The 44,399-nt window shown below is 54.1% G+C and carries 44 protein-coding genes and 1 other RNA gene (1 of these 45 only partly in view); 12 read left to right on the top strand and 33 right to left on the bottom strand.

The window, feature by feature from the left end:
• Positions 1-53 precede the first annotated feature (53 nt).
• Both ACTQ34_RS03690 and ACTQ34_RS03685 read right to left on the bottom strand, forming a co-directional pair.
• Positions 54-2,510: a DNA methyltransferase gene (locus ACTQ34_RS03690; RefSeq protein WP_441362557.1), complete on the bottom strand. Its 2,457-nt coding sequence runs from the start codon at positions 2,508-2,510 to the stop codon at positions 54-56.
• Between the two features lie 1,208 nt (positions 2,511-3,718).
• On the bottom strand, positions 3,719-3,958 hold the full coding sequence (locus tag ACTQ34_RS03685) for a hypothetical protein (RefSeq protein WP_441362556.1): 240 nt from the start codon (positions 3,956-3,958) through the stop codon (positions 3,719-3,721).
• A 222-nt stretch (positions 3,959-4,180) separates the two neighbouring features.
• On the opposite strand from ACTQ34_RS03685, the gene ACTQ34_RS03680 reads away from it, so the two are divergent.
• Entirely contained in the window at positions 4,181-5,086 is a 906-nt protein-coding gene (locus tag ACTQ34_RS03680; protein ID WP_441362555.1) for a tyrosine-type recombinase/integrase, read from the top strand.
• On the top strand, positions 5,079-5,282 hold the full coding sequence (locus tag ACTQ34_RS03675; RefSeq protein WP_441362554.1) for a helix-turn-helix domain-containing protein: 204 nt from the start codon (positions 5,079-5,081) through the stop codon (positions 5,280-5,282). The genes ACTQ34_RS03680 and ACTQ34_RS03675 overlap by 8 nt, the downstream gene beginning before the upstream one ends.
• A 48-nt stretch (positions 5,283-5,330) precedes the next feature.
• On the opposite strand, the gene ACTQ34_RS03670 is transcribed toward ACTQ34_RS03675, so the two are convergent.
• The gene (locus ACTQ34_RS03670) at positions 5,331-5,537 is read right to left on the bottom strand and encodes a helix-turn-helix domain-containing protein (protein WP_300186478.1); all 207 of its coding nucleotides are present in this window, start codon (positions 5,535-5,537) and stop codon (positions 5,331-5,333) included.
• A 90-nt stretch (positions 5,538-5,627) separates the two neighbouring features.
• On the opposite strand from ACTQ34_RS03670, the gene ACTQ34_RS03665 reads away from it, so the two are divergent.
• A complete protein-coding gene (locus tag ACTQ34_RS03665; RefSeq protein ID WP_441362553.1) occupies positions 5,628-5,795 on the top strand; it encodes a hypothetical protein in 168 nt (55 codons plus the stop codon).
• Positions 5,796-5,876: 81 nt separating this feature from the next.
• Here the strand turns inward: ACTQ34_RS03665 and ACTQ34_RS03660 are convergent, their stop codons facing one another.
• Positions 5,877-6,320, bottom strand: coding sequence for a GNAT family N-acetyltransferase (locus ACTQ34_RS03660; protein WP_441362552.1), 444 nt, complete (start codon positions 6,318-6,320; stop codon positions 5,877-5,879).
• Positions 6,321-6,462: 142 nt separating this feature from the next.
• Between ACTQ34_RS03660 and ACTQ34_RS03655 the strand changes: the two genes are divergently transcribed.
• Genes ACTQ34_RS03655 through ACTQ34_RS03630 form a run of 6 tightly spaced genes read left to right on the top strand, consistent with a single transcriptional unit; the run spans position 6,463 to position 10,064 of the window.
• Entirely contained in the window at positions 6,463-7,377 is a 915-nt protein-coding gene (locus tag ACTQ34_RS03655; protein ID WP_441362551.1) for a helix-turn-helix transcriptional regulator, read from the top strand.
• Between the two features lie 3 nt (positions 7,378-7,380).
• Positions 7,381-8,025: an MmcQ/YjbR family DNA-binding protein gene (locus tag ACTQ34_RS03650; RefSeq protein WP_441362550.1), complete on the top strand. Its 645-nt coding sequence runs from the start codon at positions 7,381-7,383 to the stop codon at positions 8,023-8,025.
• On the top strand, positions 8,015-8,650 hold the full coding sequence (locus tag ACTQ34_RS03645) for a GyrI-like domain-containing protein (protein ID WP_441362549.1): 636 nt from the start codon (positions 8,015-8,017) through the stop codon (positions 8,648-8,650). The genes ACTQ34_RS03650 and ACTQ34_RS03645 overlap by 11 nt, the downstream gene beginning before the upstream one ends.
• Entirely contained in the window at positions 8,647-9,204 is a 558-nt protein-coding gene (locus ACTQ34_RS03640) for a DUF3795 domain-containing protein (RefSeq protein WP_441362548.1), read from the top strand. Before ACTQ34_RS03645 ends, ACTQ34_RS03640 begins: the two co-directional genes overlap by 4 nt.
• A gap of 4 nt (positions 9,205-9,208) precedes the next feature.
• A complete protein-coding gene (locus ACTQ34_RS03635; protein ID WP_441362547.1) occupies positions 9,209-9,634 on the top strand; it encodes an SRPBCC family protein in 426 nt (141 codons plus the stop codon).
• Positions 9,600-10,064: a GNAT family N-acetyltransferase gene (locus ACTQ34_RS03630; protein ID WP_441362546.1), complete on the top strand. Its 465-nt coding sequence runs from the start codon at positions 9,600-9,602 to the stop codon at positions 10,062-10,064. Before ACTQ34_RS03635 ends, ACTQ34_RS03630 begins: the two co-directional genes overlap by 35 nt.
• A gap of 176 nt (positions 10,065-10,240) precedes the next feature.
• Here the strand turns inward: ACTQ34_RS03630 and ACTQ34_RS03625 are convergent, their stop codons facing one another.
• Positions 10,241-10,462: a helix-turn-helix domain-containing protein gene (locus ACTQ34_RS03625; protein ID WP_441362545.1), complete on the bottom strand. Its 222-nt coding sequence runs from the start codon at positions 10,460-10,462 to the stop codon at positions 10,241-10,243.
• A gap of 116 nt (positions 10,463-10,578) precedes the next feature.
• Here ACTQ34_RS03625 and ACTQ34_RS03620 point away from each other — a divergent pair, with 116 nt between their 5' ends.
• Positions 10,579-11,049, top strand: coding sequence for an SLOG family protein (locus tag ACTQ34_RS03620; protein ID WP_441362544.1), 471 nt, complete (start codon positions 10,579-10,581; stop codon positions 11,047-11,049).
• Positions 11,050-11,092: 43 nt separating this feature from the next.
• On the opposite strand, the gene ACTQ34_RS03615 is transcribed toward ACTQ34_RS03620, so the two are convergent.
• The 5 genes from ACTQ34_RS03615 to ACTQ34_RS03595 form a co-directional block, all read right to left on the bottom strand.
• Positions 11,093-12,262, bottom strand: coding sequence for a tyrosine-type recombinase/integrase (locus ACTQ34_RS03615; RefSeq protein WP_441362543.1), 1,170 nt, complete (start codon positions 12,260-12,262; stop codon positions 11,093-11,095).
• A gap of 264 nt (positions 12,263-12,526) precedes the next feature.
• Positions 12,527-12,881: a transfer-messenger RNA gene (ssrA, locus tag ACTQ34_RS03610) on the bottom strand.
• Positions 12,882-12,911: 30 nt separating this feature from the next.
• Positions 12,912-13,385, bottom strand: a complete 474-nt coding sequence (gene smpB / locus ACTQ34_RS03605; RefSeq protein WP_297274817.1) for an SsrA-binding protein SmpB — start codon at positions 13,383-13,385, stop codon at positions 12,912-12,914.
• Positions 13,386-13,486: 101 nt separating this feature from the next.
• Positions 13,487-13,909, bottom strand: coding sequence for an aminoacyl-tRNA hydrolase (pth2, locus tag ACTQ34_RS03600; RefSeq protein ID WP_441362542.1), 423 nt, complete (start codon positions 13,907-13,909; stop codon positions 13,487-13,489).
• 17 nt (positions 13,910-13,926) lie between these two features.
• A complete protein-coding gene (locus ACTQ34_RS03595) occupies positions 13,927-14,817 on the bottom strand; it encodes a fumarylacetoacetate hydrolase family protein (RefSeq protein ID WP_441362541.1) in 891 nt (296 codons plus the stop codon).
• A gap of 173 nt (positions 14,818-14,990) precedes the next feature.
• On the opposite strand from ACTQ34_RS03595, the gene ACTQ34_RS03590 reads away from it, so the two are divergent.
• Positions 14,991-15,164 (top strand): DUF6472 family protein, encoded by a 174-nt coding sequence (locus ACTQ34_RS03590; RefSeq protein WP_441362540.1) that lies wholly within the window; start codon positions 14,991-14,993, stop codon positions 15,162-15,164.
• Positions 15,165-15,176: 12 nt separating this feature from the next.
• On the top strand, positions 15,177-15,758 hold the full coding sequence (locus tag ACTQ34_RS03585; RefSeq protein ID WP_441362539.1) for a sugar O-acetyltransferase: 582 nt from the start codon (positions 15,177-15,179) through the stop codon (positions 15,756-15,758).
• Between the two features lie 46 nt (positions 15,759-15,804).
• Here ACTQ34_RS03585 and ACTQ34_RS03580 read toward each other — a convergent pair whose 3' ends face one another.
• The 23 genes from ACTQ34_RS03580 to topA form a co-directional block, all read right to left on the bottom strand.
• On the bottom strand, positions 15,805-16,455 hold the full coding sequence (locus ACTQ34_RS03580; RefSeq protein ID WP_441362538.1) for a hypothetical protein: 651 nt from the start codon (positions 16,453-16,455) through the stop codon (positions 15,805-15,807).
• 26 nt (positions 16,456-16,481) lie between these two features.
• Positions 16,482-17,561: an alginate O-acetyltransferase AlgX-related protein gene (locus tag ACTQ34_RS03575; RefSeq protein ID WP_441362537.1), complete on the bottom strand. Its 1,080-nt coding sequence runs from the start codon at positions 17,559-17,561 to the stop codon at positions 16,482-16,484.
• An 11-nt stretch (positions 17,562-17,572) separates the two neighbouring features.
• The gene (locus tag ACTQ34_RS03570) at positions 17,573-18,949 is read right to left on the bottom strand and encodes an MBOAT family O-acyltransferase (RefSeq protein WP_441362536.1); all 1,377 of its coding nucleotides are present in this window, start codon (positions 18,947-18,949) and stop codon (positions 17,573-17,575) included.
• Between the two features lie 24 nt (positions 18,950-18,973).
• Positions 18,974-19,903 carry a DMT family transporter gene (locus tag ACTQ34_RS03565; protein ID WP_441362535.1) on the bottom strand — a complete coding sequence of 310 codons (930 nt, stop codon included), beginning with the start codon at positions 19,901-19,903 and terminating at the stop codon, positions 18,974-18,976.
• Positions 19,904-20,003: 100 nt separating this feature from the next.
• Entirely contained in the window at positions 20,004-20,159 is a 156-nt protein-coding gene (locus tag ACTQ34_RS03560; RefSeq protein WP_441362534.1) for a hypothetical protein, read from the bottom strand.
• 461 nt (positions 20,160-20,620) lie between these two features.
• A complete protein-coding gene (locus ACTQ34_RS03555; protein WP_441362533.1) occupies positions 20,621-21,811 on the bottom strand; it encodes a pyridoxal phosphate-dependent aminotransferase in 1,191 nt (396 codons plus the stop codon).
• Positions 21,812-21,914: 103 nt separating this feature from the next.
• Complete coding sequence (locus tag ACTQ34_RS03550) at positions 21,915-24,131, bottom strand: DNA gyrase subunit A (protein ID WP_441362532.1); 2,217 nt, start codon at positions 24,129-24,131, stop codon at positions 21,915-21,917.
• A gap of 17 nt (positions 24,132-24,148) precedes the next feature.
• Positions 24,149-26,143, bottom strand: coding sequence for a DNA gyrase/topoisomerase IV subunit B (locus ACTQ34_RS03545; protein WP_441362531.1), 1,995 nt, complete (start codon positions 26,141-26,143; stop codon positions 24,149-24,151).
• A gap of 429 nt (positions 26,144-26,572) precedes the next feature.
• A complete protein-coding gene (gene rpsU / locus ACTQ34_RS03540; RefSeq protein ID WP_031472056.1) occupies positions 26,573-26,755 on the bottom strand; it encodes a 30S ribosomal protein S21 in 183 nt (60 codons plus the stop codon).
• 121 nt (positions 26,756-26,876) lie between these two features.
• Positions 26,877-29,285, bottom strand: coding sequence for a leucine--tRNA ligase (gene leuS / locus ACTQ34_RS03535; protein ID WP_441362530.1), 2,409 nt, complete (start codon positions 29,283-29,285; stop codon positions 26,877-26,879).
• 82 nt (positions 29,286-29,367) lie between these two features.
• Positions 29,368-29,733 carry a ribosome silencing factor gene (rsfS, locus tag ACTQ34_RS03530; protein ID WP_297274831.1) on the bottom strand — a complete coding sequence of 122 codons (366 nt, stop codon included), beginning with the start codon at positions 29,731-29,733 and terminating at the stop codon, positions 29,368-29,370.
• Positions 29,734-29,755: 22 nt separating this feature from the next.
• Positions 29,756-31,477, bottom strand: a complete 1,722-nt coding sequence (locus ACTQ34_RS03525; protein ID WP_441362529.1) for an LCP family glycopolymer transferase — start codon at positions 31,475-31,477, stop codon at positions 29,756-29,758.
• Between the two features lie 24 nt (positions 31,478-31,501).
• Entirely contained in the window at positions 31,502-32,083 is a 582-nt protein-coding gene (gene yqeK, locus ACTQ34_RS03520; RefSeq protein ID WP_441362528.1) for a bis(5'-nucleosyl)-tetraphosphatase (symmetrical) YqeK, read from the bottom strand.
• Between the two features lie 38 nt (positions 32,084-32,121).
• Positions 32,122-32,715 carry a nicotinate (nicotinamide) nucleotide adenylyltransferase gene (gene nadD, locus ACTQ34_RS03515; RefSeq protein ID WP_441362527.1) on the bottom strand — a complete coding sequence of 198 codons (594 nt, stop codon included), beginning with the start codon at positions 32,713-32,715 and terminating at the stop codon, positions 32,122-32,124.
• Positions 32,712-33,011, bottom strand: coding sequence for a YhbY family RNA-binding protein (locus tag ACTQ34_RS03510; RefSeq protein ID WP_373164866.1), 300 nt, complete (start codon positions 33,009-33,011; stop codon positions 32,712-32,714). Before ACTQ34_RS03510 ends, nadD begins: the two co-directional genes overlap by 4 nt.
• Before the next feature lie 27 nt (positions 33,012-33,038).
• Positions 33,039-33,611 (bottom strand): RdgB/HAM1 family non-canonical purine NTP pyrophosphatase, encoded by a 573-nt coding sequence (gene rdgB / locus ACTQ34_RS03505; protein WP_441362526.1) that lies wholly within the window; start codon positions 33,609-33,611, stop codon positions 33,039-33,041.
• Positions 33,611-34,336, bottom strand: coding sequence for a ribonuclease PH (gene rph, locus ACTQ34_RS03500; protein ID WP_441362558.1), 726 nt, complete (start codon positions 34,334-34,336; stop codon positions 33,611-33,613). Before rph ends, rdgB begins: the two co-directional genes overlap by 1 nt.
• Positions 34,336-35,262: a signal recognition particle-docking protein FtsY gene (gene ftsY / locus ACTQ34_RS03495; protein WP_441362525.1), complete on the bottom strand. Its 927-nt coding sequence runs from the start codon at positions 35,260-35,262 to the stop codon at positions 34,336-34,338. The genes rph and ftsY overlap by 1 nt, the downstream gene beginning before the upstream one ends.
• A 26-nt stretch (positions 35,263-35,288) precedes the next feature.
• The gene (smc, locus tag ACTQ34_RS03490) at positions 35,289-38,864 is read right to left on the bottom strand and encodes a chromosome segregation protein SMC (protein WP_441362524.1); all 3,576 of its coding nucleotides are present in this window, start codon (positions 38,862-38,864) and stop codon (positions 35,289-35,291) included.
• A 170-nt stretch (positions 38,865-39,034) separates the two neighbouring features.
• Positions 39,035-39,706, bottom strand: coding sequence for a ribonuclease III (gene rnc / locus ACTQ34_RS03485; RefSeq protein ID WP_441362523.1), 672 nt, complete (start codon positions 39,704-39,706; stop codon positions 39,035-39,037).
• Between the two features lie 63 nt (positions 39,707-39,769).
• Entirely contained in the window at positions 39,770-40,783 is a 1,014-nt protein-coding gene (gene plsX / locus ACTQ34_RS03480) for a phosphate acyltransferase PlsX (RefSeq protein ID WP_373164861.1), read from the bottom strand.
• A gap of 1 nt (position 40,784) precedes the next feature.
• The gene (gene trmFO, locus ACTQ34_RS03475; protein ID WP_441362522.1) at positions 40,785-42,089 is read right to left on the bottom strand and encodes a methylenetetrahydrofolate--tRNA-(uracil(54)-C(5))-methyltransferase (FADH(2)-oxidizing) TrmFO; all 1,305 of its coding nucleotides are present in this window, start codon (positions 42,087-42,089) and stop codon (positions 40,785-40,787) included.
• A protein-coding gene (topA, locus tag ACTQ34_RS03470) for a type I DNA topoisomerase (protein WP_441362521.1) crosses the window boundary here: on the bottom strand, positions 42,082-44,399 show its 3' portion. Its footprint extends 136 nt past the window's final position; only the last 2,318 of its 2,454 coding nucleotides appear in the window; its start codon lies beyond the right edge, outside the window — the gene reads right to left on this strand; its stop codon occupies positions 42,082-42,084. The genes trmFO and topA overlap by 8 nt, the downstream gene beginning before the upstream one ends.

The following is a 44,399-nucleotide window of genomic DNA, read 5'->3' as shown; positions in this document are numbered from 1 at the left end:
CCTTAAATTCTTTGCTGTAACGTTTCATTGCGATCCCCTCCGTCTCTGTTCGTTCAGTTTAACAGATTTTTGGGGAATTTGCGACTGCACTTACAGGGTACTACTCCATAGATAGTTATATCAGAAATAGTAAAAACTAAATCCGTCGGAATGGTGGTTTCATCTAAAAAACCAATGGGGATATAACGACGCTGTTCAGATGATACTTTAGGAACAACAATATATTTATCTGGATTGTTTGTTTCTCTAAATAGGGATGGAGTTTCAGCTAATTTTTGTCGGCCAGCATCTGGGGAATTTTCCCTATCCGTCTTACATGCTTGCACCCGCTTCATTACTTCTGGCATTTTGCGAAGCTCTGCAGGGCTGACCCCAACCAACCATAAACACCATCTTTTCTTGTTGTTGATAAATTCAGCAGATCCAATGAGCTTTTTTATATATGGAATTGCGTTTGGCTCTTTGGATATAAAATCTTCATAGTCATCATTTTCAATTATCAAATGTCCGCCATCAGCAGGACGATTTCCGGTAGTCATTAGAGGAACTTCACAGAGTGGCTTATTTCTGTTGCTAATAAAAACATTCGGAGCATCTAACAAATAAGCATTTATATTTTCGGCAATTGCTACATGGTCCGATGTATATAGGCGATGTTTTTCGTTGTTTTGCGCAATACTAAACCCTACAATCACACAATGCACATGGGCTTTGACACTTGCCTCACTATCCCAGCGGAAGGTGCGATGAGCAAAGTCGATATGAATTTTAAACCGGTCATATAGCGGTTTCCAAACACCTGCAACTTGCTCGCCCTGAGTGATGGAATTTGTGGACACAAAAGCAGTACGAATATCTGTGCCTTGCATAAATGCGGATGCTTTAAAGTACCACCCGGAAACATAGTCTATTTTTCCTGCTGTTTTGTATGGCTTTCCCTTTTCATCTATGTAGATAGATAAAATATCCGTTTTCTGCTCCTTGCTTTGGAGCGAGTAGCCCACAAACGGCGGGTTACCCATAATGTAATTTAGCCTATTCTTTGGAACAACGCTCTCCCAATCCAGCCGCAAGGCGTTGCCCTCCACAATATTCGCGTAGGATTTCAGCGGAAGGAAGTCCAGAGACATGTGCATAATATCTTCGGTCTCTTTCATCATCTGGCTTTCGGCAATCCACAATGCCGTCTTGGCTACGGTCACGGCGAAGTCGTTGATTTCAATGCCATAGAACTGACTAATGGAGACCTGAATCGGATTGTTCATATCCAATATCAACTGATTATAGTTGAGCGCTGCCAGAACTTTATTTTCTAATCGACGCAAAGATAAGTAAGTCTCTGTCAGGAAATTGCCTGAACCGCAAGCCGGGTCGAGAAAGGTTAAACCAGCCAGTTTGGACTGAAATGCTTTGAGCTTGAGCTTTCGTGTTCGTTCGATAGCGATTTCTTGAATTCCCTTCAATTCCGCCTTTAAGTCATCCAGAAACAGCGGGTCAATGACCTTGTGGATGTTCTCAATGCTGGTATAGTGCATTCCTCCGGAGCGCCGGGTCTCTGGGTTCAAAGTGCTTTCAAACACAGCGCCGAAGATGGTGGGACTGATGGAAGACCAGTCGAAATCCTCGCTTGCCCGGTGGAGAATCAGATCTACGATGTTTTCATCCAGCCGAGGGATAATGATATTCTCATCGGCAAACAGACCACCGTTGACATAGGGAAATGCGGCCAAATCGTCATCCATATAGGGGTCTCTGGCTTCCGGCTTTGTATCCAGTACCCGAAACAAGTCAATCAGGGCGCGTCTGGCATCGCTCTGGTGCCGTTGCATATAGTCGTGAAATTTACCATGACCGCCGAAAATCTCCGCATCCTCGGCATACAGACAAAATACGAGCCGGACGCACAGGGCGTTCAGACTTTTCAGTGTCTCCGGGGACTCCGGATCTTTATATTGCTTCAAAAGAGCATCATATAGGACGCCAACGATTTCGCCGGCCTGTAAGGAGACCTCCATCTCCTTTTTGATATTCTCGTCCCCGGTGTTTACCAGAAAATTCAAGCGATGATATTCTTTCTCCAGCTCGTCCAGCGCTACTACTTCCGGCTCGTCATTCGGACGGTTCATATCGTGGATATGAAACTCACGGAAATTGCAGACCACAATCCAACGTGGATTCATATCATGTGGCAGATAGCCTGCATAGCGGCGGGCCTGCTGATAGGGTGTCAGCATGGAACCATCAGACTGTTTGTAGCCCCGCCGCAGGTCAATATCTGCGCCCTTTTGCTCAATAAGAACGCGGGTCTCCCGAATATATCCATCAATAAAACTGACATGATCCAGCTTCACAGGATACTCGAATTCAATGGCTTTTTCCGGTTCTTCCACGCCATAGACGTTCCGCAGCAAGTCAATCCAAAAACGCTGTGTTTCCTGTTTCTCATCTCCTCGGCCTGTCCAATATTTTGTAAAATCTTTTGCCGCCGCCCGCTGCTGCACATCTGTCATGGTAGCATATCCTCCCAGAAATAATTCTGTTTTAATTAAGCATAGCATAGACTAGTTGATTTTTCCAGACAACAACACACATTCGCGCAATTTTGCAAAGCATTAGGTTATGAGGAAACTAATCAGTATTCTTGCGTCGACAAAGCAACTTCAAAATGCAAGCTGAATTATCTCCTATCAGCAAATAAATTTATATACCTGACAAAATGTCAACTATACAAGCGGCATCAGCCGCGCTATAATAAAAATGAACTTAGGTTTTCGTATTTTTTGTTGTCATCGTATCACCGCCCAGGGGGCAGTCTGCCTTCTGAGCCGTTATAAATGAACTGGCAACCAAGAATTGACGCGATACCGCAGGTACACGCACGAAATTAGCATGAAATGAAGAACCCCAAGGACATAGAACTGCTGTGCAGTGCTATGTCTTTTTTGTACCAAGGTAAGGAGCATTTGTGTGCGAAATCAGTAAAACAGGAACAATGGAATTGCTTCTGTGCTGAGGGCGGATATGACCAGCTTACAGGCAGACGTTTTAATCCAGCCGTGTGCCGGATAGCCGTAAACACGAGAAAGCAAGGCGAAAACTTTTCATCTTTACAACACTTCTGGAGCCAACTACAATATACTTGAACCATGTCAGAGTAATTTTGTCAGAGTAAACCGCCCAGGGGATAGTATGCCCTTGAGTTGTCAAAATGCTAAGAATTCAGAGAAATCGGAAAGCTTGCAGCATTTGAACGATGGATACGAAGCTATTCTATGCAATGACTGAGAGGGGAAGCCTGTCCTGAGAAGCCTGCTTCCTCCCTTGCGAACACCGCAAGTGCACAAACTCCCAGCTTATTGTCATACGATGCTTGCATCAGGTCAGAGTATTTTTGAGTTCGTGTAGCCCGCCCGGGGAGCAGTCTGCCCGCCGGACTGTATGACTTTCAAAAATACCGAATAACCTACAACGGAGCTTATATTGAACGACGGACGTAAAACTGTTTTATGCAGTATTATGTCCGTTTTTGCGTTCAGAAAGGGATTTTATCATGATGAAAGAGAAGATTCCGAGCAGTAAGGAACCGCTTCCGCACCACAGACGGGTATCGCGTACGCCAGCACGGTACACATCAGGAAGCCAAATGCGCGTCGCCTTTGCCCATTCGCAAAAGGCGAAAACGTGTGACCCCTCACCGGCGCTGCCCATTCGCAGCGTTTTAGTTGAGGACAGACAGAGGAAAAGCATAACCCAATTTCTTCGGGCGATCCGCACAGCCGGTGCGGCCGTCAAGATGAGCTGGCGTACCCTCGCCCGTATCCGGTAGCACGGATTCTCCCCCGCACACATCGGCTGCGCTGTCGGCAGCCGACCAAGAGCGCACACGCTTCGCGTGACCGGCATTTGCCCGGCACTGCGCTCGCCGCGCACCCAAGGTGCAGCCGTTTTTGCGGCTCATGCGGCAACCAATGCTAACCAAAATTCCAACAGAGACAGAGCGGGCAGCTCACCGCTCCCCTTCCCCAGCCCGGCAGGAAACCACGCATTTTAACCGGAAACAGCGTGATAACACGCATCTAAAATGCGCAACCTTCTGTGCGGCACGGGGAAACCGGGCGGAAATCCGTCCCTTTGCAGACGGGTGAGCTGCGCCTGTCTCCCGACGCACAGGAGGTGCACTATGAAAACCTATGCCATCTATCAAAACCTGCTCGCCCAAGTCGAGCGCGTGTTCCGTCACTGCCGACAAGGCAGTATCCAGACCCGCCGCCGCTACAAAGAGGCCGTCTGCCGCTTCTGCTATTTCCTCGCAGAGGTCTACCACGTCGAGCGCGTGGCCAACATCGCGCCCAAGCACATTTACGCGTATACGGAGTTCCTCAAGGAAAACGGCCGTGCGGCGTCCACCATCAAAACCGACCTCGCCGCTATCCGTTTTTTCCACGACCAGCTGCCGAGCCGCAAACATCCCAAGCTGCCGACCAATGCGATGCTCGATCTGGAACGGCGCTCATTCGGCAAAGTCGACCGCACATGGCGCGATGAGGAGGTCAACCGCATGATCGGCAAGGCGTGGGGCGAAGGCCGCGAGGACTACGCTGCCGCAATTTGTCTGGCGCGGCATTGCGGCCTGCGCGTTCATGAGATTTTCCGGCTGGACACTGCGACCGCCCAGCGCGCCATCAAAACCGGCCAGCTGACGATCAAGGGCAAGGGCGGCAAAATCCGCACCGTTCCCCTGCTCCGCACCGCACAGCTTGAACTGGAAGCCATGCTGCGCCAGACGCCGCGTGGGCACAAGCTGTTCGTGTCGGACGCTACCCCGACCGACCTTGCGATCAACCGCTTCCAGTGCTTCCTCTACCGGCACCGTGACGCCGTGCAGATCGCTGACAGGCATCGTCCGCTGACCTGCCACGGCCTGCGCCATACATACGCGGTCGAGCAATATCTGACCTGCCGCAAGCAAGGGCTGGACGAGCACGCCGCCTGCCGGCATGTATCCCGTCTGCTGGGGCACGAGCGCGAGGACGTGACGCGCATCTATCTTGCATCCCCGCGGGAAGGGGGCGAGAAAAATGGCTGACAACCGCTGCACCTGTTATGATGACCTGCCGCTCATGCTGACCGTGCCCGAGGTGATCGATGTGCTCGGCATCGGCCGGAACACAGTGTATGAGATCATCCGCACCGGTGAGCTACCCAGCCGCCGCATCGGCAAACGCGGACAGATTCGTGTGCTGAAGTATGATCTCATTCGGTATATGGAAGGCGAACTGTAATCCCATAAAACAGCAAAGCGGTACGGAGTGTTCCGTACCGCTTTGCAATTATATTGGGTCCCTTCGATCGCTGATGCCCAGAATGTAATCCGTCGTAGTTTTATAAAACCCTGCCAGTTTGATCAAAACCTGTGTCGGAATATCGTTTTCTCCGGTCTCATATTTGGAATATCCGGTTTGTGACATTCCTAAAAATTTAGCAACCTGTGTCTGATTCAGGTCGGCATCCTCCCGCAAGTCTCGCAATCTGTTCATGGTGTTCACCTCAAGGTGAGTATGCCATAACCTAAAACAGGTTATTTACTTTTAACCTATTTCAGGTTAATATAAGTTTGAGGTGATTTTATGCCGGATTACAAAAAGATGTACCTGACTCTGTTCCGCGCGACCGAGCAGGCGATTAACACCCTGATCGAAGCGCAGCGCGCCTGTGAGGAATTGTATGTCAGCGAGCCGGAGCCGGAGCTGCGAGTTGTTCCGCTGCTCGGTCGCACAGAGGACGAAAACGAATAAACAACTTGCTGAAAAGGTAAGACTGCACAAGATGGTTTAGGCATTTATCCTCCGCAGTGGCTGCGGAGGAAGGTCTGTTTTTTATAACTCTCTTTGCAGATATACCATGTCCACCAGCCTGACCCCATTGTCATAGATCGGATGATCGTAGTAATCCGTAAAGAAGTTCTTGACCCGATGGTGCCGACAAAAGCCACAGGCCTCATAAAACAGGATGGTGGAAGGGCTGTCCCCCGTGCCGACCTGCAATATCGTATAGCGTCCCGCATAGGTTTGCACCAGGAAGTCCAGCAGAGCTTTCCCATATCCCTTCCCCTGAAACGCCGGTTCCACAGCGATATTCTTTAGCTCCAGCACACCGCTGCCTTCATCCGTCACGACACACTCCGCCTTGACGCCGTCCTCCTCCAGAACATACATCGTTCCACGCTCCAGATAACGGTCAATCATATCCTCCTGCTCATCCGCCAATAGCAGTAGGTCGAGATACTGTTTTTTATTGTTGATAATTTCCCTAATCTGCATTTTTCTGTACTCCATTCCCTTGCTATGATAAATTTCATGATATCACACAAAGTACGGCGTCGCAATTCTCCGACAAACATGACATACAGCTGTCGCATTCCTATGGTATAATACAGACAAACGCAGCGAAGGCGGTGACGCAATGAAAATGGATCGGCTAATCGGCATTTTGTCCCTGCTGCTTCAGCGGGACAAGGTCACCGCCCCGGAGCTCGCGGCGCACTTCGAAGTGTCCCGCCGGACGATCCAGCGGGACATCGAATCCCTGTGCCGGGCGGGCATCCCGATCGCCACCACACAGGGCGCGGGCGGCGGCATCTCCATTCTGGAAGGCTACCGCGTGGACCGCACGGTGCTGACCGCGCCGGAGATGCAGGCCATCCTCGCAGGTTTACGCAGTCTGGACAGCGTCAGCGGCACCCGCCGCTATGCGCAGCTGATGGAAAAGTTGTCCGCTGGAACAAGTGAGATAATACCCGGCGGGTCACACCTGCTGATCGACCTGTCCTCATGGTACAAGACCAGCTTGCCGCCCAAGATCGAGTGCATCCAGCAAGCGATCGAGCAGCACCGCACCATCCGCTTCACCTATTTCTCCCCCAAGGGCGAATCCGAACGGACAGTCGAGCCCTACTATCTGGTGTTTCATTGGTCGGCGTGGTATGTGTGGGGCTGGTGCGGGCTGCGGCAGGATTTCCGTCTGTTTAAGCTGAACCGCATGACCGGACTTTCAACAGGCGACGCTTTTTCGTCCCGCCCCGCTCCCCTACCCGATCTGGAACCCGCGCGCGTGTTTCCGGAAAAATACCGGGTCACCGTGCTGTTTGACCCATCCTGCCGTTGGCGGCTGGTAGAAGAGTACGGTGCCGACCGCCTAACTGTAGAACCGGACGGCCGGCTGCGGTTTACCGGCGGCTTTCCGGACGCGGAGAGTGTGCTGGGCTGGGTGCTGACCTACGGGGACAAGGCCGAACTGCTCGAACCTCAAGAGTTGCGGGAACTGCTGCAAGACACACTGCGCCGCACTCTGTCGCAGTACGGACAAGAGGAGGCATAACCAATGCGCTATGAATGGCTGGACGAGTACCTGCTGCAAAAACGCGGCGTGACCAAGGACTATCAGCCGGTCTGGAACTGGATCCGATACCATATCGGCAGCAAAATGTTCGCGGCGCTGTGTCTGGACAAGGCGCACGAGATCTACTACATCAACCTCAAGCTGGAGGAATGCGAGAGCGCATTTCTGCGCAGCCAATATGCGGATATCCTACCGGGCTATTATTCCGACAAGCGATGCTGGGTGTCGGTGAAACCGGACGGCGCGGTGCCGGACGACCTGCTGCGCAGCATGCTGGACAAGTCTTACGGCCTGACGCTTGCGGGCATAAGCAAAAAGGCGCGTCGGTTAGCGCTCGGCCTAACCGCCTGCGGGCTGGAGTGCGCAGGCTGCCCACTCTACCAGGGCGACTGCCCCGGCTGCAACGAGTGCGGCGGTCGGGTGTTCCACGCGCCGCTAGGCAAGCCCTGTCCGATTTTCGGTTGCGCAGTGAACCGCAAACACCGCACCGGCTGCGGTGGCTGCTCCGACGCGCCCTGCACATTATGGGAACAGATACGCGATCCGACACTGAACGAGGAGGAATTTCGCGCGTCTGTCGCCGCGCGGCTGGAAAACTGGAAGGAGGTGCCGGAAGATGCCCTTTGATTATAAAAAAGAGTACAAAGAATTCTATCTGCCACCCAAAACGCCGGGCATTGTCACTGTACCCGCCATGAACTTTCTGGCGGTGCGGGGGAAGGGCGATCCCAACGAGGATGGCGGCGCATACAAGCAGGCCATCGGCATGCTCTATGCCGTAGCGTTCACCATCAAGATGAGCAAGATGGGCAAACACAAGCTGGAAGGGTACTTTGATTATGTCGTGCCACCGCTGGAAGGACTGTGGTGGCAGGAGGGCATCCAAGGCATGGACTACGCGCGCAAAAAGGATTTTCAGTGGATCTCGCTCATCCGTCTGCCGGAGTTTGTGACAAAAGAGGCCTTTGAGTGGGCCGTCCGGGAGGCAACGGAGAAAAAGCAGCAGAATTTCTCTTCGGTAGAGTTTTTCTCGTGGGAGGAAGGGCTGTGCGTCCAGTGCATGCACATCGGCCCCTATGATGATGAACCCGCCACCGTGGCCGCCATGGAGCAATACGCCAAGGTGCAGGGCTACGCGGCAGCCTTCGGCGAAAACCGCTTCCACCACGAGATTTATTTGAGCGATGCGCGGCGGTGCAAGCCGGAGCGGCTGAAAACCGTCATCCGGCAGCCGATCAGGAGGATAACATGAAAGGCTTTACTCGAACAGAACCCCGCTTTTCGCTGTGTGGGCTGCACTGCGGCCTGTGTACTATGCATCTGAGCGGCTACTGCCCCGGCTGCGGCGGCGGAGTAGGCAATCAAAGCTGTGCGATCGCCCGATGCTCCCTCGAGCACGAGGGCGTCCAATTCTGCTGGGAATGCCCGGAATACCCCTGCCCCCGTTACGACGGCTTTGACGACGGGGATTCCTTTGTCTCACACCGAAACCGACAGCGGGACATCGCACAGGTTCGCGAACTGGGACTCGCGGCCTGCCTTGCGCAGCAGGCACAAAAACGCGCCATTTTGGATACCTTGCTGGCAGGATATAACGACGGCCGCCGCAAAACACTTTTCACCACAGCGGTCTATCTGCTACCGCTCGAAGAACTGCTCACCGTGATGAATGCGTTGGAAAGCCGGCCAGAGCTGACCGGAAAATCCATCAAAGAACGCGCGCTTGCCGCTGTGGACTTGCTGCAGCAGGCGGCAGACCGCCACGATATCAGCTTAAAACTGCGAAAAAAACCGAAAAAGGGGTGATCGCATGCCAACTTCCAAAGTGACAGTCCACTTTCCCTGCCCTGTCGAACAGGTATGGCAAACGGTGACCGACCTCACCCGCACCGCATGGCGCAGCGACCTTGCGCGGGTGGAGGTTATGGACGAAACCCATTTCATCGAACATACAAAAAGTGGCTACGCCACCAACTTTACGGTCACCGCCTGCGAGCCGTCCTACCGCTGGGCCTTTGCCATGGAAAACGGCAACATGTCCGGTTCTTGGGAGGGCATCTTCGAGGAAACAGCGGACGGCACCCGGCTGACCTGTACCGAAACCGTGAACGCCAAGCACTGGTGGATGCACCCCTTTGTGCCCGGCTATCTGAAGCGGCAGCAGAAGCGATATCTGGACGATTTGCGAAAGGAACTTGACCATGGAAATCAGACTGGCACAAGCACAGGACATTGACGCTTGGATGGCACTGGTAGAGCGGGTGCGAGATGCCTTTCCCGGTTTGGAAACGGCCGCTGCGATGGAAGAGCACCGAAAAAACGTGCTATGCTTTATTGCACAATCCGCGGCAATCTGCGCGATTGATGCAGATCGCGTTGTCGGCATCTTACTGTTTTCCAAGGAAACGGGCGAGCTATGCTTTCTGGCAGTCGACCCAGCCTGCCAGAGACAGCACATTGCGCAGCGACTGGTGTCCTTCATGCTGACCCAGATGGATGCAGACCAAGACATCACTGTAACCACCTATCGAGAGGACGACCCGGATGGGCGAGCAGCGCGCGCTTTCTACAAGCATTTAGGCTTTACGGAAGGGCGGCTGACCGAAGCGTTCAGCCATCTCGTCCAAGAACTAATCTTGAAGCGTAAACCAGCTGAACAAGCGTAAACATAAGTAAATCAAGGTAAAAATCATCCTCTTTACTTTATCCCTATCCCCTGCAATCACAAAGAGTCCACTGCACAGATGGAAATATGTGCTTTAGGCAATACCAATATTGAAAACCGATCAATCGCGACGAGCTGGCAAAACAGCGAGGCCAAAACGGCCTCGCTGTTTATTATTTATTTGCTTGTATCATGCTCTTCCCAGTCAATAATAAACAAATCATTTGGCGTACAATCCAACAGTTGACACAGTGTTTCAATGCGTTCGAGTTTAATCGAAGATGTTTGGTTGTTCACCATTCGGTTAAAGTTCTGATAACTCATTCCCAGTTGCTTGTAAAGCCAATATTTCGTTTTTCCCTTTTTCTCGAGCAGGAGCAGGACATTCAAACGCACCATAGCGAATGCCTCCATTATCTAATGTGTTAGTTAGATAATAGAGTTCCCAAATCTCAAATATATAGACTTTTACATTAGATAATGCTAAAGTCTATATATGAAGGGAGAAATGCCAAATGAAAGAAGACGCCTGCTGCTTCACCGGTCATCGCGACATCCCACCGAAAACCCTGCCAACACTCGCCGCAAAATTGGAAGCTATAGTTCTTGAACTGATTGCAGACGGCATTCGATACTTTTACGCTGGCGGGGCACTAGGTTTCGACACGCTGGCCGCTGAAACCGTACTGCGACTGCGCGACCAATTTCCGCAAATCCAGCTCATTCTTGCACTGCCCTGCCGAGAACAGACCCGCGGATGGCCTGCCGCGTCAATCAGCCGATATGAATACATGCTGCGCCGTGCGAACAAAGTGATTTACACCTCCGAACATTACACCCGCGGCTGTATGCACCGCCGCAACCGATTTATGGTCGACCACAGCGCCGTTTGCGTTGCATACTGCACCCGTGCGACCGGCGGCAGCGCGTATACGCTGCAATACGCCCGCAAATCCGGTCTGCGCATCCTGCTGCTAAACATGTAAAAAAGCAGTCTCCCGGCACCTGTTGGAGAGACTGCTTTCCACTCTATTTGACTTGTTTTCTGGCCTTTCGTCCACCGCCCTGCCGCAAGCTCTGCGCAACCGCCTCGATCGTCTGCTCGTGCGTCGTATCCAGCAGATGCGTGTAGATCATGGACGTTGTCGCGACCGTACTGTGCCCCAGCGAGCGGCTGATGTTGTAGATCGTCGCGCCGGAATAGTTCGCGAGCGTCGCAAAGGTGTGCCGCAGTCCGTGCAGCGTCAGCTTGGGCAGATGGTTCCGGCGGATGAATGTGCTGAACGTCTCGGTCAGATAATTGGGCAGATACGGCACGCCGTTCGGCCATGTCAGCACATAACCCGTGTCCTGATACTCCTTGCCGAACAGCAACCGGTTCTCGCGCTGCCGCCGCCGTTCGGCCTGCAGTACGCGCACGACTTCCTCCGGCATGTGCAGCAGCCTGGTCGAGGAACGGTTCTTGGTGTCCTTTTCGATCACCTGCGAACCGGCCATCGTGCGGGCGCGATGTACACACAAGGTTTTGCCCTGAAAATCGATATCCTTCCAGCGCAGGCCACACATTTCCTCGCGGCGCAGGCCGAGATATCCGGCCAGATACACGACCGGCTCAAGCTTATCGCCCTCGACCGCGTCCAACAGCCGTTGCAGCGAGGCGACGTCATAAAACTGCGGTTCGGGCCGCTTGAACTTGGGCGGCTCGACGCGGTCAGTCGGGTTGCGGGCAAGAACGTCCTGCATGACTGCGATGCGAAGCGCGTTGCGCAGCAGGTCGTGGTGCTTGCGCGCGGTGTTAGTCGACAGTCCGCAGTCATGGCACAGGTAGGCGTAATACTGCTGGATGCGCTGCGGTGACAGCGATTGCAGCGGGATCGCGCCCAACTGCGGAATGATGTGATTGACGATCATCTGGTTGTACCCATGAACCGTGGTCGCGGCACGGTTAGGCCGCACGACCGCGTCCATCCAGTAATTCAGCCACTCGGCAACAGTCGTGTCGTTCGGTTTGGTCAGCGTATCGAAGTCGCGCTGCACCTCGTGCAGCCGCAGCGCCTTGCGAGCGTCGGTCAGCCGCGCGAACGTGCGGGTCTTTTTGATCTGGTGTCCGTGCGCGTCGCGCCCAAAATCCAGATTGACATAGTATTTCTTCTTCTCCTCGTCGTACGAAATATTGCGCTCGACGCGCGTACGGGACATATTGCTTCACCGTCCTTCCCTTGTCAAATGGGGAGCCCGGTGCGGCGGTGCACAGCCGCGCCGGAAAGACGGATACCGGTATCGTCAGGCGCCGGGTTTGGGGCTTTATCGCCCCGCTTCCCTTGCCTGTTTATAGTGTAGCATAAGTTGAAAAAATAAATCTACCGGAATATCTACCGAAATTTTGAAACACCGTTTTCTGTTGCAAAAACAGGTTAAAAGCAAAAGATACCGCCTGTTATCAGGCGGTATCAGTTGGTATTTTGGTGGAGCCGAGGGGAGTTGAACCCCTGTCCGAAAGCACATCCACCGTGACTTCTCCGGGCGCAGTTTGTCTTTTTACATTCCCTCCATGACACGCCGGCAAACAGGCTAATCACTTCAGTAGAGTCATATTACATGACGGGGGCAACTCTTACCCCGTACACGTTCACCACTAATCGACGCCGGGTCTCAAAGCCGTGGTCCTCTCTGAGCCGACGGGCTAAGCCTTAATTAGGCAGCCTGAAGAGTATAATCGTTGTTGTTTAATTTATAAACAGTTGGAGCTTTTTACGCAGTTCCCCACTGCGGCCCGCTATCCCGGCTTCAACACCCCCGTCGAACCCGTTACGGCCCCATGTCGGGTGCATCCATCGGATGCAAAAAATCAACGATTTCTTTCCTTCATCGCGCGGTCCATCTCCCGCTTGGCATCTCGTGCAGCGATGCTGTCGCGTTTGTCATGCAGTTTTTTACCCTTACAAAGACCAAGCTCGATTTTGACACGCGAGTTTTTAAAATAGACCGAAAGCGGAATGAGCGAATACCCGTCCTGCTTGGTTTTGCCAAACAGGTTTGCAATTTCCTTCTTGTGCATCAGCAGACGACGCACGCGCAACGGGTCCTTATTGAAGATGTTTCCCTTTTCATACGGAGAAATATGCATGCCGCGCACAAAAAGCTCTCCATCCTTAAAGGTACAGTAGGAATCCTTGAGATTAATCTGTCCTTGCCGAATGGACTTCACCTCGGTGCCTGCCAATTCGATGCCCGCTTCGTATTTTTCCTCGACAAAGTAGTCATGCCATGCTTTTTTGTTGGCCGTGACCTGTTTAGTGCCTTGCTTGGACACTGCGCCCATGGCAATCCCTCCTTTTCGTGGCTTTGTTTATCATATCATGACAAACCGTGTTTGTAAAGGCATAAGAATGTTACAAATTGCGACCGAAACAGCGCTGCCGCTCAAAAGAGCGGCAATTCGCCGGTAATCGGGTCAACCTTTTCGGGCAGCGCAGGCTCAAACGCAAGACAGGTATAGGTCGGCTGACCGTGGAACTCGGTAATACCGTTGTCACAGATAAGCGCAGACAGTATCCCCGCCTCCTTGGCTTTTCGGTCGATTGCGAGCAGCGCTTCCTCCGAATCAACATAAACGCACACCTTGGCCACGCCACGCGAAAACCATTCGCTGAGAGGCGTTGCGGGCTGTGCACTTTCTGTCAGTGTTACGCCGTTTTCGTCTGCCCGAACCTGCCCGAGCCGCTGCTCCCGCTCCAGCGCAGCCAGTACCGCCGTGACGCAGGCATGCCCCGCCTGCGCTGCAATCTTGCCTTTGCGCATTTTCAAATCCCGTCGCATCACAATCATCTGCTTGGGTTTGTCCATACCTGCGCCTCCCCTGCTTATTCCACTGTATTGGTCAGCTTACCGATACCCTCAATTTCACAGGTGATTACATCACCCTTTTTCAGGAACTTCGGCGGCGTAAAGCCCATGCCGACGCCCGCAGGCGTGCCGGTTGCAATGATGGTGCCTGCTTTGAGTGTGATGCCCTTCGACAGCTCCGCAATGATTTCTGCAACCGAGTGCAATAGGTGGTCCGTGTTGCTATTCTGACGCTGCTCGTCATTTACCGTGGACGAAATGGCAAGCGCGGGCGGATAGGCAATTTCATCCGCCGTCACAATGCACGGCCCCATCGGCGTGAATCCGTCGAGCGACTTGCCGAAATACCACTGATTATGCGCCGTCTGCAAATTGCGAGCAGACACATCATTAACAATTGTATAGCCGAAGATATGGCCGGGCGCTTCGGATGCGCTGACATTCTTGCAGTCCTTGCCGATAACCGCACCCAACTCTACTTCGTAGTCAAGACTGTCCACCAGACCTTCATATGCCGGAATCGGATCGCCGCAACCGGACGCTTCGCACACGCGCTTGCTGAAGTAGACCGCCTTCTTACGGTTGACAAGGAATGCATCCTCATGAAAACGCGCGGACTCCACCGCATGGTCAGCATAATTGATGCCAAGACAAATCACATCCTGCGCCGGATACGGAATGGGCGCACGCAAACGCACGCTGTCCAATCTCAGTGCCGCACCCTCGGTCGCCTGTTCTGCATCCGACAGCCGCACCAGCTGTGCGGGCGAAATGCGGCGAATCAGCTCGGTCATATCGGGGAATGACAGGCCGAAAGCCTCGAGCGGCCAAATCAGTCCCGGCCATCCCTTATAGCCGATACCGATGCGATCGACGCCATCATTGTTCTGATATGTATATAGCTTCATACATTAGTCACGCTCCTATTGATGTTTACCAATTTTATGATAGCACAAATTGCACAAAAACCAAAGCACCTATTTGAACCTTTCAACAAGATGTGTTATGCTCTTATCAGAGCGAGTGAGAATTCTGCTGCATTGTCATTTCGCACCACATCTGTATGATTGGGGGATACGCCATGACCGGCACTTGTGAGAATTGCGCGTATAATGTATACGATGACATTCTGGATGAGTATGTCTGCGAAGCCTATCTGGATGAGGATGAATTCTACCGCCTGTCGCAGAGCAGAGGCCCTTGTCCCTATTACCGTTCCGGCGATGATTACGAGCTGGTGCGCCATCAAAACTGAGGAGAGAGTAACATGACCGAACGAGAAAAAGCAGCCGCCGGGCTGCTGTATGATGCTAATTACGACCCGGAACTGATACAAGCCCGCGCAGTGGCAAAGGACCTTTGCATGGACTACAACCAGCTGCGCAGTGCACAGAAAGCGGAACGTCTCGCGCTGTTACGCACGCTGCTGGCCACCTGCGGCGAGGATACCTACATCGAGCCTCCGTTCTTCGTGGATTATGGCAGCAACATCCGCGTTGGAAAGGCATTTTACGCCAATCACAATCTGGTTATTCTGGACGGCGCGCCGGTCACCTTTGGCGACCATGTGTTCATCGGCCCAAACTGCTGTTTTTCCACAGCCGGACACCCACTTGACACCGCACAGCGCAACGCCGGATTGGAATACGCCAAGCCCATCACCATCGGCAATAACGTCTGGATTGGCATGGGCGTACAGGTGCTGCCCGGCGTGACCATCGGAGATAACGCCGTCATCGGCGCGGGCAGTGTCGTCACAAAGGACATCCCCGCAGGGGTACTGGCTGTCGGTGTACCCTGCCGCCCGGTACGCGAGATTGCACAAAAACCACGCCGCGTCATTCTGTAAGAAATAAAAAAACCTTTGCCGACTGGCAAAGGTTTTTTTGATTTGATTAAGCGACGGCTTCCACGGTCTCTACACCATTTTCTCGATAGGTGTACACCGTAAATCCGCTGTACGTCCATACGCCGTCCTCGCCTTCCCCCATGCAGCTGGGCGAATAGCTCTTAGAACTGGGCGAACCGAGCGCTCCCTCCAGTGCAGAAGCAGACGATCCGATATATCCGGATGCCTGCGAAGCAGTCGGCTTGGCCGGTTCAGGCGCCGGTTCGGGTGTCGGCGCGGGAGCCGGAGTAGATTCCGGCTTGCTGGTCGAAGTGCTGCCGGACGAGCTGCCCGACGAGGGCTTGCTGGTCGTGCTGCCGCTCGAAGAGGTCGAACCAGACGATGTGCTGCCGCTCGACTGCGGCTTGCTGGTCGAAGTGCTGCCCGTGCTCGTACCGGACGAAGTGCTGCCAGACTGCGGCTTGGACTGAGAAGCGCCGTCCGAAGTCTGACTGCTGGAGGCATCCTTGTCCGCTTCGGTCTTGTCCTCCTCTCGGGTTGCATCCTCAGTCTTGTCCTTGTTTTCCTCATCCTTTACCGTGTCAACGGCTTCATTATCCTTTTTGTCTTCTGTAGCGGCATTCTGATTGCCGCCGCACGCTGCCAAGCTGCTGCACAAAATCAGCGCCAGCAGCAGAGCTATCATTTTCTTTTTCATATCTTTTCCTCCCGGTCGTTTCTGATTTATTCGACGGATTCCGCCCTCTGCTTGTTCCCCATATCAGGCGGATATTTGAGTAAATTTTCAAGATTCCGTTCAACAATCTCAACAATCACCGTATCCCCCGCCTGCACCTGTGTCAACGGATAGGGCATCTGCCGCGTGATAACCGCTTCGCGGAAGTCCGCAACTAGAAATGGGTGCAGCGCGTTTCCGAAAGAGTCACGGCACAAAAGCAAGCGACCGTTTTGCGCGTGCTCGCTTGCGGTTTGCATCAAAATATCCTCAGCCGTGCGCGGCGGGTTGACATAGGAAAAATCGACTTTGTACTGCTGCTGTGCCTCCAATTCGGTCCCCTTGGGATATAGCATTTCATACAGGTCTCCGCGGTGGGTATTTTCCGTTGTATAAGACGCTTGCCCAAACGGCGTATACGGCAAACCAAGTGTCTGCATCAGAAAATCATGCGCAAGCGCGGCGCCGCGGTTGGTCCAGTGCGAGTCTGTGTGCAGATACAACACCTCATCCTGCTCGGACAAAAAAGTGAACAAGTCGGCATAGTTGACCCCATATTCCTGCAAATATTTTGCAACAAGCTCGTAATTGCCCGGGGAATCGCTTTGCAGATAGCGTGCGGGCATATGCTCGGGATAAAGCGAATTCTTGTTGGGCGCGATAGTAAACACAAACCGCGCGCCGCGCGCCTCACAATACGCCTGCATATCTGCCACTGTCTGCGCAACCTGCCGCGCCTGCTCCTCGGTCAGCGTAGCATGATTCTGATAATCGTCCAGTGTCTGGGTGTAGTACAGCCAGCCATCCGATCCGTAAATCACATCCTCTGCGGGTGAGGTGGCAAGCAGCGTAGTCTGCAAAGCAGCGTTCGCCGTGACCATTTCCTGCCGCAATGCAAAGTGGTCGGCAATGTAGTCGGTCACCTGATCGAGCACTGCCGTATTCCAGCTGCCATCCTCGTTTCGCAGGACCGGCTTGGGCGACAGGCGCTCATTGGCAGCCGCCTGTGTCGGCGGCAGAAACAACATGCCCACCGAGGGAATCAAGCAAAGCAGCACAAAGGCTGCGGTAAAAATCCGGTATTTCATGGCAGCCTCCCTTAGAACTGAAAATAGATAAACGGATTGAATGTGCCTGCCGATAAGTTCAACATACAAAGCACAAGCAGCACCATCGCGCCTGCAAATGTTATGGACTCATTTTTCGGCTGCAAACGTTTTGCAACCGGAAAACTGAGAAAAAGCGCCAAAATCAGCGCTAACAAGAACGCAGGCGTAAATAATGAACATATGGTCATTGTTCCTGTCCAGTCCAGACCCACACCGGTAAACATCGCTGCAAACATCGCACCCGCTTGTCCCAGCGACTCGGCGCGGAACAGCGTAAAGCCCAGCACGACCACCAGCATGGTATACACATGACCAATCGCCTTTCCCTTCAGCCGCTGTACAGGCACGATGCCGCTGTCCTCGAGCACCGAGAACAAGCCGTGCCACAGGCCCCATAATACGAACGTCCAATTTGCACCATGCCACAGCCCGGTTGTGAAGAACACAATTACGCGATTAATCCAAGTGCGCACCTTTCCCTTGCGGTTGCCGCCCAGCGGGATATACAGATAATCGCGGAACCAGGTCGACAGCGAAATGTGCCAGCGCCGCCAGAACTCCTGAATCGTGGTTACCGTATAAGGGTAATCAAAATTTTCGAGGAAATGAAATCCGAACATCCGTCCCATACCGATTGCCATATCACTGTAACCGGAAAAGTCGAAGTAGATCTGCAACGTATAACAGGTGGCTCCCACCCATGCGGCAAACATACCGATTTCACCCGTTGGCAGTGTAAACACGACATCCGCCATCTGCCCCATCGCATTGGAGATCAGCAGCTTTTTGGAAAGCCCGCAGATAAACCGGCGGATACCCAAAGCGGTTTCGCGCGGCGTAGTCTGCCGCTGGTCTATCTCCTTTTCAATGTCGTGATACTTCACAATCGGTCCCGCAATTAACTGTGGAAAATAAGAAATATAAAGCAAAATTTTCACAAAAGAGCGAGAAACAACCGACCGATCACGATACACGTCAATCACATAGGAGAGTCCCTGAAAGGTGAAGAACGAAATGCCGATTGGCAATGCAATGCCGGTCATCGGCAATGACATACCGAACAGATTATTTATTGTGCCAATCGCAAAATCGGCATACTTGAACACTGCCAGCAAACCGATACCGCCTACGACTGCAATTCCAACGCCTAACTTTGGATGCTTACCCGCCGCCAGCAAACCACACACGTAGTTCAGTACCACACTGAGCAGCAGCAAAGGCAGATACACCGGCTGGCCGAACGAATAAAAAATCAGACTGGCTATGAGCAGCAGCAGGTTTTTTGTCCGTATACCGGGCAGTACACGATCGAGTACAAACACGACCGGCAGAAAGATAAACAAAAAGATCGCTGAACTAAAAACCATGTTGTTTTTTCCTTTTTCTCTTTATTATGCCTGCCCACTCTCTGTTTTACTCTCGTGTACATAATTTGCAATTGCGATACCGCCGCTGACCAGTGCCAATGCGCTTAAATTGCGCAGCGTCAGGATTTGTTCTCCCAACACAATGGCAGAGATTAGCGCGCCAAATACCGGGATCAAAAAACAGAACAAGCTGACCTTGCCCACTGGGAATTTGCCCAGCAGTGCCGTCCAGATGGTGAACGCCGCGGCAGACAGCACTACCATATACGCCAGCAGCAGCACACCGATCGGTGTGACCGCTCCCAATCGGCCTCCACCGAGCAGACCAACCGCCAGCAGGAACACACCGCCCATCAGCAGCTGCCAACCGGTCAGCAGCATAGGATCGCGCCCCGGTGTATAAATGCGGGAAACCAGCGCACCTGCACCGGCAGACACCGCCGACAGCAGCACCAAGCCGTCGCCATGCAGGTTAAAGCCATTCAGGCCACCCAGGCCGAGCACCAGCACCCCCGCAAAGCCGCACAGACAGCCAACCACTTTCTGCCGGTTCATTTTATCGTTCTGTAAGAACAAATGCGCGCAGATGAGTGCAAAAAAGGTCTGCGTGCCGGACAATACCGCGCCCTTGGTGCCGGTTGTGCCGGACAATCCGATATAATAGCACACATACTGAATCATACTCTGAAACAGGCAAATCCAGAAAATTGGTTTCCACTCACTTCGCAGCGGAACAATACGGTGCCCTTTGATACGCGCCACCAGCAGCACCAGCAATCCCGCCAGTGCAAACCGCCAGCCTGCAAAATACAGCTGAGAAAACGGTGCGTCCGACGCAATGGCAAACAGCTCATATCCTTTTTTGATACAGGGGGCCGCACTGCCCCACAGTGCGGTACACAAGACCGCAGGCATATATAACCGACGAATCAACCCTGTTGTTTGTTCCTTCATTTTCCCTTCCCCTTTTTCTGACATGAAGCCAGTATAGCATTTTTCCCTTTCACACGCAAGCAAGGGAGATTTATCGGACATCTATTTTGGTATTCTACCATCAGAGGAGGTGAACGGCATGATTTACAGTTGTCATACTAAATGCTGCCACTATATTTTCCTTGGAAGCGAGCAACAACGTGCTTGTCCGGACTGCGGAAAGCAGCAAATCCATCCAGCAACCGCAGCGGAACGTGCCGAATTCTTCCATCGGCATACCGCCGCCCTCGTCAAACACCGCCGCTCTGTCTGAGCACAGTAAAAGACCTTCCGAACCACTCCGGAAGGTCTTTTACATGCCGTTTTCATTTGTCATTTCATTTCTGACTCCTCAAGGCAGCCACAGCAGCCACCGTAATGATTTCACATTACTTGGCGGTGTGACGCGCCTTGCGAGACATCGACTTGACGCGGTTCTGGTCCAGATCCAGCATACGCGCTGCGACCAGATCATTGAAGAAACCCTTCATCATGATTTCGTCACGCTCCTTTTCGTGTAATGTTTCTGAGACTATTTCCTAATCTCTGCTATTATAATACACGGAGTGCGGCAAAAAAACAAGCGGCATGTTTTATGAATATCACACAACTGATGTTATTTATTTTTATGCAATATTACCTATTACTGTTAACATTTTGTACATATTTTGCAGAAGTTACTTAGAAGTTTTCAACAACTTAACCTTTTCCGTATTCTTTTGTCAGTTCTGCAAACAACGGCAGCGCCCGGCGAATGGTTTCTGTCTGCACGCAATAAGAAATGCGCATATGGCCCGGCGCGCCAAAATCTGCGCCCGGTACAACCAGCAAATCATATTTTTTTGCACGCTCACAGAATGCACGGTCATCCGGTTCGAGCGTCTGCGGGAACAGATAAAACGCACCCGCAGGCTTGACGCAGGTATATCCCATACTGGTGAGTCCTTGGTAAAGCAGATCCCGATTGGTCTGATACACTGAAATATCACTCGTCTGACCCACACAGCGCGCCGCTACGCGCTGGAACATGCTGGGTGCACATACGTAACCAAGTGCACGGCCCGCACCGCACACAGCAGCGTACAGGTCGGCACTGTCGGCTGCCTGCGGCGGAACCAGCACATAGCCGATACGCTCGCCCGGCAACGATAGCGACTTGGAATAGGAATAGCATACAATTGTGTCATCATAATAGGTCGGGACAAACGGCACCTGTACGCCATCATATACGATCTCTCGGTAAGGCTCATCCGATACCAGGTAGATGGGGTGCCCGTACTGCTTTTCTTTTTCGCGCAACAAGGCAGCCAATTGCTGCACAGTCTGCTCTGAATAAACCGCGCCCGACGGATTGTTTGGAGAATTCACCACCACTGCTTTGGTGTGCTCGCTCAATGCCTGTTCCAGCGCGTCGAAGTCAATTTGAAAATCTGTAATGCATGGCGGTACAATCACGCATTTTGCCCCAGCACCGCGCTCAATAAACATGAGATATTCCGGAAAATACGGCGCCAGTACAACAAATTCGTCCCCCGGACAGGCAATCGCCTTAAACGCACAGGATAATGCCGCCGCCGCGCCCGCGGTCAGGTACAGATTGTCGCCCGTATAAGCCGTGCCGAAACGACGGTTGAGGTTGTCTGCCAGTGCCTTGCGCGCATCCGCTGCACCCTGCGCAGAAGTATAGCCGTGCAACGCAACCGGGTCTCCCGCAGCCTCAGCCAAAATCGCTTCACGCACTGCATCCGGCGCCGGTACGTTCGGATTACCAAGAGAAAAGTCAAATACATTTTCCCGCCCGACCACTGCTGCGCGCTGGTTGCCGTATTCAAAAAGCTCACGGATGGTGGAACGGTTGTTCCCCAACGCAGCCATCTGCTGATTGAGCATGTAAAATCGCCCCTTTCTTATGAAATTTATTATAGCATAGCGTAAAAGTGCACGCAAGATAAAGCCCGCCGCACAACGACTGTGCGGCGGGACTGTTTTGCGTTTATTCAAATTTAATCTGTTTTTCCGGCAAGTCCTCATCGGTCAGCAGCGCGCCGATAGAAGGAATGCTGCGGCAGCGGTAACGTCCATTGTCGGACAGTCCTGCATCCTCCATACGGCAAGCGCGCGTAATTGTATGCTTACCGCGCAGCACCATAGCCTGTACACCCTGCGTCGAACGGCTGGCCTTGATGTCCAGCATATTCGCGCGGAAGGTCAACGCGCGGTTGGCCGTCGAGAACATGGTGATCTCGGTTTCCTCATCGACCGGATGGAAGAACGCCACCGCAGGCGACTTAGCTGAATACGCGCCGGTCAGGCGGCGGCGGTTTGTCTTGGTTTCAAAGCTTTCGAGCGAGAAGCGCGCAGCCTTGCCGTTTTGGAACACAATGACCATATTGCCCTTGTAATCGCCCGGCAGCATGGCATATACCGGCATTTCGCCCTCTTCCATACCGAGCTTTCCGGCCAGATAATCGCCCAGTACGGATGCCTTGCAATCGTCAAAGTCATACAGATGCGCCTTGTAGGCCTGCTGCATATTGGTGAAGAACACGATTTCAGCCTTGTTGGTTGTCTCGGTCTGCCAAATCACCTCATCGCCATCCTTCAGCTTGTGCTCCTGCGACATGCGCCACGACTGTGGGGTGATCTTCTTAAAGTAACCTTCGCGCGTCAGGAACAGCAGCACGGCGTAATCCTCGATGTGATCCTCATCGTCGAAGGTCGGCACCGCCTCCGCCGTCACCAGACGGGTACGGCGCGGCGACGGATACTTCTTGATGACCTGTTCCAGTTCTTTGACGATGATATTCCGAATCTTCGTCTTGGATTTGACAATTTCCTCTAGCTTTGCAATCTCTTTTTCCAGCGCTTCGGTCTCCTGCGTGCGCTTGAGGATATATTCCTTGTTGATATTGCGCAGACGAATATCCGCAATAAACTCGGCCTGTATCTGGTCGATACCGAAGCCAATCATCAGATTGGGGATGACCTCGGCATCCTCTTCCGTCTCGCGGATAATGCGAATCGCCTTATCGATATCCAGCAGAATCTTGGCCAGACCGTGCAGTAAATGCAGCTTGTCCTTCTTTTTATTCAGGTCGAAGAATACACGGCGACGCACGCACTCAGTACGCCATGCGGTCCACTCATCGAGCAGCTCACGCACACCCAGCACGCGCGGCATGCCGCCAATCAGCACATTAAAGTTGCAGGAAAAGCTGTCCATCAACGGCGTCAGCTTCATCAGCTTTGCCATCAGCTTTTCCGGGTCGGTGCCGCGCTTGAGGTCAATTGCAATCTTCAGACCGGACAAATCGGTTTCATCGCGCACATCTGCGATTTCACGCAGCTTACCGCTCTTGGCCAGCTCTGCAATCTTATCGATAATCGCCTCAATGGTGGTCGTATACGGAATTTCCGTAACCTCAATCAGGTTGTCCTTTTTGTCAAACGTCCACTTCGCACGCACCTTGAATGAGCCACGACCCGTCTCGTAAATGGCGCGCATCTCGTCCTCATCGTAAATCAGCTCACCGCCGGTTGTGAAGTCCGGCGCTGGCAAGGTCGTGAGCAGATCGTGCTCCGGATTCTTGATGCACTCGATCGTCGTGCGGCACACTTCTTCCAGGTTGAAGCCACAGAAATTGGATGCCATACCGACCGCAATGCCCGTATTGGCTGAAACCAGAATGTTCGGGAAAGTCGTCGGCAGCAGTGTCGGCTCCTTCATTGTGCCGTCATAGTTGTCGACAAAGTCCACCGCATCTGTGTCGATATCACGGAACAATTCCGCGCAGAACGCATCCAGTTTGGCCTCGGTATAACGCGGTGCAGCATAGGCCATGTCACGGGAATACACCTTGCCGAAATTGCCCTTGGAATCGACAAACGGCATGAGCAATGCTTCATTGCCGCGCGTCAGACGCACCATTGTCTCGTAAATAGCCGCGTCTCCGTGCGGATTGAGCTTCATCGTTGCGCCGACAATGTTAGCCGACTTAGTGCGGTTGCCGTTCAGCAAGCCCATTTTGTACATCGTGTACAGCAGCTTGCGGTGCGAGGGTTTGAATCCGTCGATTTCAGGGATTGCACGCGAAACAATAACACTCATTGCATAGGGCATATAATTCTCGCGCAGCGTATCCGTAATACGCTGGTCAACCGAAGGATGCTCCCTATATACTTTTGGCTCGTCGTTTTTCTTCTTTGCCATCCAAATTTAACTCCTTGTCAGGATATATCTGCCAGCTCGAGATACTGTGCGCCGTTTTCCGCAATATACTCTTTGCGGCCAGACAGATTATCGCCCAGCAGCAGGTCAAACATCTCGCTGGTCGCCTTGGCATCCTCGGGCTGAATGCGAATCAGGCGACGGGTTTCCGGATTCATCGTGGTTTCCCACATCATGTCCGCTTCGTTTTCGCCCAGACCCTTGGAGCGCTGTATCAGCACCTTTTTCCCCTCGAGTTTTTGCAGAATCGCAGCTTTTTCACTCTCGTCGAACGCGAAATAGCTTTTATCTCGATAGGTGATCTCATAAAGCGGTGATTCAGCAATATAGACATAGCCTTTTTCAATCAGCGTCGGTACCAGCCGATACAGCATCGTCAAAATCAGCGTGCGAATCTGGAATCCGTCCACGTCAGCATCGGTGCAGATGATGATGCGCCGCCAGCGCAGCGCCTCAAGATCGAACGCAGACAGGTCTTTTGCCGCCTTGCCGCGCACTTCCACCCCGCAGCCGAGCACCTTCAGCAAATCGGTGATGATATCATTTTTGAAAATCTTTCCGTAATCCGCTTTCAAACAGTTGAGAATCTTGCCGCGCACCGGCATAATCGCCTGAAACTCACTGTCGCGTCCCTGCTTGACCGAACCGAGCGCAGAATCACCCTCCACGATATACAGCTCGCGTCGGGTCACATCTTTGGTGCGGCAGTCGACGAATTTCTGTACACGGTTGGCCAAATCCATGCCGCCGGACAGCTTTTTCTTGATGTTCAGACGTGCCTTCTCCGCCTGCTCACGGCTGCGCTTATTGATGAGAACCTGTTCGGCAATCTTATCCGCCTCAGCCTTGTTCTCGATGAAGTAAATCTCCAAGCCCTGCTTGAGGAAATCGGTCATTGCTTCTTGAATGAACTTGTTGGTGATTGCCTTTTTGGTCTGATTCTCATACGAGGTCTGAGTGGAGAAGCAGTTGGTCACGAGAACTAGGCTGTCCAGCACGTCTTGGAACGTGACCTTGCTCTCATTCTTGGTGTATTTGTTATTCTGCTTTAGATACGCGTCAAGTGCGGAAACAAAGGCCGAGCGCACTGCCTTATCCGGTGCGCCGCCGTGTTCCAGCCATGAGGAGTTGTGGTAATACTCAATGCGTGACACCGCAGAGGAAAAGCAGAACGCACAAGACAATTTGACCTTGTATTCCGGCTTGTCCGCACGGTCACGGCCGCGTCGCTCGCCCTCCAGGAACTGCACCGAAGTCAGCGGGTTCTCACCGACCAGCTCGGTGACATAATCCACAATGCCGTTCTGGTAGAGAAATTCGGTTGTCTCAAACTTCCCACCGACCTGATTTCTCAGTACGAACTTGATATGGCTGTTGACCACAGCCTGCCGCTTAAGCGTATCGAGATAGTAATCGACCGGAATATTAATATCAGTGAACACCTCAAGGTCGGGCTTCCAGCGGATGGTTGAGCCAGTCTTTTTGGAGGTCGTCGGCTTTTTGGTGAATCCCTCCTTGGTGGGGGTCTTATTTTCACCCTTCTCAAAGTGCAGGCTATACTCGAACCCATCGCGCACGACGGTTACGTCCATATATTCTGAAGAATACTGAGTCGCACAGGTACCCAAACCGTTCAAGCCAAGCGAGAACTCATAATTTTCACCCGTGTCGTTCTTGTATTTGCCGCCCGCATACAGCTCACAGAACACCAGTTCCCAGTTATAGCGCTGCTCATTCTCGTTCCACTCAATTGGAATGCCGCGACCGCGGTCTGCCACCTCAATCGAGCCATCCTCATAGCGGGTGGTAACAATCTCGGTGCCAAAGCCCTCGCGCGCTTCATCAATCGAGTTGGAGAGAATCTCGAACACCGCATGCTCGCAGCCTTCCAGCCCGTCCGAGCCGAAAATAACGCCCGGGCGCTTGCGCACACGGTCCGCGCCTTTGAGCGAGGAAATGCTCTCATTGCCGTATGACGGTTTTGCTTTGCTCATAAAGTCCTTAACTCCCTATTTCCGCAATTCTCAAATCCATAACTATATTATTATACGCTGTTTTTTTATATTTTTCAATCTTTTTCCGATTTGCATACTCAAACTCTGTTTTCCTGCACAAAAAAGCGCGCGCCGCTTTTCGCAACGCGTGCCTTCTATGATAATGGGCGATTGAGCCTCTTGTCTTTGGACTGTCCGGGAGCCTGCGCGGTATTCCGTCCCACAGGGCCGAACAGATTTTTATCGTCTTCCCATGAAGAAGTTTATATCAAAAGGGGTTATTCCCTTGCTGTGGTTATACTATACCGTACCCATATGTCTAAAGTTTGTAGAAAATTTGAAAGAAGTGTAAACACTTCTGAGCGCACGATTAGTTTTATATCGAACGAAAAAAGAACAGATGCAAAAGCATCTGTTCTTTTCTACTAATTAGCGAAACTTTTTCTTCTTGGCGCGCGCAGCCTCAGATTTCTTGCGGCGCTTGACGCTCGGGCTTTCATAATGCTCACGCTTGCGGAGCTCGGAAAGCGTACCCGCCTTGGCGCACGAACGCTTGAAACGGCGCAGCGCGCTGTCAATAGATTCATTTTCCTTGATGCGGATCTCCGACACAGTTTTCCCTCCCTCCGCGCGTTCCCCTCTGGAGGAACGCTATGCACGGCCCTGCATGCAACGGCACACAAAACCGTAAGAATATTATATCTGTTTTTACCGTCCGTGTCAATAACAAAGTTTAACGAACGACCAGATTGACAATTTTACCAGGTACGACGATCTGCTTGACCATCTCCTTGCCCGCAATCGCGTTCTGCACCTTTTCCTCTGCCAATGCGGTATCGATTGCCACCTGCTTGTCGCAATCCACAGGCAGTTTAATCGTGCACTTGAGCTTGCCGTTGACCTGTACAGCCATTTCAACCGTATCCTCGACCGTCTTGGCCTCTTCATAAACCGGCCATGGTGCAACAGACAGCAAGCCCTCGCCGCCCATCTGCTGCCACAGTTCTTCGGTGATATGCGGAGCAAACGGGTTGAGCAGTGTCAGGAAGGTCATATATTCAGCCTTATTGACACCCTTATCATAGAACTCATTGAGCATGGTCATAAGTGCCGCGATTGCAGTATTGGCCTTGAGGTTGTCCGCATCCTCGCCGACCTTCTTGATCGTACGATGCATGAGCACCTCATGCTGCTTGGAATATTCGTCGCCTTCCTGCACCTTTTCGGCCAACCCCCAGACGCGCTCGAGGAAGCGGCGGCAGCCCTTAATCGACTTCGGGCTCCACGGTGCAGCCTTCTCAAAATCGCCGATGAACATTTCGTACAGACGCATGGTATCTGCGCCGTAGGTGTCCACAATCTCATCCGGATTGACCACGTTACCGCGGCTCTTGGACATCTTCTCGCCATTCTCGCCCAGAATCATACCATGGCTTGTGCGCTTAGCATACGGCTCCTTGGTCGGCACGACACCGATGTCATACAGGAACTTATGCCAGAAGCGGCTGTACAGCAGGTGGAGTGTAGTGTGCTCCATACCGCCGTTGTACCAGTCCACCGGCGACCAGTATTCCAGTGCTTCCTTGGAAGCCAGCGCCTTGTCGTTGTGCGGATCCATGTAGCGCAGGAAGTACCACGAAGAACCAGCCCACTGCGGCATGGTGTCGGTCTCACGCTTGGCAGGACCGCCGCAGCACGGACAGGTTGTGTTGACCCAGTCGGTCATTTTGGCAAGCGGCGACTCGCCGTTCTCAGTCGGCTCATAGCTTTCCACGTCCGGCAAGGTCAGCGGGAGCTGGTCCTCCGGAATCGGCACCCAGCCGCACTTCTCGCAGTAAACCAGCGGAATCGGCTCGCCCCAGTAGCGCTGACGGGAGAATACCCAGTCGCGCAGCTTATACTGCACTTTAGCATGACCAATGTCCTTCTCTTCCAGCCATGCAATCATCGCCGGAATGGCATCCTTGACCGTCTTGCCGTTGAGGAAATCCGAGTTTACCAGAATACCGGTCTCGTCCTTTGCGGTAAAGGCTGCCTTCTGCACATCCTCACCGCCGGAGACCACTTCGATAATCTCGCAGCCAAACTTCTTAGCAAACTCCCAGTCACGGTCGTCATGCGCCGGAACCGCCATAATAGCGCCCGTGCCATAGCCCATCAGAACATAGTCGGATACGAAAATCGGAATCTCACGTCCGTTGACCGGATTGATTGCCGCAACGCCGTCCAACTTGACGCCGGTCTTATCCTTGTTCAGCTCGGTGCGCTCAAAATCCGACTTGCGCGCAGCTTCCTCCCGGTAAGCGCGCACCGCGTCGATGTTCTTGAGTTGGTTCGCCCACTTCTCGACCGCCGGATGCTCCGGAGAAATAACCATATAGGTGGCGCCAAACAGCGTATCCGGACGGGTAGTGTATACCGTCAGGGTATCCCCCTCGGTGGTCTTGAAATCGACCTCTGCGCCGGTGGAGCGGCCAATCCAGTTGCGCTGCTGTACCTTAACGCGCTCGATGAAATCCACCTCATCCAGATCGTCGATCAGGCGCTGGGCGTATTTGGTGATCGCCAGCATCCACTGGCTCTTGGTCTTATGAACAACTTCGCTGCCGCAGCGCTCACATACGCCGTTGACAACCTCTTCGTTTGCCAGCACGCACTTACAGGAGGTGCACCAGTTGACGCTCATTTCCTTCTTATAGGCAAGGCCCTTCTTAAACAGCTGCAGGAAGATCCACTGCGTCCACTTGTAGTAATTCGGGTCAGTCGTATTGATTTCGCGCGACCAGTCGAACGACAGGCCGAGCGACTTAAGCTGCCCCTTAAAGCGTGCAACGTTCTTCTTGGTTACCTCCGCCGGATGGATGTGATTTTTGATAGCAAAATTTTCGGTCGGCAGCCCAAAGGCATCCCAGCCCATGGGATACAGCACATTGTATCCCTGCATGCGCTTTTTGCGCGCCACGATGTCAAGCGCGGTGTAGGAGCGCGGATGGCCTACGTGCAGACCTTGACCGGACGGATACGGGAATTCGACCAGCGCGTAGAATTTTTTCTTCTCGCTGCCGTTTTCCGCTTCAAAGCAATGTGCCTCATCCCAGATGTCCTGCCACTTTTTTTCAACCAATTTGTGATCGTACTTCAACGGTATTTCCCCCTAAAGTGAATGGTTTATTTTAGGCGCGGTAACGCGGCGGACACACTTCCTGCATCCGCCGCATCCCGTTTTATTTTTCTGCAATGCCAAGCTCAGACAACGCCACGGGCGTTCCGTCCTTCCACAGATTCTCCAGATTGTAGAACTTGCGGGCCTCCGGCATAAACACATGCAGCACAACGCAGCCGTAATCGAGCAGCATCCACTGCGCGGATTCATAGCCCTCGGTGTGGTGCACCAGTGTTTCGTGATCGTATTTCAGACGCCACTCCACGTTATCAGCCAATGCTTTGACCTGCGTGGTCGAGGACGCCGAACAAATGACGAAATATTCGGTCAGCTCGGTCAGGCGCTCCACCTGCAACACTTCGATTTCCTGCGCTTTTTTCTCCAGAAGCGCTTCACAAATCGCTTTTACGGTATCTTTAGCAGTCAATTTTTTAACTCCTTCTTTATCGTCATGCTTCCGGGTCGATTACAGCATCGCCGCCGCCCGTACCGGAATCGGTCGTGCCGCCGCCGCTGCTTTCTCCGCCGCCTGTGCCGCCGCTTTCTCCACCGCCGGTACTGCCACCGCCTGTGGTCTCTCCGCCGCCGGTACTGCCGCCGCCCGTGGTCTCTCCGCCGCCGGTACTGCCGCCGCCCGTGATCTCTCCGCCGCCGGTCGTGCCGCCGCCTGTGGTCTCTCCACCGCCGGTCGTGCCACCGCTGCTTTCTCCGCCGCCGGTCGTGCCACCTTCGCTCGTGCCGCCGCCCGTGCTTTCTCCGCCGCCGGTGCTGCCACCGGACGAAGTCTCTCCGCCGCCGCTGCTTTCTCCGCCGGTCGAACCGGAATTATCATTGTAATCCTCGTCCGAGGTATCGCCCCAGACATAATTATCCTCACCCGAGCTAACGCCGCCACTCCAACTTGACGAACTGCCACCTTCCGGACCGCTTACCATATCCAGCGTAGTAATCTTTTCCTCATACGGATTGAAATACTTATTGACCAGATCAAGCGTTTCCTGATAGTACGGGAAGAAGAACGAATACTGATACGGGTCACTGCCGGCATAGCTCATAGCACCATAACCGGGGAGCGTGAAGAACTGAATATTCTCATTCTTGATCTGCAGTGCCTGCATGCCCATCCAGAGCAGCTCGCCTGCGGTCAGGTCGGTTTTAACGTTCTGGAATACCGCATCTGCAATCGAGGAGATTTTGGTGATGTTTTTGAGCTGGAATACCTCTCCTGCAAGTGTTTTCAAAAACTTCTGCTGATTTTCTACACGGCCTTCGTCGCCATTCGGATACTGCACCGAATAGTCGTTGTTATGCCGCCAGCGCAGGAATTCCACTGTCTGCTTGCCGTCCAGATGCTGCATACCGGCATACAGGTCAATGTGTAGATTCTGCGATGGGTCGTCATACTGCATCCGGAAAGGAATCTCATAATCAATGCCGCCGATCGCATCTACAATCGCTGCGATGCCATCGAAATTGACGATAACATATTTATCCGGCTTGAAGCCCATCAGACGTTCAATCTCGGTCTTGGTCTGCTCGATGCCCTTGCTCATACCGTAAGCGGCATTGATCTTGCGGCTCGCACCACTCAGACCATTGTTGCACATCGTATCGCGCGGAATGTTCATTACGTTAATGGTCTTTTTGTTGACATCCATCGTAGCGACCATCAGTGCATCGGTTCGGGTCTGATCCTCGTCAACCGCACCAACTACAAAGGTAAATACGTCATCGATGCGCGTGCCCGAATTGAGCATACTGTTGACATCGATCTTGTCCCCATTTTCCTTGTCCTTGATGGTGGGGTCATTGGCCTGCGGCGGGCGGATAAAAAACACTGCAGCAGCCGCAACGCAAAGCAAAAGTGCCAGCACAATCACTGTGATAATAATAACGCGCCTGCGCTTCTGGCCCTTGGTCAGCTGTTTTTTTACCTTTGCGCCCTTTTTGCCCGTCGGCTTGGGTGCGGTCTGCGATGCTCGCTGCGCCGTGGGCTTTGACGCGGACTGCGGCATCTTTGACGCTGTAGGCTTTGACGCGTACTGCGGTGCTTTCGGCGCCGTGGACATCGGCTTTTGGTTAGTCTTGCCCGCGGCCTGCCGCGGCGCGCTTTGATTTTGCGTGCGGTTTGTCCGGCCGCTACGGCCTCCGCTGCCTCCGAAAAGTTTCAAACGATTCCTGCCTCCAGTATTGTCCTATTCGTCACGCCAGCGAATACCATGCCGAATCATATCGTTATATGCTGCAATCGTATCGCTGTGTATCAGTTTGCTACGCTCGACCAACTCGGTCAGCGTTTGGTCATAACAATAGAGCAGCGCACGCTCAATGCTCTTCCGCGCCAGCTCACGCGCCTTTTCCACACCCGGAAAATCGCGCGTATCCTCGATGTAATCAGCCAGATAAAGGATTTTGTCCAGTAATGTCATGCCGTGCTTGCCGGTGGTGTGGCAGGCAATTGCGTCGCAGATATCTTTGGGCATGCCGTATTCCTCGCGCGCAATAGCCGCCGCCGTTTTTCCGTGCAGCATTTTCGGCTCGCTTTTTTCAACGGTACAGGGTATTATACCGTATTTCTCACATAAATTCAACTGTTCCTGCGGAGAAAGATGCTTTGTTATGTCGTGCAGGATAGCGGCCACCCCAGCTTTTTCCGGATCGCCGCCGAAGCGCTCCGCCAGCTTTCTGGCCGCCCGCTCACATCCCAGCGTATGCTCATACCGGTATCCATGCAGTCGCGCCAGAATCCCCTGCCTCATTTCATCGTTACACAACATAACTTTTCCCCGCCTTTCTGATTTTATATCGCTTATTATCAATAACCGTAAAGGTGATTTCGCTCGATATAATCCGCGACCGCGGGCGCGGTATAGCGACGCAGCGCGCCGCCCTGCCGCAGCTCGGTCGATGAAATGGGAATGCTGGCTCCCTGTACCAGCTCGATATTCGCGTGCATACTGCGGTGCAGCAGCACAGCCTTGCGGCGCAGCCTTGACCAATCATCCTGCGTGCGGGCACAAACCGCCAATGTGCACAGCTGCACAATTTCATCCGGCGCGCGCCAGATACGGTCAAACGAAAGCAGCATGTCTGTACCGACGATTAAATACAGGTCGGTCTCCCCCCGCGCGTGCAGGGCGTGCAGCGTATCCACGGTGTAGCTTGCCCCGCCACGGTCGATTTCCATAGTATCCAGCTGGGCCCACGGCGTGTCCTTGGTCAGCAGGCGCACCATCTCACAGCGGTCGGCTGCCGTGGCTGTGTGTTCAGGCAGCGCTTTGTGCGGCGGAATATTCGTCGGGATGAACAGCACCCGGTCAAGGGCAAGTGTATCGTGCGCCAGCTGTGCCGCGCGCAGATGGCCCAGATGCGGCGGATTGAATGTTCCTCCAAGAATGCCCGTCCTCATTTGACCAGCACAATCTTTCGCTTATCCTTATCGTGCGCCTGCCGGTACACAATAAATTTCGAACCGATGCACTGCACCGGCTCGGCGCCGGTTGCTTCACACAGAGCCTCGGACACCGTGCGCGGAGTGAGCATGGCGTTCTCCAGCACCTTGCCCTTGACCAGTTCGTGCGCCTCGAGCAGCTGATCGAGCTGGCGCTCGACCGCATCGGTCACGCCTTCCTTGCCGATGATGAGTGTATCAGCCAAAGGGTTTGCCAAAGCGCGCAGCTGCGCGCGCTGTTTGGTTGTCAGCATAAATAATATTCTCCTGTCTTGTTGGTTTCAAATACGAGTTTTCAGCGCATCCTTAAGCGCTCGCAGCGCGCGACCGCGATGGGAAATCCGGTTTTTCACCTCGCCCGGCAGTTCTCCGAACGTGCAGCCGTATTCCGGGACAAAAAACAGCGGATCGTACCCAAAGCCGCCTGCCCCACGGCTTTCGCGGAGCAGTTCGCCTTCGCATTCACCGCGCACAGTCATCTCCTGTCCATCCGGCAGAATACACGCAATCGCGCACACAAAGCGACAGGCTCGGTTATCCTTGTTCCGCATATTCTCCAATAAAAACGCATTTCTATCCTGATCGGTTCCCTCACAGTAACGCGCGGAGTAGATGCCCGGCGCGCCGTCCAGTGCGTCCACGCACAGGCCGCTGTCATCCGCAATAGCGGGCAATCCGGTAAAATCGGCTGCACTTTTTGCCTTGATGATGGCGTTTTCCTCAAAAGTTGCACCGGTTTCCGCCGGCTCAGGCGCGTTTTCGGGTAAAGGCATTACTTCGATGCCGAGTTCACCCAAAATCTCCGCCATTTCTCTCAGTTTTTTCTGATTATGGGAGGCAAGCACAAATTGCATTACAGGCTCTCCCCCATCACGCGGCTCTGCTCTTCACATAGACGCCGACAGCCCTCTTTGCCCAGCGCGAGCAATTTTTGCAACTCGGTATCCGAGAACGGACGACCTTCTCCCGTTCCCTGCACCTCGATAAACTCGCCCGCCGAAGTCATCACAACATTACAATCCACGATTGCATGGCTGTCCTCGGCATAATTAAGGTCAAGGATGGCCTCATCCTCGAAGATACCGACCGAAACCGCCGCAACCTGCGCGGAAAGCGGCATTTTCTCGATCACGCCTTCGTCAAGCAGCTTTTTGCATGCGATCCACAGAGCAACAAACCCGCCCGTAATCGACGCGCAGCGCGTGCCGCCATCTGCCTGAATCACGTCGCAGTCCACCGTGATCTGACGCTCACCGAGCGCTTCGCGGTCAACCACCGCGCGCAGCGAACGGCCGATCAGCCGTTGGATCTCGCTCGAGCGGCCGTCCAGCTTTAGGCTCTTGATATCGCGTTTTTTGCGCGTATTGGTTGCTCGCGGCAGCATGGCATATTCCGCCGTCACCCAGCCCAGGCCCTTGCCCTCCAGGAAGGGCGGCACCTTATCCTCCACCGAAGCGGTGCAAATCACCTTGGTGTTGCCCATTTCTACCAACACCGAGCCTTCGGCATACATCGTATAATCTTTTGTTATCTTCACCGGCCGCAGCGCGTCGGTTGTTCTTCCGTCAGGTCGTTGCATCATGCATTTTCTCCTTCCACAGGCGGCAGAATGGCTTCCAGAAATGCCGCACGGTCAAAATCAATCAAATCGTCAATACCTTCGCCCACGCCGACCAGCTTGACCGGAACGCCAAGTCCCGCCGAAATGGCGATCACAATGCCGCCTTTGGCCGTGCCGTCCAGCTTGGTCAGCACGATGCCGGTCAGGTGTGCGGCCTTGTTGAATTCCTCGGCCTGATGCACGGCATTTTGGCCGGTCGTCGCATCCAGTACGAGCAGTGTCTCGCGCGACGCATCCGGCAGCTCCCGCGTGATGACACGATCAATCTTGGCCAGCTCATTCATCAGATTCGCCTTGTTGTGCAGGCGGCCCGCCGTATCCACGATGATGATATCGCTGCCGCGCGCCTTGGCCGCCGAAATCGAGTCAAACACGACCGCCGCCGGGTCTGCACCCTTGCCGTGGCGAACAATGTCCGCACCCGCGCGCTTGGCCCAGATCTCGAGCTGATCAGCCGCCGCTGCACGGAAGGTATCTGCCGCAGACAGCATGACCTTTTTGCCCTCATTTACGTATCGAGCGGCCAGCTTGCCGATCGATGTGGTTTTCCCCACACCGTTTACACCGATCACCAGAATGACCGCAGGCTTACCCGAAACATCGAGCGGTTGGTTTTCCAGCATATTGTCGGTTAGAACCTCGCGCAGCAGCTCACGCAGCTCGGGCGCGGTCGTAATTTTTTGCAGCTTGGCGCGTTTTTCCACTTCAGAAACGATTTTCATCGATGTTTCCGCGCCCACATCGGACAGGATGAGCGCCTCCTCCAGTTCCTCAAGCAAATCCGCATCAATTTTGACGAAAGCCGCAAACACATTGTCCAACGAACGGTTCACCGCATCACTTGTTTTCTGTAAGCCCTGTTTGATCTTATCAAATAATCCCATAATAACTCCTCAAATTGTGATTGCTTTTACCGAATTGCATGTCCCAACTGTTTTTCTGCCTCCGCGAGGTTAAGCATCAGCATCTTGGAAACGCCCTGCTCCTGCATGGTCACACCGTAGAGCATGTCGGCCTCCTCCATTGTGCCGCGGCGGTGCGTGATGACGATAAACTGCGTGGCATCGGTCAGCCGCCGGATATACTGCGCAAAACGCGCAACGTTCACATCATCGAGCGCTGCTTCAATCTCGTCGAGCACACAGAACGGTGTTGGCCGCAGCTTCAAAATTGCAAAATACAGCGCAATCGCCACAAACGCCTTTTCGCCGCCCGACAGCAGTGTCAATGTCTTGACGGCCTTACCCGGCGGAGAAACACGGATATCAATGCCGCAGTTAAGGATATCCGAAGTGTCGGCAAGCTGCAATTCCGCATGGCCACCGCCAAAAATCTCGCGGAACGTCTCGCCGAAATAAGCGTTGAGCTTGGCAAACTCGGAAGCAAAAATCTCCTTCATGTTAACGGTCAGCTGTTCGATGACCTTATACAGCTCATGCTGCGCCTTTTCCAAATCGTCTTTCTGCTCCCCCATGAAGGTATAGCGTTCAAGTGCCTGTTGATATTCCTCGACCGCATCCAGATTGACGTTACCGAGCGCACGCATTTTCATACGGATACTCTGTGCCTGTTCCTTCGCCGCAGACACATCCTCCAACGGACGCGCGACCTCAGCCGCAGGCGTAGGCGTCAGCTCATAGTTTTCCCACATTTTATCCAAAATCTGCGTTTCTTCGGTTTTAAGCTGTCCTGCGCGGTTTTCCAACCGCGCGGATTCACGCTCGAGGCCAAGAATTTCTTCGTTTTTGCTTTGCGCTTCGCGGTCAACCCGGGCGCGTTCGCCCTCAACCCGCTCACGCTGCTGCATCTGCGCATTCAAGCTATCATGCAGCCGTCCCTCGGCTGCAGCAGTCTCCTTGCCTGCGTCCTCGGTCCGCGTCAGTTCATCCGTCAGACGACGTATCTCCGTTTCAAAGCCCGCGATGGTATCCGCCGTTCCGGTCACGCCGGCATCCAATTCTGCTTTCAGCTGCTCCAAATCGACCAGCGCGCGCGCTTCGCTGGCAGCCTCCGAACGGTTCTGCGCCAGTTCAGTTTGCACTGCGGTCATGCGCGAAGCGTTTTCCGCGGCCTGTGCGCTCTGCTGTTCGAGCGCTGCGCGGCAATCCGAAACCTGTCGTTCCGCCTCGTTCAGCGCCTGCTGTGCGCCAGCCTGTTTTTCGTCGCACTGCGCAATGGCATCCTCATACTGCAGCTTAGCCTTGGCAAGATTATCCCGCTCAAGCACCAGGCCATCATACTGATGCTGCAAACTGTCGAGCAGCACACGGTGCTGCGACACAGAGGCGCGCAGCCCTGCCTCGTCCTGCTCGGCACGGATGCGCTCGGCCTCAATTGCCTTGAGGTCATATTCCAGTGCCGCGTATTCTTCCTTGGCATCGTGGAATGCGCGGTCAGCCTGCGCCCGCGTTTCCTCTAACCGCTTGACTTGCTCCTGCGCGGCCTTGAGCCGTCCCGCACGGGCCAGTGCACCCGTGCCGCGCGAAGCGGAACCGCCCGTCATCGCACCGCCCGCCTGTATAATCTGGCCGTCCAGTGTAACGATGCGGAAGCGGTGTCCATATGCACGCGCGAGTGTCAGAGCGGTGTCCATATTTTCGGAAACCACCGTGCGCGCAAGTAGATTCTGCACGATGGCGGTATAGCGTTTATCAAAAGTGACCAGTCGGTCAGCGGTGCCAAAACAGCCGTTTTTGCTCTCCAATCCGTTTTCTCGCAACAGATTTGGACGAATTGTATCAATCGGCAAAAACGTCGCACGACCGCCGTCCGTGCGCCTGAGGAACTCGATGCAGCGTTTACCGTCGGTCGAGGTATCCACCACAATAGAGGACGCGGACGCACCGAGCGCCGTATCAATCGCAGTGACAAAGCGATCGTCGGTCGTAATGAGCGAAGATACCGGTCCATGTACGCCGCGCATCGCGCCGCGCTCGACCTGCTGCATAATGGACTTGACCGACCGTGAAAAGCCCTCATAGTCCCGCTGCATATCGCTGAGCATCTTAACACGGTTTTTGGCGTCGGTCAGTGCAGCCTGTGCTTTCGTCAACTCACCCTGCAAGGCTTCTGCCTTTTTTCGGCGGCTGTCCGCCTTAAGAGCGATACCCTGCACTTTATTTTTTGCACCGGCAAGCGTATCCAGACACGCCTGCATACGCGTCTCCAACTCGTCCTGTGCCTGTTTCTCCTGTTCCAGCCGCTTGCCCGCAGCATCAATGTCGGCGGCGATGGTATCTCGCCGCCCATCCATACCGGCAAGACTGGTCTCCGCCGCTGTACGGTCAAGCGCAAGCGCGTGAAGTTCGTTCTGTCTGGCATCCCGCACTTGCTGCGCCTGCCGCAGAGCCTGCTCCGCCTGCGCGCGACCCGCGTCCTGTGCAGCGGTCTGCTTCTGCAAATCAGCAAGCTGCGCGGACAGTCCGGTATGGCGGGCATCCAGCAACTCGATGTGTGCGCGCCGTTCTGCCAACTGTGCGCCCAAATTATGTGCCTGCTCACTGCGCTGCTCACTTTCACGCTGTGCACGGTCTATATTTTCCCGGTTATTCTGAATATTGGCGCGCAGTACCGCCGCGCGGCTCGCCTGATCGGCGGCGCGCTGCTCGGTTTCACGCAGCTGCTGACGCAGCCGGTCGGCCTCCCGGTCAATTTCTCGCATATCCTCGGAAAGCTGCTCGGACTGTGCATACAGCGCCTCCTGCGCCTGCTTGGCCTGCGCCAACTGTCCGGAGCAGGTTGCCGTGTCCTTCTCCAACTTCGACGCATCGGCCTTGATGCGATCCAGCGAGAGCAGCCAGAGCGATATCTCCAGCACACGCAGCTCGTCGCGCAGCAGCAGATATTGCTTTGCCTTGTCCGCCTGCTTTTCCAGCGGACCAATTTGCCGTTCCAGCTCATCGTACAGGTCGCGGATACGGGTCAGGTTTTCTTCAGTCGCGGCGAGCTTGCGCTCGGCCTCCTCCTTGCGATAGCGAAATTTGGTGATACCAGCCGCTTCCTCAAAGATTTCACGCCGGTCCTCGCTCTTGAGTGACAAAATCTCGTCGATACGACCCTGCCCGATGATGGAATATCCGTCGCGTCCGAGGCCGGTATCCATGAAAAGTTCATGGATATCACGTAGACGACAATGCTTTTTGTTGAGAAAATATTCGCTCTCCCCGGAACGGTAGTAGCGGCGGGTAACCATAATCTCAGTAAACTCGGAACGGAACACACCAGCGGAATTATCCAAAATCAAAGAGACCTCGGCAAAGCCGACCGGTCCACGTTTAGCCGTGCCGCCGAAGATGACGTCCTCCATTTTCGCGCCGCGCAGTGAGCGCGAGGACTGCTCACCCAGCACCCAACGGATTGCGTCCGAAATATTCGATTTTCCCGAGCCGTTCGGCCCGACAATCGCCGTCATACCGCCAAGAAACTGAATCTCGGTCTTGTCCGGAAATGACTTAAAGCCCTGTAAGATCAGGCTCTTTAATACCATGTGACACCTCGAAGATATATATGGTATTATTTTACCACTTGACACGTTGGTTTTCAATGCGAAAAGCAGAATTTACGTCCTGTTCACACCTTGCGCCATGCTGCGCGTCCCAAACTCCGCCAAATATGACAAAAGACTCCGAAAGAGTTTCTTTCGAAGTCTTTTTCTTCTCATTGTACGCCCATAGAGGCCAGCGCCTGCTTGGCCGCCATCTGCTCGGCCTCCTTCTTGCTCCGCCCGGTACCAGACGCAAACACGTTGGAGTTTAGCAGCAGCTCCATCGTGAAACGCTTGTCGTGATCCGGACCGGATTGCCCCGCCAAACGATATTCCAGCGTTTCCTGCTTGTTTTTTTGCACGATTTCCTGCAGCATGGTCTTGTAATCCTTGAATGCACCGCCTGCGATTGCCACGTCCACCTTATGCGGGATAAACCGCAGTACAAACGCGCGTGCGGGTTCAATGCCGCCGTCGAGGTAGATTGCGCCCAGCAGCGCCTCGGTCGCATCGGCCAGAATACTCGGCCGTTCGCGCCCGCCGCCAGTCTCCTCACCGTGACCCAGACGGATTTCGTCAGGAATGCCCAGTTCGTGCGCGATTTCGCACAGCGCGCCCTCGCACACGACTGCTGCACGCAGCTTGGTCAAATCGCCCTCGGGCAGCTCCGGATAATGCGTGAACAAATAATCCGCTGTGACAAAACCCAACACCGAATCGCCCAGAAACTCCAGTCGCTCGTTATGATGCAGATGATTTCCCCGATGCTCGTTGGCATACGAGGTATGGGTCATCGCAGTCTCCAGCAGCGTCGTATTTTTGAATTGATACTCTATCTTCAGCATGTTTTCACCTCCCGCTTGCGCCTTGCGGCGCGGGCATGGACAGTGCCACAGCGTCCGCCGCCGTTATTCCACCGTCATGTACTGTATATTCTGCTCCACTTCGTGAATCATCCCCGACTTTGTGTAGGCTATCGCCTGCCTCACTGCATTCATCACAGCGATCTCGTTAGAGGAGCCGTGCGCCTTGATGACCGGCTTTGCGATGCCGAGGAAAGGTGCGCCGCCGATTTTATCCTGATTGAACAGATCGCGGAACTCATCCAAGCCTTTTTTGCAGGCAAGATAGCCCAGCTTGGTTGCCGTATTGCGCGTAAATACACCCTTAATCTGGCCCGCCATAAACTTTGCTACGCCCTCGATGGTCTTGAGCATCACGTTTCCGGTAAAGCCGTCGCATACCGCCACATCGCACGCACCGAGCGGCACCATGCTTCCCTCAACATTGCCGACAAAGTTCAGACGGCCCTCGTCGCCCGCTTTCTTCAGCAGTGCGTAGGTTTCCTTGCGCAGCGGATCGCCCTTGGTATCCTCTGTACCGTTGTTAACCAGCCCGACGCGCGGATTTTTCACACCGTTGATTTTTTCCGCATACAACGAGCCGAGAAAAGCAAATTGCAGCAACATTTCCGCCGTGCATTCGGTATTTGCACCCGCGTCACACAGCATGACCTGTCCGCCGCTGCACGGCATAACAGGCGCAAGCGCACCTCGACGGATGCCCTTAATGCGGCCGCCGAACAAAGTTGCACCGGTGAGCAGCGCGCCCGTGTTTCCTGCGGAAACGAGCGCGTCGCCCTCGCCTGCTTTGAGCAGTTTGAATGCCACCGCCATAGAGGAATCCGGCTTTTTGCGCAAAACCGTCGCCGGATCGTCATGCATATCGACCAAATCGGAGGACGGCATAATGGTAAGACCATTCGTGTCCTGCATGCCGCGCTTTTTCAGGATCTCCGCGACCGTATCCGGCTGGCCGACCAGCACTACCTGTTCGCCGTATTCCTTTGCTGCCAGCGCGCCGCCGATAACGGCGGACTCCGGCGCGTTATCGCCGCCCATTGCGTCCACGATGATCCTCATATCAAAGCTCCCCTTTCAGACTGTCGATCTTTTCGAGCGCTCGCTCGGATATTTTTGTATTTTTCTCCCGCTTGCCCTTGATCTTATAGCCCAGCGGATCGAGAATGCCAAAATTGATATTCATCGGCTGGAATTTGGCCACTGTATGGTCGGAAATATAGCATGCCAGCGCACCCGTCGCAGTCTGCCGATCCAGGGCGGGCATGCTTTTGCCCTGCATCTCGAGCGCAGTCGCCACACCCGCAACCCAGCCGGACGAGGTGGACTCGACATAGCCCTCCACACCAGTCATCTGTCCTGCAAAGCGGATACGCGGGTCGGATTTGAGTGCATAGGTCGCGTCCAGCAGCCGCGGCGAGTCGAGGAACGTATTGCGGTGCATCACACCGTAGCGCACAAACTCGGCATTCCGCAGCGCCGGAATCATGGAAAACACGCGCTTCTGCTCGCCCCACTTGAGGTGGGTCTGACAGCCGACCAGATTGTACAGCGTGCCCTGCGCGTTGTCGCGCCGCAGCTGCAACACCGCGTACGGGTCTTTGCCCGTCTTAGGGTCGGGCAGGCCGATGGGCTTTAAGATACCAAAACGCATCGTATCGTATCCGCGGCGGGCGTTGACTTCAATCGGCATACAACCCTCGAACACCTTGGAGTCCTCAAAACCATGCACCGGCGCTTCCTCTGCCGTGGTCAGCGCGTTCCAGAACGCGTCATATTCCTCCTTGGAAAAGGGACAATTGATGTAATCCGCCGTGCCCTTGCCGTAGCGCGAGGCGATATAGGCGGAATCCATGTCGATGCTCTCCGCGGTCACGATAGGCGCCGCCGCATCATAGAAATGCAGGAATTCGCCGCCGACCTTGCGATGAATTGCATCGAACAGCGTATCCGATGTCAGCGGACCGGACGCAATAACTACCTTCCCCTCGGGGATGTCGGTCACTTCGCCGTATACGATTTCAATATTGGGATGATTTTTGATTTTGTCCGTCACCGCGTGTGCAAACGCCTCGCGGTCGACCGCAAGCGCGCCGCCTGCCTCGACACGGTTCTCGTCTGCGCAGGTAAGAATCAGGCTGTCCAAACGGCGCAGTTCTTCTTTAAGCAGACCCGCGGCATTAGAAAGTTCATCCGAGCGCAACGAGTTGGAGCACACCAGCTCCGCAAAATCATCCGAATGGTGCGCGGGTGAGTGCTGCTGCGGCTTCATTTCACACAGACGCACGGAAATACCGCGCTGCGCGAGCTGCCACGCCGCTTCACAGCCCGCAAGGCCCGCCCCGATAACCGTTACCTGATTACTCATTCGCAGCCTCCTTCACTTTTGCAGACTTGCGGGCAGGCTTTGCCGCCTTTTCCGCTGCCTTTTCGGCCTCGTATTTCTCAAGCGCCTTCGCGTACTGCGCCTGCTGCGTCTTGGTCAGCGCCTGTACGTCCTCATCCTTGAGTTTTTTGAAGCGGTTCGTGGTTTTGGTCATCCACGGCACCTGCTTTTTCGCCGCTGTCTTTTTGGCCGTCGCCTTTTTCGTCACCTTCTTAGGCTTTTCCTCCGCTTCGCCCTCGGCCTCCGCCGCAGCCTTGGCTGCTGCGCGCTCCGCCGCCTTGGCCGCACGCGCTTCTCGGCGCTGCCGGTTCTTCTCGGCCTCTTCAGGGGACACCCCCTCCTTGACCAGTTCCTTATAGCCGCAGCCCTCGCGCAGGCACACGTCCGTAACCTCCTTAGAGTCGCGGTCGGTGTGACGGAACAGCGAAGAATCGCAGTTCGGGCACTTGGTTTTGAGCGGCTTATCCCACGTCATAAACTGACAGGTCGGGTAGGTGTCGCAGCTGTAATATACATAGCCGCGCGCGGATTTCTTCTTAACCACCTTCGCGCCGCACATCGGACAGGCTGCGCCTGTATCCTCGGTGATGGGCTTGGTATTGGTGCACTCCGGAAAGCCCGGACAAGCGAGAAACTTTCCGAAACGGCCGGACTTGATGACCATATTGCGTCCGCACTTATCACAAATGACATCTGTGACCTCATCCTGAATCTTGATGCGCTTACCCTCGAGATCCACTTCCGCCTGTTTGAGCGCACTCTCAAAACCGTCGTAAAATTTGTGCAGCAGCTGAACATAGTCCAGCTTGCCCGCCTCAACCTCGTCGAGCTGCTCCTCCATATTAGCGGTGAACTCATAGTCCGCCACCGACTTGAATTCATCGACCAGCAGACCGGTCACGCCCTCACCCAGCGGGGTTGGACGCAGCGCGCGATTCTCCTTGGTCACATAATCGCGGTCGATAATGGTCGATATCGTCGGCGCATAGGTTGACGGACGGCCGATGCCGCGCTCTTCCATCGCGCGGATGAGCGATGCTTCGGTATAGCGCGCGGGCGGCTGCGTGAAGTGCTGCGCGGGGTCGAGTTTTTCCACCGTAAGCGTATCGCCTTCGGCAAAGCGCGGCAACGGTTTACCCGCGTCGCCCTTTTTCTCGTCGTCCGTGCCTTCCTCATAAACCGCAGTAAAACCCGGAAATGCAACCGTGTGACCGGATGCGAGGAACACCTGTCCCTCGCATACGATATCCGCTGAGACTGTATCCAGCAGCGCGTCCGCCATCTGGCAGGCAACAAAGCGCGACCAGATGAGCTTATACAGCTTGTACTGATCCGGCGTCAGGTACTGACGAATCTCATCCGGCAGGAGCTTGACATCCGACGGCCGAATTGCTTCGTGCGCGTCCTGCGCATTACCCTTGGTTTTGAACACACGCGGCTTGCCGGGATAGTATTCGTCGCCGTAACGACCGCGAATGAAGCCCGCAGCGGCAGCCGTGGCCTCGTCCGACAGGCGCAGCGAGTCGGTACGCATGTAAGTGATAAGACCGGTCAGACCATACTCGCCCAACTCAATACCTTCGTACAGCTCCTGCGCAATGCTCATCGTGCGGCGCGGCGTCATATTCAGCTTGCGGCTGGCTTCCTGCTGCAAGGTCGAGGTGATGAACGGCGGCGCAGGCGTGCGCTTTTTCTTGCCGCGCTTGATATCGCCTACTGTAAACGGTTTGCCGGTGACAGCATTGACGACCGTCCGTGCCTGCTCCTCGTTTTTCAGCTCCACCTTGCCCGATGTATCGCCGTAATAGCGCGCAGTAAAGCGTCCACCGTCTGCCGTTTGCAGCTGCGCCTCGATCGTCCAGTATTCCTCCGGTACAAAAGCCCGAATTTCGTTTTCGCGGTCCACGACCAGACGGGTCGCGACGCTCTGCACACGGCCCGCACTCAGACCGCGCTTGACCTTACGCCACAGAAAGGGCGACAACTCATAGCCCACGATGCGGTCGAGAATGCGGCGCGCCTGCTGTGCGTTGACCAAATCAATGTCAATATCGCGCGGATGCTCGATACCATACTTGACCGCAGGCTTGGTAATCTCATTGAAGGTTACACGCTTGGAATCCTTATCCTTCAGCTTGAACAGTTCCTTGATGTGCCAGGAAATGGCCTCTCCTTCGCGGTCAGGGTCGGTTGCGAGATAGACGAAATCGCTTTTGCGGATTTCGCTGCGAATTTCCTTGATGATTTTATCTTTTCCTTCGATCGGCACATATTCCGGCTTAAAATCGTGCT

It is taken from the genome of Agathobaculum sp. LCP25S3_E8, from assembly GCF_052117165.1.
Classification (GTDB): domain Bacteria; phylum Bacillota; class Clostridia; order Oscillospirales; family Butyricicoccaceae; genus Agathobaculum.
This window is presented reverse-complemented; position numbering and strand designations above follow the sequence as displayed.

Excerpts from the sequence above, each read along its gene's own strand:
- pth2 (WP_441362542.1), bottom strand. The coding sequence starts at position 13,909 with ATGGACAAACCCAAGCAGATGATTGTGATGCGACGGGATTTGAAAATG.
- ACTQ34_RS03585 (WP_441362539.1), top strand. The coding sequence starts at position 15,177 with ATGACCGAACGAGAAAAAGCAGCCGCCGGGCTGCTGTATGATGCTAAT.
- ACTQ34_RS03680 (WP_441362555.1), top strand. The coding sequence starts at position 4,181 with ATGAAAACCTATGCCATCTATCAAAACCTGCTCGCCCAAGTCGAGCGC.
- ACTQ34_RS03655 (WP_441362551.1), top strand. The coding sequence starts at position 6,463 with ATGAAAATGGATCGGCTAATCGGCATTTTGTCCCTGCTGCTTCAGCGG.
- rnc (WP_441362523.1), bottom strand. The coding sequence starts at position 39,706 with ATGCTGAAGATAGAGTATCAATTCAAAAATACGACGCTGCTGGAGACT.
- ACTQ34_RS03675 (WP_441362554.1), top strand. The coding sequence starts at position 5,079 with ATGGCTGACAACCGCTGCACCTGTTATGATGACCTGCCGCTCATGCTG.
- ACTQ34_RS03550 (WP_441362532.1), bottom strand. The coding sequence starts at position 24,131 with ATGGCAAAGAAGAAAAACGACGAGCCAAAAGTATATAGGGAGCATCCT.
- ACTQ34_RS03580 (WP_441362538.1), bottom strand. The coding sequence starts at position 16,455 with ATGAAAAAGAAAATGATAGCTCTGCTGCTGGCGCTGATTTTGTGCAGC.
- nadD (WP_441362527.1), bottom strand. The coding sequence starts at position 32,715 with ATGAGGACGGGCATTCTTGGAGGAACATTCAATCCGCCGCATCTGGGC.
- rdgB (WP_441362526.1), bottom strand. The coding sequence starts at position 33,611 with ATGCAATTTGTGCTTGCCTCCCATAATCAGAAAAAACTGAGAGAAATG.
- ACTQ34_RS03615 (WP_441362543.1), bottom strand. The coding sequence starts at position 12,262 with ATGTCCCGTACGCGCGTCGAGCGCAATATTTCGTACGACGAGGAGAAG.
- ACTQ34_RS03640 (WP_441362548.1), top strand. The coding sequence starts at position 8,647 with ATGAAAGGCTTTACTCGAACAGAACCCCGCTTTTCGCTGTGTGGGCTG.
- ACTQ34_RS03560 (WP_441362534.1), bottom strand. The coding sequence starts at position 20,159 with ATGCCGATGGAAGAATTCGGCACGTTCCGCTGCGGTTGCTGGATGGAT.
- ACTQ34_RS03645 (WP_441362549.1), top strand. The coding sequence starts at position 8,015 with ATGCCCTTTGATTATAAAAAAGAGTACAAAGAATTCTATCTGCCACCC.
- ACTQ34_RS03690 (WP_441362557.1), bottom strand. The coding sequence starts at position 2,510 with ATGACAGATGTGCAGCAGCGGGCGGCGGCAAAAGATTTTACAAAATAT.
- plsX (WP_373164861.1), bottom strand. The coding sequence starts at position 40,783 with ATGAGGATCATCGTGGACGCAATGGGCGGCGATAACGCGCCGGAGTCC.
- yqeK (WP_441362528.1), bottom strand. The coding sequence starts at position 32,083 with ATGTTGTGTAACGATGAAATGAGGCAGGGGATTCTGGCGCGACTGCAT.
- smc (WP_441362524.1), bottom strand. The coding sequence starts at position 38,864 with ATGGTATTAAAGAGCCTGATCTTACAGGGCTTTAAGTCATTTCCGGAC.
- ACTQ34_RS03635 (WP_441362547.1), top strand. The coding sequence starts at position 9,209 with ATGCCAACTTCCAAAGTGACAGTCCACTTTCCCTGCCCTGTCGAACAG.
- ACTQ34_RS03590 (WP_441362540.1), top strand. The coding sequence starts at position 14,991 with ATGACCGGCACTTGTGAGAATTGCGCGTATAATGTATACGATGACATT.
- ACTQ34_RS03570 (WP_441362536.1), bottom strand. The coding sequence starts at position 18,949 with ATGGTTTTTAGTTCAGCGATCTTTTTGTTTATCTTTCTGCCGGTCGTG.
- ACTQ34_RS03510 (WP_373164866.1), bottom strand. The coding sequence starts at position 33,011 with ATGCTGACAACCAAACAGCGCGCGCAGCTGCGCGCTTTGGCAAACCCT.
- ACTQ34_RS03670 (WP_300186478.1), bottom strand. The coding sequence starts at position 5,537 with ATGAACAGATTGCGAGACTTGCGGGAGGATGCCGACCTGAATCAGACA.
- trmFO (WP_441362522.1), bottom strand. The coding sequence starts at position 42,089 with ATGAGTAATCAGGTAACGGTTATCGGGGCGGGCCTTGCGGGCTGTGAA.
- ACTQ34_RS03625 (WP_441362545.1), bottom strand. The coding sequence starts at position 10,462 with ATGGTGCGTTTGAATGTCCTGCTCCTGCTCGAGAAAAAGGGAAAAACG.
- ACTQ34_RS03545 (WP_441362531.1), bottom strand. The coding sequence starts at position 26,143 with ATGAGCAAAGCAAAACCGTCATACGGCAATGAGAGCATTTCCTCGCTC.
- ACTQ34_RS03685 (WP_441362556.1), bottom strand. The coding sequence starts at position 3,958 with ATGAGCCGCAAAAACGGCTGCACCTTGGGTGCGCGGCGAGCGCAGTGC.
- ACTQ34_RS03665 (WP_441362553.1), top strand. The coding sequence starts at position 5,628 with ATGCCGGATTACAAAAAGATGTACCTGACTCTGTTCCGCGCGACCGAG.
- ACTQ34_RS03620 (WP_441362544.1), top strand. The coding sequence starts at position 10,579 with ATGAAAGAAGACGCCTGCTGCTTCACCGGTCATCGCGACATCCCACCG.
- ACTQ34_RS03630 (WP_441362546.1), top strand. The coding sequence starts at position 9,600 with ATGGAAATCAGACTGGCACAAGCACAGGACATTGACGCTTGGATGGCA.
- smpB (WP_297274817.1), bottom strand. The coding sequence starts at position 13,385 with ATGGGCGCAGTGTCCAAGCAAGGCACTAAACAGGTCACGGCCAACAAA.
- ACTQ34_RS03575 (WP_441362537.1), bottom strand. The coding sequence starts at position 17,561 with ATGAAATACCGGATTTTTACCGCAGCCTTTGTGCTGCTTTGCTTGATT.
- rph (WP_441362558.1), bottom strand. The coding sequence starts at position 34,336 with ATGCAACGACCTGACGGAAGAACAACCGACGCGCTGCGGCCGGTGAAG.
- ftsY (WP_441362525.1), bottom strand. The coding sequence starts at position 35,262 with ATGGGATTATTTGATAAGATCAAACAGGGCTTACAGAAAACAAGTGAT.
- ACTQ34_RS03565 (WP_441362535.1), bottom strand. The coding sequence starts at position 19,903 with ATGAAGGAACAAACAACAGGGTTGATTCGTCGGTTATATATGCCTGCG.
- ACTQ34_RS03555 (WP_441362533.1), bottom strand. The coding sequence starts at position 21,811 with ATGCTCAATCAGCAGATGGCTGCGTTGGGGAACAACCGTTCCACCATC.
- ACTQ34_RS03595 (WP_441362541.1), bottom strand. The coding sequence starts at position 14,817 with ATGAAGCTATATACATATCAGAACAATGATGGCGTCGATCGCATCGGT.
- ACTQ34_RS03650 (WP_441362550.1), top strand. The coding sequence starts at position 7,381 with ATGCGCTATGAATGGCTGGACGAGTACCTGCTGCAAAAACGCGGCGTG.
- ACTQ34_RS03660 (WP_441362552.1), bottom strand. The coding sequence starts at position 6,320 with ATGCAGATTAGGGAAATTATCAACAATAAAAAACAGTATCTCGACCTA.